The 41,000-nt window shown below is 42.1% G+C and carries 42 protein-coding genes and 2 pseudogenes; 37 read left to right on the forward strand and 7 right to left on the reverse strand.

The window, feature by feature from the left end:
* Positions 1-305 precede the first annotated feature (305 nt).
* Positions 306-998, reverse strand: a pseudogene (locus tag DET59_RS19705) (response regulator).
* Complete coding sequence (locus tag DET59_RS19710; protein ID WP_113971306.1) at positions 964-2,589, reverse strand: ATP-binding protein; 1,626 nt, start codon at positions 2,587-2,589, stop codon at positions 964-966. The pseudogene DET59_RS19705 and the gene DET59_RS19710 overlap by 35 nt, the downstream one beginning before the upstream one ends.
* Before the next feature lie 74 nt (positions 2,590-2,663).
* On the opposite strand from DET59_RS19710, the gene DET59_RS19715 reads away from it, so the two are divergent.
* Positions 2,664-3,716, forward strand: coding sequence for a DctP family TRAP transporter solute-binding subunit (locus DET59_RS19715; RefSeq protein ID WP_113971307.1), 1,053 nt, complete (start codon positions 2,664-2,666; stop codon positions 3,714-3,716).
* Here DET59_RS19715 and DET59_RS19720 read toward each other — a convergent pair.
* The 3 genes from DET59_RS19720 to DET59_RS19730 form a co-directional block, all read right to left on the reverse strand.
* Complete coding sequence (locus DET59_RS19720) at positions 3,713-4,231, reverse strand: plasmid pRiA4b ORF-3 family protein (protein ID WP_181778247.1); 519 nt, start codon at positions 4,229-4,231, stop codon at positions 3,713-3,715. The genes DET59_RS19715 and DET59_RS19720 overlap by 4 nt on opposite strands.
* Complete coding sequence (locus DET59_RS19725; protein ID WP_113971309.1) at positions 4,218-4,463, reverse strand: hypothetical protein; 246 nt, start codon at positions 4,461-4,463, stop codon at positions 4,218-4,220. The genes DET59_RS19720 and DET59_RS19725 overlap by 14 nt, the downstream gene beginning before the upstream one ends.
* Positions 4,464-4,602: 139 nt before the next feature.
* The gene (locus DET59_RS19730; protein ID WP_113971310.1) at positions 4,603-4,905 is read right to left on the reverse strand and encodes a hypothetical protein; all 303 of its coding nucleotides are present in this window, start codon (positions 4,903-4,905) and stop codon (positions 4,603-4,605) included.
* Positions 4,906-5,072: 167 nt separating this feature from the next.
* Here DET59_RS19730 and DET59_RS19735 point away from each other — a divergent pair, with 167 nt between their 5' ends.
* The 6 genes from DET59_RS19735 (at position 5,073) to DET59_RS22210 (ending at position 9,520) form a co-directional block, all read left to right on the forward strand.
* Positions 5,073-5,999: a manganese-dependent inorganic pyrophosphatase gene (locus DET59_RS19735; protein WP_113971311.1), complete on the forward strand. Its 927-nt coding sequence runs from the start codon at positions 5,073-5,075 to the stop codon at positions 5,997-5,999.
* A gap of 79 nt (positions 6,000-6,078) precedes the next feature.
* Complete coding sequence (gene gloA2 / locus DET59_RS19740; protein WP_258549751.1) at positions 6,079-6,468, forward strand: SMU1112c/YaeR family gloxylase I-like metalloprotein; 390 nt, start codon at positions 6,079-6,081, stop codon at positions 6,466-6,468.
* Between the two features lie 468 nt (positions 6,469-6,936).
* A complete protein-coding gene (locus DET59_RS19745; RefSeq protein WP_113971313.1) occupies positions 6,937-7,821 on the forward strand; it encodes a helix-turn-helix domain-containing protein in 885 nt (294 codons plus the stop codon).
* Positions 7,822-7,880: 59 nt separating this feature from the next.
* Positions 7,881-8,768 carry a helix-turn-helix domain-containing protein gene (locus DET59_RS19750; protein WP_113971314.1) on the forward strand — a complete coding sequence of 296 codons (888 nt, stop codon included), beginning with the start codon at positions 7,881-7,883 and terminating at the stop codon, positions 8,766-8,768.
* Positions 8,769-8,835: 67 nt separating this feature from the next.
* On the forward strand, positions 8,836-9,297 hold the full coding sequence (locus tag DET59_RS19755; protein WP_113971315.1) for a hypothetical protein: 462 nt from the start codon (positions 8,836-8,838) through the stop codon (positions 9,295-9,297).
* 97 nt (positions 9,298-9,394) lie between these two features.
* Complete coding sequence (locus DET59_RS22210) at positions 9,395-9,520, forward strand: hypothetical protein (RefSeq protein WP_258549747.1); 126 nt, start codon at positions 9,395-9,397, stop codon at positions 9,518-9,520.
* Positions 9,521-9,654: 134 nt separating this feature from the next.
* Here DET59_RS22210 and murB read toward each other — a convergent pair whose 3' ends face one another.
* Positions 9,655-10,575, reverse strand: coding sequence for a UDP-N-acetylmuramate dehydrogenase (murB, locus tag DET59_RS19760; protein ID WP_113971316.1), 921 nt, complete (start codon positions 10,573-10,575; stop codon positions 9,655-9,657).
* Positions 10,576-10,864: 289 nt separating this feature from the next.
* On the opposite strand from murB, the gene DET59_RS19765 reads away from it, so the two are divergent.
* From DET59_RS19765 to DET59_RS22215, 14 genes and pseudogenes are all read left to right on the forward strand, one after another.
* On the forward strand, positions 10,865-11,767 hold the full coding sequence (locus DET59_RS19765; RefSeq protein ID WP_113971317.1) for a DMT family transporter: 903 nt from the start codon (positions 10,865-10,867) through the stop codon (positions 11,765-11,767).
* A 216-nt stretch (positions 11,768-11,983) separates the two neighbouring features.
* Entirely contained in the window at positions 11,984-12,835 is an 852-nt protein-coding gene (locus DET59_RS19770; protein WP_113971318.1) for a DegV family protein, read from the forward strand.
* Between the two features lie 152 nt (positions 12,836-12,987).
* A complete protein-coding gene (locus DET59_RS19775) occupies positions 12,988-14,472 on the forward strand; it encodes an ATP-dependent helicase ComFA (RefSeq protein WP_258549748.1) in 1,485 nt (494 codons plus the stop codon).
* A 142-nt stretch (positions 14,473-14,614) separates the two neighbouring features.
* Positions 14,615-15,163 (forward strand): ComF family protein, encoded by a 549-nt coding sequence (locus DET59_RS19780; protein WP_258549749.1) that lies wholly within the window; start codon positions 14,615-14,617, stop codon positions 15,161-15,163.
* A gap of 61 nt (positions 15,164-15,224) precedes the next feature.
* Positions 15,225-15,641: a TIGR03826 family flagellar region protein gene (locus tag DET59_RS19785; RefSeq protein ID WP_113971321.1), complete on the forward strand. Its 417-nt coding sequence runs from the start codon at positions 15,225-15,227 to the stop codon at positions 15,639-15,641.
* A gap of 114 nt (positions 15,642-15,755) precedes the next feature.
* Positions 15,756-16,022, forward strand: a complete 267-nt coding sequence (gene flgM, locus DET59_RS19790) for a flagellar biosynthesis anti-sigma factor FlgM (RefSeq protein ID WP_113971322.1) — start codon at positions 15,756-15,758, stop codon at positions 16,020-16,022.
* Between the two features lie 14 nt (positions 16,023-16,036).
* Positions 16,037-16,531 carry a flagellar protein FlgN gene (locus DET59_RS19795; protein WP_113971323.1) on the forward strand — a complete coding sequence of 165 codons (495 nt, stop codon included), beginning with the start codon at positions 16,037-16,039 and terminating at the stop codon, positions 16,529-16,531.
* 29 nt (positions 16,532-16,560) lie between these two features.
* Complete coding sequence (flgK, locus tag DET59_RS19800) at positions 16,561-18,117, forward strand: flagellar hook-associated protein FlgK (protein ID WP_113971324.1); 1,557 nt, start codon at positions 16,561-16,563, stop codon at positions 18,115-18,117.
* A gap of 12 nt (positions 18,118-18,129) precedes the next feature.
* Positions 18,130-19,035, forward strand: a complete 906-nt coding sequence (flgL, locus tag DET59_RS19805; RefSeq protein ID WP_113971325.1) for a flagellar hook-associated protein FlgL — start codon at positions 18,130-18,132, stop codon at positions 19,033-19,035.
* A gap of 75 nt (positions 19,036-19,110) precedes the next feature.
* Positions 19,111-19,701 (forward strand): DUF6470 family protein, encoded by a 591-nt coding sequence (locus tag DET59_RS19810; RefSeq protein WP_113971326.1) that lies wholly within the window; start codon positions 19,111-19,113, stop codon positions 19,699-19,701.
* 18 nt (positions 19,702-19,719) lie between these two features.
* Positions 19,720-20,163 (forward strand): flagellar assembly protein FliW, encoded by a 444-nt coding sequence (gene fliW, locus DET59_RS19815; RefSeq protein WP_113971327.1) that lies wholly within the window; start codon positions 19,720-19,722, stop codon positions 20,161-20,163.
* 4 nt (positions 20,164-20,167) lie between these two features.
* Positions 20,168-20,389, forward strand: a complete 222-nt coding sequence (gene csrA, locus DET59_RS19820; RefSeq protein ID WP_113971328.1) for a carbon storage regulator CsrA — start codon at positions 20,168-20,170, stop codon at positions 20,387-20,389.
* A 157-nt stretch (positions 20,390-20,546) separates the two neighbouring features.
* Complete coding sequence (locus DET59_RS22340) at positions 20,547-21,695, forward strand: flagellin N-terminal helical domain-containing protein (protein WP_113971329.1); 1,149 nt, start codon at positions 20,547-20,549, stop codon at positions 21,693-21,695.
* 343 nt (positions 21,696-22,038) lie between these two features.
* Positions 22,039-22,155: pseudogene (locus DET59_RS22215) on the forward strand (flagellin); the annotation flags it as partial.
* Between the two features lie 434 nt (positions 22,156-22,589).
* Here the strand turns inward: DET59_RS22215 and DET59_RS19835 are convergent.
* Positions 22,590-23,444: a DNA endonuclease gene (locus tag DET59_RS19835; RefSeq protein WP_113971330.1), complete on the reverse strand. Its 855-nt coding sequence runs from the start codon at positions 23,442-23,444 to the stop codon at positions 22,590-22,592.
* A gap of 146 nt (positions 23,445-23,590) precedes the next feature.
* Between DET59_RS19835 and flaG the strand changes: the two genes are divergently transcribed.
* The 16 genes from flaG (at position 23,591) to DET59_RS19915 (ending at position 40,841) form a co-directional block, all read left to right on the forward strand.
* Complete coding sequence (gene flaG / locus DET59_RS19840) at positions 23,591-23,950, forward strand: flagellar protein FlaG (RefSeq protein ID WP_113971331.1); 360 nt, start codon at positions 23,591-23,593, stop codon at positions 23,948-23,950.
* A 15-nt stretch (positions 23,951-23,965) separates the two neighbouring features.
* Complete coding sequence (locus DET59_RS19845) at positions 23,966-25,495, forward strand: flagellar hook-associated protein 2 (RefSeq protein ID WP_113971332.1); 1,530 nt, start codon at positions 23,966-23,968, stop codon at positions 25,493-25,495.
* A 22-nt stretch (positions 25,496-25,517) separates the two neighbouring features.
* Positions 25,518-25,922 carry a flagellar export chaperone FliS gene (gene fliS, locus DET59_RS19850; RefSeq protein ID WP_113971333.1) on the forward strand — a complete coding sequence of 135 codons (405 nt, stop codon included), beginning with the start codon at positions 25,518-25,520 and terminating at the stop codon, positions 25,920-25,922.
* Entirely contained in the window at positions 25,922-26,269 is a 348-nt protein-coding gene (gene fliT / locus DET59_RS19855) for a flagellar protein FliT (RefSeq protein ID WP_113971334.1), read from the forward strand. The genes fliS and fliT overlap by 1 nt, the downstream gene beginning before the upstream one ends.
* Before the next feature lie 8 nt (positions 26,270-26,277).
* Entirely contained in the window at positions 26,278-26,667 is a 390-nt protein-coding gene (locus DET59_RS19860; protein WP_113971335.1) for a DUF8042 domain-containing protein, read from the forward strand.
* 80 nt (positions 26,668-26,747) lie between these two features.
* Positions 26,748-27,092 carry an MmcQ/YjbR family DNA-binding protein gene (locus DET59_RS19865; RefSeq protein ID WP_258549750.1) on the forward strand — a complete coding sequence of 115 codons (345 nt, stop codon included), beginning with the start codon at positions 26,748-26,750 and terminating at the stop codon, positions 27,090-27,092.
* 6 nt (positions 27,093-27,098) lie between these two features.
* Positions 27,099-27,854 (forward strand): ABC transporter permease, encoded by a 756-nt coding sequence (locus tag DET59_RS19870; RefSeq protein WP_113971337.1) that lies wholly within the window; start codon positions 27,099-27,101, stop codon positions 27,852-27,854.
* Positions 27,855-28,086: 232 nt separating this feature from the next.
* On the forward strand, positions 28,087-28,635 hold the full coding sequence (locus tag DET59_RS19875) for an REP-associated tyrosine transposase (protein ID WP_113971338.1): 549 nt from the start codon (positions 28,087-28,089) through the stop codon (positions 28,633-28,635).
* Between the two features lie 506 nt (positions 28,636-29,141).
* A complete protein-coding gene (hpf, locus tag DET59_RS19880; protein WP_113971339.1) occupies positions 29,142-29,720 on the forward strand; it encodes a ribosome hibernation-promoting factor, HPF/YfiA family in 579 nt (192 codons plus the stop codon).
* Between the two features lie 112 nt (positions 29,721-29,832).
* Positions 29,833-30,942, forward strand: a complete 1,110-nt coding sequence (locus DET59_RS19885) for an aminopeptidase (protein WP_113971340.1) — start codon at positions 29,833-29,835, stop codon at positions 30,940-30,942.
* A 14-nt stretch (positions 30,943-30,956) separates the two neighbouring features.
* Positions 30,957-31,793, forward strand: a complete 837-nt coding sequence (locus DET59_RS19890; RefSeq protein WP_113971341.1) for a DUF1028 domain-containing protein — start codon at positions 30,957-30,959, stop codon at positions 31,791-31,793.
* Between the two features lie 138 nt (positions 31,794-31,931).
* On the forward strand, positions 31,932-33,860 hold the full coding sequence (locus DET59_RS19895) for an SEC-C metal-binding domain-containing protein (RefSeq protein ID WP_181778248.1): 1,929 nt from the start codon (positions 31,932-31,934) through the stop codon (positions 33,858-33,860).
* A 145-nt stretch (positions 33,861-34,005) separates the two neighbouring features.
* Complete coding sequence (locus DET59_RS19900; protein WP_181778249.1) at positions 34,006-35,130, forward strand: YecA family protein; 1,125 nt, start codon at positions 34,006-34,008, stop codon at positions 35,128-35,130.
* 509 nt (positions 35,131-35,639) lie between these two features.
* Positions 35,640-38,150 carry a preprotein translocase subunit SecA gene (gene secA, locus DET59_RS19905; protein WP_113971344.1) on the forward strand — a complete coding sequence of 837 codons (2,511 nt, stop codon included), beginning with the start codon at positions 35,640-35,642 and terminating at the stop codon, positions 38,148-38,150.
* A 169-nt stretch (positions 38,151-38,319) separates the two neighbouring features.
* A protein-coding gene (prfB, locus tag DET59_RS19910) for a peptide chain release factor 2 (RefSeq protein ID WP_113971345.1) occupies positions 38,320-39,421 on the forward strand; the annotation gives its coding sequence in 2 pieces (ribosomal slippage) (positions 38,320-38,391 and positions 38,393-39,421; 1,101 coding nt in all).
* Between the two features lie 547 nt (positions 39,422-39,968).
* Entirely contained in the window at positions 39,969-40,841 is an 873-nt protein-coding gene (locus DET59_RS19915) for a YitT family protein (protein ID WP_181778250.1), read from the forward strand.
* Positions 40,842-41,000 lie beyond the last annotated feature (159 nt).

The raw sequence follows: 41,000 nt of genomic DNA on the forward strand, positions 1-41,000 counted from the left end.
GCGTAAGGGAATGACATAACCACGTCATTTCGTAACTTTTCATAAATTCCAGTAATTAACAACCGTTACTGGTTTAGTTTGGTGATCCCTTTTTTAAGGAACCTGACCTTTGATAATTTCATATTCGGTTATTTTTCATTTGACATATTACCGCAGGTCTTTAAGTTACCTATTAAATATGGTAACGCTTACATATTAAAATGAGAATATTTAGAACTTAAAGGACGTTTTGGTCTTTTTGGTCCGGGAGTGTGATCGAGGAGAACAAAAAAGAATGAGGCATCTACCATTCGCCTCATTCTTAATTACTGCCATTGATATCGATTGATCGGGCGACCAATACCGCCATATTCGATCATGATTTGAACCTGGCCAGATTTTTGTAAATAGTCTAAATATCTTCGGGCTGTTACACGGGCGATGCCGATTCCTTCAGCGGTTTCTTATGCAGATAAGGGGCTTTTTTGGTCTTTTATAAACTGAATGATCTGCGATAACGTTTGCTGGTTCAGTCCCTTAGGTAATTCTTCCTTCATGGAGGGGGATTGAGTGGGAGAGGGAACACCCTGAAGCTGATCTAATTCCTGCTGTCCCACGGATCCAACTCCCGCCATTTGATGTTTAAACAGTCGGTATTTCTCAAGAGCTTGTTTCAATCGATCAAACTTGAAAGGCTTAATGATGTAATCAAACACCCCTAGTCTCATCATCGTCTTGATGGTTTCTTTATCTTGGGCAGCAGATATGACAATCACGTCCACGTCTGTATCCTGCTTCCGAAAGGCTTGTAAGGTTTCAAGACCATTTTGTTTAGGCATAAAGTTATCCAGAAGGACAAGGTCGGGCTTAAAGGATGCAACCTTTTCCGCACCTTCCTGTCCATTTCCGGCAATGGCACACACTATGAAGCCAGGTATACGTTCTATGAACATTCGATTGACTTCCTGAACCATTGGATCATCTTCAATCAGTAATACGATAATTGGTTCCTTCATCATTGTTCCCTCCATTCATTGGAAAAGTAAGTTGGAATAACGTCCCTTCACCCAGGGTTGACTCCACTTTAATATGACCGTCTGCTTTCTCTATAATGCTATGAATCAAGTAGAGACCGATCCCTGACCCATCATTCCCTTTGGTGGTGTATCCTTTTTGAAATAAGTGGGGAAGCTGTTCTTTCGTCATCCCTGTTCCATTATCTTCTATTTCAATATGAAAAGTGTCAGGGTCTTCTTTTAAATAGACCGTAATGACTTTGGAATCTACTCCAGAATCTTCTAGGGCATAAAAGCTATTTTCAATCAGGTTACCTAAGATAATGACAAAATCATGTTCATCCAGAAGCGGAGGAAGGGACGATAGGTAGCTATCGGGATCGATCTTTACTTCTATCCCCATTTCATTTCCTCTCCTGATCTTGGCCAATAGTAATCCCGTCAAACTATCAAGCTTGATCTGCCGAGTCAGGGAGGCGGTGAGATGTTCCTCTTCTTGAGAGGATTGAAAGATATAATCGAGAGCTTTCTCTCCCTCTTCTAATTGAATCAGGCCGGCAACGGTATGTAATTTATTCTGGTGTTCGTGGTTTTGGACCCTCAATGCCTCAACGAATTCTTTCACTCCAGTCAGCTCTTCTGCCAGTTGAGTCATCTCCGTTCGATCCTGAAACACGGCCACGGCCCCGACAATGTCCCCGTTTACCAGAATGGGAACCCTGGAGCTTAATACGATCTTGTTCTCTAATCTCAGTTCTTCATGATAAATCGGTTCCTTCTTGTTTAACACGTCTGGTAATTTTGAAGAAGGAAGTACCTCTTGAATGTATTTTCCGGCAGGATCTCCATTTATCAATAGTATATCTTTCGCTTTCTCATTAAAGACGGTGATCCTTTTTTGATTATCAATGGCAATGATGCCTTCATTCATGGCTTGAAAAGTAGCGGTCCTTTCCACCAGGAGTTTACCAATTTCATGAGGTTCCAGCTGAAAGGTATCTTTCTTTATTTGTCTTGCCAATAACCATGAACCCATGATGCCGAATAGGAGAGTGATGGCACCTATAATGATAAGTTCATTTTGAAGATCCCTCATTATATCGAGTGTAGAGGGGAGGAGGATGCCTACAATGACCACACCGATTTGTTGGTGCTGATCGTTCATGATCGGAACAAACCCCCTGACCGCCGTACCAATTTCCCCCTTAGCTGTCGTTACATAGCTATGCTCGGCAAAAGCAGGACCTTCATCCTTTCCTGCAGAGATGGACCCAAGCTGCTCATCGGACGGGTGTGAGTAACGGATCCGGTTCATATTGAGGACGACGATATAGTCAGAGCCATTTACCGTCCTGATATTTTCTACAATGGGCTGGATTTCCCTCCATCCCCGAATTTCTTCTAAATGGCTTTGAACGGTAGGCAGGTTCGCTACTGTTCTAGCCGTAATAAGTGCCTGATTTCCTAACTCTTCTTCCTTCATTTCAATCGCTTTTCCTACAAATATAATAAATCCAATGATGAGCGCAAACAGGACTACACCAAAGGATAATATCGTCATTTTCCATCGGATGGGCATTTGTTTTCGATTCATTCTGAATATTCCTTCCTCTTCATTCAAAGTTATTGTACCATTTTTAGTAGAACGGAGAGAGGGGAGGTCCACTAATGAGAACATTTTTCTATATAGGGTTGTTTATTATAACAGGAATCGCTACAGCCTATTTTGTTGGATTTCAATCTCAGACCGGCTTTACCTCGGAATATGATGACGATCAAGAAAAGCTGAAAGATGCTATCGTCATTAAAGTCAGTCATGTTGTTTCTGAAAATACACCGAAAGGTAAAGCAATCAGGCGTTTTAAAGCACTAGTAGAAAAGAACACCAAGGGAAAAGTGAAGGTTGAGATCTACCCAAACGGCTCGCTCTATTCGGATATCAGTGAATGGAATGCTCTTAAAAATAATAATGTTCAAATGATTATCCCCGCCACCTCTAAAGTCTCTGCTTATGTTCCAGAGTATAGTGTGTTCGATTTACCCTTTGCGTTTAATAGTTATAAAGATGTTCAACGGGCATTTGAGGGGAATATAGGAGATATATTACTTAAAAAGGTAGAAAAACAAGAAAACGTGAAAGGAATAACTTTTTGGTATAACGGATTTAAACAAATCACCAACAGTCAGCGACCCTTGATCAGACCTGTTGATTTCAATCGGCTCCACTTCCGTACGATGCCGGGTGAAGTGATAAAAGATCAATATCAACGGATGGGGGCTGCCGTAAGTCACCTGCCTTTTAATAAAACATACGAGAACTTAGAAGTAGGATTTATAGATGGACAGGAAAATACCATTTCCAATATTTACTCGAAAAAGCTTTATGACCATCAGTCTTATCTTACAGTCAGCAATCATTCTTATTTAGGTTATGTGGTTTTAATGAATGAAGATTTTTGGGGTGACTTGCCTGAAGAGTACCGGGTAGAAATTGAAGAAGCGATGAATCAAACGACTGAATGGATTCGCCGGCATTCGATTGAAATCAATGATGACCATATGCGCGAGTTGAAAAGAAACACTGATTTAGAAGTTCATATTCTGTTAAATTCGGAAAAAGAAAAATGGATGAAGAAGCTGGCTCCTCTGTATGAAGAATATGAAGATGAAATTGGGAAGGAAATCATGAAGGAGATTTATAAAAGAAACGGCAGACCTTAGTAAAGGTCTGCAGTATTGTATTCAAAATCTAACTCTCTTAACATTTCATTGGTTTCTACCAAATCGAATTTTTCGGGATCGTGATCAGCATACCGTTCTCTGAAGAACTGGGCGTCCTCGTCCATTTTTTCGGTATTTGATAAAACCTTTAATACATGTTGATAGTGATGAATGCCACCGCTGTCTTCTAAGGGGCAATTTCGCTTGCCTTTTATACAAACGGGGGAGACCAGGTTTTGATTCCCTGTGATTTTCTCGAGGAGAATCTGATGTTCCCAATCGTCGCCGAAATCATAGGTATATGAGATCGCATCTTTCTCACTCACTAAGAATTTTCCAATAATCGATATCTTTGAATCGCGTGCAAAATCTGAACGAAATTCATATTCTTCGTCAGGGTATTCAAAAACACCCGGGCTTCCATGGAAAGAGTATAAATGTGTATTTGTCCACCCCATCACTGTTTGGATTACTTCGTGAAGCTGATGAAAGGATAACGTATTAGGTATAAGCACCCTTCTCCAAATGGGAGGTTTTGCTCCTTTGATCAAAATTCATGAATTTTTCATCTTCATCCATTTCGTGATACATTTCATCATGAAGAATTTGGTTTAAATCCGGGGCAAGGAATTGCTCATTTAGGGCAGATTCAAGTCTGCTCTGGTCTTGAGCGGAGAGGTGATTGAATTCATCTGAGGTCTTTACTTTATTGATAAGACGCTGCAGAGGATCGCTGCGATTTAACATGGGAATCCTCCTTGGGTTGGCGGTATTGCCATTACTATGTGGGAAAATAAATGGGATGCATAAGAATTTAACTATTGAGATGCAGCTTTGAGTAGTGTTCACAAATGAGGGGGAAGAGTGGGAGTGAAAGGTTCTGAGGTTATTGTTCCATCCCCACCCGCCGTTTTACTTTATGGAGGTCTTTTTTGTGATCCCAGTTTTCTTTTACCAGAATCGTGATGTTATCCTGGATGTCTTGTTGGTTTTCTTCGAGGACGGTCATTTTGGAATCTAGCTTGTCCATACGGTTTTCAAGCTTGTCCATACGGGATTCCAGACCATCCAAACGGTTTTCAATTCGATCCATACGCGTTTCCAGTCTTTCAAAACGGGTATTTACGTTTGATTCAAAGCGAGTCATTTGTTCCTGTAACTCTCTAATGGCTTGCAAAATCTGATCCATACTATTTGTCACCTCCTTGTCCCCATAGTATAACACAGAATCTGGGAATGTTGCCTTCATAATCACTGGAAAAAATCTTCACGAACGGATGCGGTTTTGCTTTTAAATATGGTAATATAAGAAAATGAAATCAATGATGACTATTACATAGAGTTAGGAGAATGAATATGAGTAAAACACTTATTTTCGGACACAAAAATCCAGATACAGATACAATCACGTCTGCACTTGTATACGCTGATTTGAAGACAAAGATCGGATTGGACGTCGAGCCTGTACGTTTAGGTGACGTGAACGGGGAAACACAATATGCCCTTGATTACTTTAACGTTGACGCACCACGATTAGTTGAGAAGGTTGCCGGTGAAACCGACACGGTTATCCTTGTGGACCATAACGAGCGTCAGCAAAGTGCGGAAGACATCGAAGAAGTACGCGTTCTTGAAGTCATCGACCACCACCGTATCGCAAACTTTGAAACGGCAGACCCTTTATACTACCGTGCAGAGCCGGTTGGCTGTACGGCAACGATCTTAAACAAGATTTACAAGGAAAAAGGAGTAGAGGTAACAAAGGAAATGGCTGGATTGATGCTTTCAGCGATCATCTCAGACTCTCTATTATTTAAATCCCCAACTTGCACGGACGAAGACGTAGCAGCAGCGAACGAATTGGCTGAAATTGCTGGCGTTGACGCTGAAGTTTACGGATTGGAAATGTTAAAAGCCGGTGCGAACATGAGCACCAAATCAGTGGCGGAGCTTGTAACCCTTGATGCGAAAGAATTCTCCATGGGTAACGCGAAAGTTGAAGTAGCTCAAGTTAACGTTGTGGACACGAATGACGTATTCGGACGTCAGGCAGAAGTGGAAGCTGCGATGGAAACAATGATCAAAGAAAAAGGATTGGATCTTTTCTTACTTGTTGTGACTGACATTCTGGAAAATGACTCAACGGCATTGGCTCTTGGGAGCAAAGCTGCGGAAGTGGAGAAAGCATTCAATGTAACCCTTCAAAACAATACAGCGCTATTAAAAGGTGTTGTATCACGTAAAAAACAGATCGTGCCTGTGTTGACGGATGCCATGAAATAAAATAATAATTTGGGAGGAGCAGTCTTAGGGCTGCTTCTTTTTTTCAATTAAATAAGGGAGGTGCCAGTGGCCCATGACTTTGAAATTTAAAAAAATCCACCACATCGCCATCATCTGCTCAAATTACAATCTTTCAAAAGACTTTTACGTCAACAAACTGGGTTTTGAAGTGAAACAGGAAATTTACAGGGAAGAAAGAGATTCATACAAACTGGATTTAACGTTAAATGGAGCATACGTCATTGAATTATTTTCATTCCCTGACGCACCAGTCCGTCCCAGCTATCCAGAAGCCCAAGGGTTACGCCATTTAGCATTTGTTGTAGAGGATATTGAGGAGAGTGTAAGACTTCTAAATGAAAAAGGCATTGAAGCGGAAGAAATACGAATAGACCCATATACTCATAAACGTTTCACTTTCTTTGAAGATCCAGATGGACTTCCATTAGAAATATATGAAAGCGAGTAGAGGTCCGTCCCTAAAAAAAGAGCACTTCCCATAAAGGAAAGTGCCGTCAAAAGGTATTGTAATTTGTCGTTAGGTATATTAAACCATAGATTATGAGCTCATGTATTGTCGTTGTGGCATGATTTTGGTTGATATATATAGGCATTTCTTGTGAATATCTCTGTTATCTTTAAATTTATTAAAATATTAATATTGTGAACTGAGGTGCCAGGCACATAACCTCTTTTTTGTGCCTGGCACCATTTGTGTATAGTCGAGGTCCGTCCCTCAAAAAAAAGAGCACTTCCCACAAGGAGAAGTGCTGTCCAAAGGTATTGTAATTTGTCGTTAAGTTTATTTAAACATATATTTTAAATGGATGTATTGGCGGTTTAGCACCTTAAGAGAGGATATATGAGGATTTCCCTAAAAAATTTGCCTATTTCCTGTTAAAATATAAAGATATTAATATTTTCGTGAGGTGGGTTTTTGGACTATTCTGTCATAGGTAAAAAGATCAAAGAGTTGAGAAAGGTCGTGGGTTTGACTCAGGGTGAACTGGCAGACGGAATTTGTACTCAAGCCCTGATCAGTCGTATAGAAAAAGGGGATATCTATCCGAGTGCTACGTCTCTTTATCAGATTTCCAAGAAGCTTGGGGTTGATGTGAACTACTTTTTCGAGATTGGTACGACTCCCCGCCTGGATTATGTAAAAGAAGTTGAACGTCAACTAAAGAAGTTAAGAGTGAAATTGAAATATGATGAAATCATCGAGATTGTTCGGACAGAAGAGAAGAATCCTTTATTTCTAAAAGATGAAACAAATCTTCAGCTTCTCTATTGGCATAAAGGAATATATGTGAATGAAGTCGAGCAAAACAAAGAGGGAGCATTGATCATTTTAGAGAAGGCACTCACCCTGACCTATAATCAGAAGAAGGCCATGTCTGAACGTGAAATGAACATCCTCATCAGTATGGGGATACTGGAATTCAGTCGTCATAACTATGATCGGGCAATAGAAATTTATCAAGGTGTGAATGATGCTTTAACAAATAACGACCAAATTCACGACAAGTCCATTAAAACCAGGCTCTTATATAATATCGCCAGGGTATTGACTAGGCTTGGAAACTATCATGAGTCTATCGAGTATTGCGAAGAAGGTATTCGATGGATTATTCAAGAAGAAACTTTATATGGATTCGCGCAATTAAATTATCATATTGGGTATAACCTGGAGTTGCAAGAGAGATATCAGGAAGCACTGCCTTATCTGGAGAAAGCAGCGATGCTTTTTGATATACAAAACAACCTGAAATTATCCGATTTTATTAAAGGGAACATAGAAAAACTCAAAAAATATAAATAAAAATATATTTTAAACTTAGTAACTTTCTTACTAAATATAACCTCTAGGGAGGCAGGATCGTGGATTACTCCATCATTGGTAAAAAGATAAAGGAGCTACGTCAGGTTGTTGGTATAACTCAAGGAGAATTAGGAGAAGGGATATGCACACAGGCACTTATCAGTCGAATTGAAAAGGGAGACATCTATCCCAATGCCACATCACTTTATCAAATCTCCAAAAAGCTTGGAGTGGATGTGAATTATTTCTTTGAGATCGGAACAACCCCCCGTCTGGACTACATAAAGGAAGTTGAGCGCCAATTACGTCACTTAAGAAAAAAACATAGATATAAAGAAATGATAGAAATGGTGAGAGCAGAAGAAAGCAATCCACTTTTTAAGGAAAGGGAAAACCTCCAACTCCTTTATTGGCACAAGGGAATATATATCTTTGAGATGGAAAATAATCGGGAGGAAGCCTTTCAACTGTTAAATGAAGCCTTTTCCCTTACAGGAGACAGGAAAAAAGCCCTTTCGGAAAGGGAAATGGAGATTCTCCTAACCATCGGGGGTTTTTATGTAGGGACAGAAGATTATGTCAAAGCTCTTCAATATTATGATCGAGTTAGAGAGGCTATCCATACTACTGGACAACTAAGCGATAAATCGATTAAAACCCGATTGCTTTATAATAAAGCAAGGGCGTTAACAAGATTAGGAAAATACAGAGAGTCGATTGATCATTGCATGGAAGCAATAAGGTGGTGCATTGAAGAGGAACACTTATATGGTTTAGCACAACTACATTATCATATAAGCTATAATTTCGAATTGAAAGAAAACTACGAACAAGCGTTATCGTATATAGAAAAATCCATATTGATGTTTGAGATGCTCGGAAATGATGAGCATAAGACCTTTCTAACTAATAAGAAAGAGCAATTATCCCTCAAGATGCTGTCATAATATTTTCTGTTTCATACATTCAACATGTCCATCATAAGAATGATTATAGATGAGGAGGGTTGGATGTATGAGAAGGAAAAGCCCGGTTCCTCTATTTATCGGAGCGGTTGTTGCCATTCTGCTTGTTGTGGCTCTGTTTCTGCTTATTGGAAAAACCCAGGAACCTGATACACCCGAAGAAGTGATCGAGGATTTTTATAACTTTGAAAAAGACGGTGATTTCGGTAACGCATGGGAGTTGTTCCATTCGGAAATGCAAAATAAGTTCCCCAAATCCTCTTATATCCAAACAAAAAACCATGTATTCATGGGTCATATGGGGGTCGATGAGTTTGAGGTGGAGGTAGGCAATATTGAAAAGGAGAAGGAGTTTACGTTTAACGAAGAAGGGCTTCAGTTTAAAAATGTCCGAAAAGCGGAAGTGAACTTGTATTTTGATAGTCAGTTTGGTGAATTAATGATTACACAAACCTGTTTTGTAGCCATAGAAGAAGGAGAATGGAGGATACTCTGGAACTATAACTTCTAAAGTGATGATTAAAATGGAATTTTTCACTGAATTTGGTTTTATCTAGAATTTTTCGGGTAAAAAGATACTAATATTTTTACAAAGGAGGGCATTAGCTGTGTCACTGCTCTATTTTAAGGCTCGTGAAGCCTATGAACTGGATGCGAAAGTATCTCAATCCCAAATCACAAGGTTGAGAGAGTTTCGCAGAACAAAGCCCGCCCCTGTTGCCAAAAAGAGATAGCTAATGGTTCCTTAAGAATGAAAGCCTCTGCTCAGTCTAAATTCATTTAGGCTGTTTTTTTATATTTAAGGGTGGTTGGGTTATTAAGGATGAATGGAATAAAAAAGTCAGGAATCCATCGATTCCTGACTTTTTTATTCCAGATCTTCTCCGATGATGCGAACTTCCCGTTCAAGCTCCACATCAAATTTTTCTTTCACTGTTTTTTGAACGTGTTCAATGAGTGAAATATAATCGGAGGCTGTCGCGTTGTCTTTATTCACGATGAAACCGGCATGCTTCGTGGAGACTTCAGCACCACCAAAGTTCGTTCCTTGAAGCTCGCTGTCCTGAATGAGCTTACCGGCAAAGTATCCAGGTGGTCGTTTGAAGACACTTCCGCAAGATGGATATTCAAGTGGTTGCTTGGATTCCCGTTTATTGGTCAGATCATCCATAACGGCCTTGATTTCTTCGTAGTCGCCAGGCTTTAAGCTGAAGGTTGCTTCGAGTACAATATCGCCTTTTTCAGAAATATTGCTGTGACGGTAATCGAGCTCTAATTCAGCGGCTGTACGTTTTACCAGGTTTCCTTCCCGGTCGACGACATGGCAATAATCAAGCACATCTTTAACTTCTCCGCCGTAAGCCCCGGCATTCATGAATAGAGCACCGCCAACGGTACCTGGAATCCCACAGGCGAATTCGAGTCCTGATAATTTCTCAGCTAACGCCCGTCTCGATACATCGATGATCGCTGCCCCACTTTGAGCGACAATCAGTTGATCGGTCGTCTTGATGTCTTTAAAGTTTTTCAGATGAAGAACGATCCCACGAATTCCACCATCTTTGACAATCAAATTCGACCCGTTTCCTAATAATGTGAATGGGACATCCACTTCGTTTGATAGCTTCACGATGTTCTGAACTTCCTCATACGTGGTTGGCGTCAAGAAGAAATCTGCTCTTCCGCCTAACTTCGTATACAGATGCTCTCGTAACAATTCATCACGTTTGATATTGTCAGAATGCATCACCTTTGATAATTCTTCAAACACTTTTTCCTTATTGTACATTCTATATCAGTCCTATAAAGTAATTTTCGTCTTCTCTAAGTTAAATCCTACCCCACCATTATATGACGAAAACCCATGAAAGTTAAATGGTTTCAGTTGGCAGAAGTGAATCCCCTTCGAATGAACCTCATTAATTGGAAAAGAATGCTTTATTATAGGTAGAAAATACGAAAAAAGAATGTTTCCATTGCCAGCAAAGTAAGTTAGGATAGAACTAACAAAATATGTTATAACGTCTATTTAACTACTAAATTATACAATCTTTTTATAAAAGAGAGGAGGAAGCAAATTGGCCAGATTATATGTGGCGTTAATTGGCTTGAGTCTGATTTGGGGGATGTCGTTCGTTTTCATCAAGTGGCTGGTGGATCCCGTTGGTGTGTGGGGAACGGTCTTCTTACGCTGTTTAGCCGGAGCGCTAGTGCTTCTTCCCATCTTTTTCATACAGAGGAGAAAAGGGGAGAAGAAATCCCTCCCCATGTGGAAGCTGTTTGTTGTCGGGATTGGTAATGCCGCGTTGCCCTGGACCCTGATCGCGCTAAGTGAAACACAGATTAATAGTAATACGGCCTCCATTTTAAACGCGACCACTCCGATTTGGACGGGGCTGGCAGGATTTTTATTTTTCTCTGTCATACTGACCGGGTTCCAATGGATTGGAATTGTCGTTGGGTTTATAGGGATACTTGTCCTGATGAATTTCGAGGTGAGCGGGATTTTCACCTCTGATTTTGTAGGGGTGGGGACGATGGTGCTTGCGACGATGAGCTACGCATTTGCTTCGCAGTTCACGAAAAAATATCTGGCGGGAACGAGTGTTGTGGTGATTTCTACGTTCCAACTGTTGATAGGTGCAGCGGTAGGCTTTGTGGGTATGATGATGACCAACCCAATCTCAATTGGAGATTTGTTATCAGGAGAGGTGATCCTCGGGATAGTAGGGTTAGGCTGTTTAGGGTCAGGAGTAGCAACGCTTCTTTATTTCTATATCATGACGAATGGAAGTCCGGAATTCGCTTCGACAGTGACCTACTTGATTCCCGGTACTGCGATGATTTGGGGATTCGTTCTTCTGAGGGAACCTGTCACGCATAACCTGATATTAGGATTACTCATCATTTTTGCAGGAGTATTCCTTTCATCAAGAAAATCGAAAAAAATCATCACCTCTTTGCCGGTCGGTACGAGGTAAGACCTTTAAACAAACGTTTGATTAGGACATAGAATCCCTTGTACCATATGGGCTCAGAGTCTTAAACAAACGTTTGTTTAGTTTTGTGGAAAACGAAACTCCAGAGAAATTAATGCAAACCAACTTGTTTTCATATAAAATGAAAAGGATACATAAGGTAGACTAGACAAGCTCGCAACACGGGCTATAAAAATAAACAATAAGGATGGTAATTCTATGAAAACGGCAATTGTAACGGATAGTACCGCCTACATCCCGAAAGGATTGCGTGATCAACTGAACATACATATGATTCCTCTCAGCGTCATTTTCGGAGGAGAAAATTATCAAGAAGAAGTTGATATTACGGCAAGTGAATTTTACGAAGAGGTCAGCACCCAGGAAAAGCTTCCAACGACTTCACAGCCTCCAGTCGGGAAGTTCGTTGAGCTATTCGAAAAGCTTTCGCAGAACTACGATGCCGTCATTTCCATCCATTTATCCAGTGGAATCAGCGGAACGTACCAAGGCGCCGTCCAAGCGGGGGAAATGGTCGAGGGCATCAAAGTGTACCCCTATGACTCGGAAATCAGCTGCATGATCCAGGGCTTCTATGCCATTGAAGGGGCCAAGCTTGGCCGTGAAGGGAAAACGGCTGAAGAAATCGTTGCGTTATTGGATGAAATGAAGCAATCGGTACAGGCATACTTCATGGTTGATGACCTGGCTCACCTGCAGCGCGGTGGCAGACTATCGCAAGCCCAGGCGATCATAGGAAGCCTTTTACAGGTTAAACCCTTGCTTCACTTTGTTGATAAAGTGATTGTCCCGTTTGAAAAAATCCGTACGAAGAAGAAGGCGTTGAAGCGGGTGGAGTCTTTGCTTGAAGAAGCAGTGGCTTCCGGAGAAGAGTTTCAAGCTTCGATTATCCATGCGAATCGCGAGGAAGATGCGATTGAGTGGAAGAATGAGCTTCAGGAGAAGTATCCAAATGTGGAGTTCAATGTTAGTATTTTCGGTCCTGTGATCGGTACTCATTTAGGTGAGGGATCGATGGGGATGGGGTGGGCTCGGAAGATGAGTCGATAGGTCTTGGTGTCTTTGATTGTACCTGGTACAATCAAAAACTCTAGGTGCCAGGCACAAAATAACGTTTTTGTGCCTGGCACCTTTTTTTATTAGGCAGGATTTTCACAACCTTGTGTAGAATACATCATTATCCAAAATAAGGAGTGATGTGTTTGCGTTTTGCTTTTGTAGATAATCGTTTGATTCCGGAATCCTTATTAAAAGAGAATCCCATTTTGCATCGAATTTCAGATATATTTTCCATCTCACCTCAACCCCTTAATGAAACCTTTACCTATTCTTCAGAACTTCAATCCTTTCTTAGCGGCCGTTCCCTACTTTTAGACGAAATCCCAACTTCAATTGAAGTCGTTCATGAGCATTATTTAAATGGATATGTTTCCTATCAAAAAGGTGTGGAGGAAAGGCTATGCAATCGTTGTGGAAATAACAGTCCTCATTTATTCGCTTCCTTTTCATGTTCAAGATGCCACAAAACCTGTACCTATTGCCGAAATTGCATCATGATGGGCAGGGTGTCCGAATGCACACCGCTTTTAAAATGGCATGGTCCTGAACCGGTTCCTGAATCGCCTCCAACTTTTCAATGGCTCGGATCTCTTTCAGTGGCGCAAAAAGAAGCTTCTAATCGAATGGTATCTGCAGTTAATACCAGCAAAGACCTGCTCGTATGGGCGGTGTGCGGGGCAGGGAAGACCGAGGTTCTGTTTGAGGGAATCCATAAAGCTCTTCAGCAAAACAAACGGGTATGCATTGCCGCCCCTAGAACTGACGTCATTCTTGAATTGTCTCCACGTCTTAAAAAGGTCTTTCCTGACACAACGATCATCACACTTTACGGCGGGTCTGAAGAAAGGAACACCTATGGCCAACTTGTTCTATCCACCACCCACCAGCTTTATCGATTCAAGGACGCCTTTGATGTCATGATCATCGATGAAGTAGATGCCTTTCCATATTCCTATGATGATTCCTTGCAATGGGCAGTAGAAAAAGCACGTAAACCCGATTCCTCAATTATTTACCTCACAGCTACCCCGGATCGAAAAACACAGAAGCAATGTGCCAAGGGTAATAGAACCTTTATCCAAATCCCGGCCCGTTTCCACCGTCACCCGATTCCACTTCCCAGGTTTGTGTGGTGTGGCCTTTGGAAAAAATCATTGAAGAAAAATCGAATCCCTCATCCATTGAAAAAGTGGACAATATCAAAACTCGAGCAATCCAAACAATCCCTCATTTTCTTCCCGACCGTCGAACTTATGGAAAAAGCCCTGCCGTTATTTCAAGAAATGAATCCCCTCATCGAATCCGTCCATGCAGAAGACCCCCAACGGAAAGAAAAAGTCATGAGAATGCGAAATAACGAGATTCCTATCCTACTCACGACGACCATTTTAGAAAGGGGAGTCACAATATCTAATATCGATGTAGCTGTGCTTGGATCTGAAGAGAAGATTTTCACGGAAAGCGCACTTGTTCAAATCGCAGGAAGAGTAGGAAGGAGTGCGGACTTTCCAAAGGGTGACATAGTCTATTTTCACTACGGCCGCACCGGTGAGATGATCAAAGCGCTCCTTCATATTGATGGCATGAATAAGGAAGCAAGGAAGCGGGGGCTGATTGATGGTAAGTAAATGCTTGTACTGTGGGAATGAACTTGTAGAGGTAATGTCATGGAAAGGATTATTTTACAGAGTTCCTCCGTTTCTGTGTAATGAGTGTGAAAAACATCTGATGATAATAGATGGAAAGCGTTGCTCAGGGTGCTCTCGCTCATTGGAAGAGTTATCTTCTGATTTTATAAAAGGGGAACAGTGCCTGGATTGCGACCGATGGGAGTCTGACTATGAGTGGAAAGGGGTTCTCCGACAGAACGAATCACTCTATCAATATAATGATTTTCTTAAGGAGTATCTTGCTCAGTACAAATATAGAGGAGACTATGTATTGGCGAAACCATTTGCTCATACTCTCAAAAACTATATTGAAAAAAGTGAGATTGATATAGTGATTCCCATCCCACTCAGTGATGAACGTTTATATGAAAGAGGATTCAATCAATCCACAGCTCTTCTGGAAGAAGCAGAGGTCCGTCCCTCTTGTCTCCTCACACGTTTTCACTCGGAAAAGCAGTCAAAGAAGACTCGGAAGGAGCGGCTTCAGCAGGAGCAGGTGTTCCAGTTGGGTGAAGTGGATGTTAAGGGAAAGTCGATCCTTCTGTTTGATGATATTTATACGACTGGAACGACATTGAGGCAGGCAGCTAAATTGCTGAAGGAAGCAGGTGCTGCAGAAGTATCCTCTTTGACTCTTGCCAGAGGTTAAAGCAACACACAGTTATGCCGATATAGAGAGTAACAGAAGTGAATCAGGGAGGAATAGAAAGATGTCTGAAATCATTAATTGTCCACGATGCAACGCCATTTTTATGAGAAATAAGTTCAGGGAAGTGTGTGATACTTGCTATAAAGAAGAAGAAAATATGTACGAGTCTGTTTACCAATTTTTAAAGAAAAGGGAAAACCGTGCTGCGACCATGGATCGTGTAATTGAAGTGACAGGGGTGGACGAGGAGCTTCTATATAAATGGGTAAAAAAAGGGCGCATTCAGACTAGGCAGTTTCCGAATATGGGTTATCCGTGTGATAAATGCGGGAAGATTATTGTTACGGGAAGAATTTGTGGTGATTGCTCATCCGAGATTGTCAGCGAGCTGAAACAGTTTGAAAACGAGCAGGAATGGAAGAGTAAGGTCAAGGAATCCGGACAGAGAACGTATTACACCATGAGAGATAAGAACTAGAAGGTTAGCTCATAAATCAGGAAAAACTAACCATTCTTTTGAACTAAACAAACGATGTTTTTATCCGATATACTAGGTAGAAACGATGGACGTGATGAAAGCGAGGGGAAAATGATGAAGATTAACAATATAGGCAATCAGAACATTAATCCTTATAAGCGCAATCTTAACAAGATGGACCAGCTCGGCAATATTGGAAAAAAGGCATCTGACAAAATTGAAATTTCTTCTGCTGCAAAAGAGATGCAGGAGGTTTCAAAAATCGGTAAAGAGCGCCAGGCAAAAGTAGAAGCATTAAAGGATCAAGTGCAGAGCGGTAATTACACTATTGATCCTAAAGCGATTGCAAAAGGATTAAAGGATTTTTATAACGGAAGCTGAGGGAGCGAACAAACATGTCTGCAACTTCACTGATTGCAACTTTAGAAAAACTATATAAGCTGCACAAGAGTTTGTTCGATCTTTCTGTTGAAAAAACGAATGTTATTAAAAATGGTGCCATGAACGAACTGGACGCTGTGCTAAAGAATGAACAAAAGCATATCGCAGCCATCAACACCGTTGAAAATAAGAGACAACAGGAGTCCAATAACTATCTTCAATCTCTTGGTGTAAGAATGGAGAAAAACCCAACCATCTCACTGTGTATGGAGAACAGTTCACCTGAAGATCAAGACGTTCTTGGATACTGGCAGCAGAAACTTGTCGATGTGATAACCGAGTTGAAAGGGCGTAACGAACTCAATCAAAAGCTTGTCTATCAATCTCTTCAATTTGTCAATATGAACCTGTCGATGCTTCAGCCTCAATCAGAAAAATTAACTTACTCCCGTCCAAATGGTGAAAAGTCGATACCGGCAGGACGATCCATGTTCGATTCGAAAGCATAACATCAATCATTTGAAACGGAGGCAACACCATGCGATCCACTTTTATGGGCCTTGAAACGGCTAAACGGGGGATGTACACCCAACAAGGAGCCCTTTATACGACAGGCCATAACATCGCCAACGCAAATACTCCCGGTTACACTCGTCAACGTGTCAATTTTGCACAAACAGAACCTTACCCGGCCCCCTCCATGAACCGACCGCAAATTCCTGGTCAAATTGGAACAGGGGTCGAAGCCGGTTCAATCCAGCGGGTTCGTGATTCTTTCTTAGACACTCAATATAGAGGGGAAAACAATAAGCTTGGCTACTGGGATACGAAAATGGAAGCCATGAAAAAGATGGAAGAAGTCATGAACGAACCATCTGATTCCGGCTTGTCAAAGACGATGGATATGTTTTGGCAATCCCTTCAGGATCTAGCCGTTAATCCTACGAACTCAGGTGCCAGGTCTGTCGTGCGTCAGCGTGGAATTGCCGTTGCTGAAACGTTCAATTACTTATCATCCTCTTTAACAAGCGTGAGAAACGATTTGAAAAATGAATTGTCGGTGAGTGAAACGCAAGTTAACTCTCTTACAAGACAGATTGATAATATTAATAAACAAATTGCCGAAGTAGAGCCCCACGGTTATCTTCCGAATGATTTGTATGATGAACGGGATCGTTTAATCGATGAGTTATCGAAACAGGTCACGATCAAAACAAGTTATCAGTCGAATGGCGGAGGCTCTTCTGCCATGGCTGAAGGTTCCGTGACCATAACATTAGTAGGTAAAGATGGAAAGAACCCGGTGAACCTGGTTGATAAAAGTGGAGCTAAAGAACTCACTCTTTCATTTAATGGAGACCAGAACACGGTGGATTCTGTTACGATCGACGGGGAAACGATGTCCATAAATGACTTCCTGGCTCAAGGTGAAGGGAAATTGAAAGCCCTTGTCGATACATATGGACATGTAAATGAAGAGGGGAAAGCTGCAGGATCTTATGTTTCCATGCTGAATGAATTGGACAGCATGGCATATGAATTTGCGAAAGCTTTCAATATCCAGCATCAAGAAGGGGTATCTCCGGAAGGAATAGAAGATCCAGCTGTTGAAACGCCTAAGTTCTTCCAGGATGCTAAAAATCCATCTGCAGATTTAGGGACTATCGACAAAGTGGGATTTGCCCAGCGTATCCAAATTGCGGATGAGCTAAGTAACCTGGATCTGATTGCAACCTCCGGGAAAGATAATCCGACCTTGGGGGATGCGTCCAACGTCCTTGCTTTGGCAAATATAATCACAACCACTAAACTGCCATACGGTGAGAAAGAATCTTCCTTTCAGGGACACTTTGAATCCCTTATCGGAAAAATGGCTGTAGAATCCCAGGAATCCATGCGATTAGCGAACAATTCCCAGGTGTTAAGGTCAGCCGTTGATGAGCGCCGCATGTCAGTGAGTGGTGTGTCATTAGATGAAGAAATGACCGACATGATCAAGTTCCAGCACGCCTATAACGCCTCTGCCCGAATGATCACTTTACAAGACGAAATGCTCGATAAAATCATCAACGGCATGGGAACCGTTGGAAGATAAGCAGGTGACTAAATGCGCGTAACCCAAAGTATGTTAACCAATAACTCAATGAGGAATTTAAGTTCATCCTACGCCCGGATGGGACAGCTTCAAGACCAATTGGCGACCGGAAAGAAAATCACGAAGCCTTCCGATGACCCTGTCGTTGCGATGAAAGGCATGTTTTACCGCTCCAATCTGACGGGGATTGAACAATATAAGAGAAATCTATCAGAACTTTATTTATGGATGGAGAATTCAGAGTCCGGAATTGATCATGCGAATCAGGGGCTGCAGCGTGTTCGTGAATTGACACTGCAAGGGAAGAACGGATCTCTTAGTGAAGAAGACCGCAAAGCGGTGGCCGTTGAAATAGAACAAATAAAAAAGGACCTTGTAAGCGTAGCTGAAACAAAAGTGGCAGGCAGGTATATCTTTAATGGGACGGACGTAGGAAATTCCCCCATGAAAGATGGATCACCTGCAGACGGCACTGCTCCTCAAATAGCAGATAACTTAGTCAACGGAAAAACAGGCGACTACATGATTGAAGTTTCCCCGGGTGTATCCCTTAAGGCCAATGCGGACCCAACGAATGTTTTCAGTCAAAAATTATTCGATACGGTTCACAGTATTCAAAAAGCATTGGAATCAGATGATATTTCAAGTCTTGATACAGAGCTTGAAAACTTAGATCAAGTGATGAATACCTTATCAGCTGAGAGATCCGATCTTGGTGCCCGCTACAATCGATTAGAGATGATCGATGACCGATTGGCACAGCAAGAAGTGACAGCAAGCCATATTCTCTCGGATAACGAAGACGCCGATATCGAACGTGTGATCACCGACCTAAAAACCCAGGAAAGTGTCCACCGTGCAGCCCTTAGCGTAGGGGCAAGAATCATGCAGCCGACATTGATGGATTTCTTACGATAAATGCAAGGGGACTAACCCTTTAAGGTGTTTTGTCACCTTAGGGGATAGTCCCTTTTTCATTGGAGGTATAAATACTTGAACATTCCACAAATACGATTACAATCTACTCCGGCGGAACTCGGGATCCAAACGACTCCGGGACGAATGGATATCGAACAACCAAGGGCAGAACTCGATATTCAACAGCCAGCCGGGAAAATGGAGATTGAACGGAGGCCATCAAGATTAACCATCGACCAGACAGAGGCCAGGGCAGACATGGATTTGAAATCCGTGCGCCGCAGGATAGAAGAATACTCCCAACAAGGATACGAAGACTGGTTAGCGGGTCTTGCCAGGGTGGCCCAGGACGGGGATGAACTCATGATGGTTGAACATGGAGGAAACGCGATAGCAGACCAGGCAAAACGAAACAGCGAAAACCCCATGTACGACTTTAATATTGGCTGGATCCCATCTGCCGGAAGCGTCAAGATCGGGTATGATCCGGGAAGTGTCAGAGTGAACTTTGAACCTCAAAAAGTGATCAACAATACTCGTCCACAGAAACCGACCATCCAATATACGCCTGCCCAAGTCGACATCAGCCTGAAACGATACGCCGATTTGCAAGTCGACTTCGCGAACTTGAAGCATGTCGGCATTAACTACGAACAAGAAATATAAAACGAAGGAATGAGAAGGATGAACATAGATACAAAATACCACGGCGTCATTGACATCCATTCAGAGGAAGTCCTGATATTTGAACACGGAATCCCCGGATTTGGAGAAGAAAAGCAGTTTATATTATTGCCCCTTCCTGAAAATGAATGGTTTCATATCCTACAATCGGTGACCACTCCTCAACTTGGATTCGTCGTCACAGATCCCTTTGTCTTTTTCAAAGATTATGATTTTGTACTGGATCCAGCGAGTGTCGAACTACTGGAAAACCCATCCGAACAAGAAATCCAGGTTCTCTCTATTCTGACAGTGAAAGAACCCCTTACCGAATCAACCGCAAATCTCCAGGCTCCGATTATTATCAACCTGGCAAATCGCAAAGGAAAACAAGTTATCCTAAACAACACAGACTACCAAACCAAGCACGAGATCTTTGCACAGCCTGCAGGAAAGAAGGGGTGAGGGGATGTTAGTACTGACAAGAAAAACGGGAGAAAGCATTCAAATCGGGGATGAAATTGAGTTAACCATCATTTCTGTTAAAGGGGATCAAGTGAAATTGGGGATCAATGCACCGAAGAACGTAGACATTCATCGGAAAGAAGTCTACCTTTCCATTCAAGAAGAAAACACCGAAGCCTCCAAAGGAATCGACAACCTATTCAATCTTTTGCCGAAAAATGAGTAATTATTTTTCTCAAACTATTAAACACTAGTCAAAACGACCGATATTAGTAGTGTAAGCAACGAGGAAAAGGGCGGCCGACCTTTATGACTCGTTGCAAACTACTAAACTTTATAGTTCACATGGATGTGGGCTTAATTTCAAGGAGGAAATTTAAGTTATGAGAATTAATCATAATATTGCGGCTTTGAATACTTATCGTCAGTTGAATAGTGCATCGACTAATCAATCAAAATCTATGGAGAAATTGTCTTCAGGTATGCGTATTAACCGCGCTGGAGATGACGCTGCAGGTCTAGCAATCTCTGAAAAAATGCGTGGACAAATTCGTGGATTAGACCAAGCTTCAGCCAACTCTCAAGATGCAATTTCTTTGATTCAAACAGCTGAAGGTGCTTTAAACGAAACTCACTCAATTCTTCAACGTCAACGTGAATTAGCAACTCAAGCTGCTAATGATACTAACACAGCAGAAGATCGTAAGAACATTCAAGATGAAATGGATCAATTAGGCAAAGAAATTGATCGTATTGCAGAAACAACTCAATTCAACACAAAGAACCTATTGGATGGTTCAATGGATAAAACCACTACAGCAGTAGCTAATACTACTACTAATACTAATCTGGGGGCATCAGGTGCCGTTGCTACAGCATTAACAGCTCTTACTGATAAAGATGGTAATAGTTTAGGTATCGCTGCTACTGATACAATTGAAGTTTCTTATGTAAAAGACGGTGCAACAGTTACAAATACTTTTGCAGTAGGTGCTGGTACACTTGGTCATTTAACTAATAGTGATGGTGTTGGTGGAACAGCAGATGCTAACTTAGCTTCTATGGCTGATACCACAGGTGGGGTAGAGTTTGATGCAGCCACTTCAGGTGAAACTGGAGCTATTCATGGTTTCACAGTAACTGTTAAAGATGCATCTGGAAATGTAAAAGCGGGTGCAACAAATGCACTCTCTAGTTTCTCTGAAACTACTCAAGCTACTGATGTTCATTCCGATGGTTCTTCAACATTCCAAATCGGTGCAAACACTGGTCAAAACATTAACTTGGCAATCAAAGACATGGGATCATCAGCTTTAGGAGTGAAAGACATTAAAGTTGGTAACCAAGGTCAAGCTAACGTAGCAATTAAAGTTATTGATGAAGCAATTGCAAAAGTTTCTTCAGAACGTTCAAATCTTGGTGCTACTCAAAACCGTTTAGAACACACAATCAACAACCTAAACACATCTTCCGAAAACCTAACTGCTGCGGAATCTCGTATCCGTGACGTAGATTATGCTTTAGCTGCCTAAGCAGTAACAAGCACAGTCGTCCTGGCTGGTAACGGCTAGAGATCATAATTGGGTGAATTGCTGGAAACCCCTTAGAGCTTTTCTTGCCACAACGTAGTTGGAAACGACAAGCGTGATGGGCTTTAATAAAAGAAGAGATTGGGCAATCAGCAGCCAAGCTCCTGTCTTGAAAGAGTGGAGAAGGTTCAACGACTAGGGTAGACCATCTAAGGCGAAAGCTATGGTGATGAAATCCGTAGGTGAAACAATGGTCATCAGCATTGTGAATCCGAAGTGCCCAACCCCTACTAGATTCTTAGAGGGTGAAGATATAGTCTGGTCATTTATGAAAGTAAATGTTCGCACGATGGCGAAAGAAATGATGAACCAAACAAAGAATTCTATTCTTTCTCAAGCTGCACAAGCAATGTTGGCTCAATCCAATCAAATGCCTCAAGGAGTACTACAACTTCTGAGATAATTGATTCGAGGGCGTCCAGTTTGGTAACGAGCTGGAGTATAACTGGGTGAATTGCTGGAACTTCCTAAAGCTCTATCAACCACAACGTAACTGGAAACGGTAGGCGGAACGGTTTGAAAATGATAGAGATGCAACAATGGATAATCAGCAGCCAAGCTCCTGTGAGGAAACTCTGGAGAAGGTTCAACGACTAGAGAATACGGTCTAAGGCGAAAGCTATGATTATGAATCTCGTAGGGCAGGAATACCTGTTCGAAGTGCCCAGCCCCTTGCATAAAAGGGTGAAGATATAGTCTATTCTATGATCGAAAGACATAGTCGCAAAGCAAGCGAACCAACAACCACAAGGAGTTTTACAACTTCTTCGTTAATTTTAAATTGTTTAAGAGAGACTCTAAGCTTCCTGGAGTCTCTCTTTTTAATGTCACTAACAATTATAATAACCTTCCACTCCGTAATTCTCTTAGTTTGTATACTACCGACCAATAGCTTCTACATAAAGTTTTGGCAATCTCTATATCTTTAACACCACTTTTCTTCAGGAATATCATTTTTCTTACTTCTTCTGCGGTATAATTCTTGAATCTATTGGGGGAAGAAGCTATGATTTGATAATTGGGATATTGTTCTAAAAACTTATTTTCCTCCTGTTTTAGCCTCCATTCCCAATTAGACTTATAGTACATACTTTCACATGTCAAAGTAATGGGCGAAAGTAAGTTCAAGAAATTGTATGTTAAGTCTGTTGAGGTTCCTTTTAAAACATAACCATGACCATCTCTTCTTTTACTTAGTTTGAATTCAATATGAAATGTATTTAAAATGTGTTGCTGTAGTACTTCAAGTTCCTTCTGAGTGTAATTTTGAAGGTATAAGTATATATGAGGGGTTAAGTAAATCTTCTTGTTTCGATGATTAATTCTTTTAGAGATTGATAGAGAGCCGTCGTCAAGATAAAGTGCTGTTAAGAAATAGGGGGAGGTACAATATTTCAGAAGCTTTAATGGGATTTGTTTAGAGTAATTATTGTAGAAGTATGGAAATAGCTCAGTGAAGAGGGGACTAGACTTTGAACGCATGGTTTGGCTTTTCTTTGTAAGGTAGAAGAGATCTGGGAAAAATGAAGCTTTCCACATTCGGTAGTTTTCTTGTTCTACACCATAATGTTCACGGTAACTATGATTTTTTCGGCGTGAATTTGGGTAGATCTTTGTAATTTCTCCATCACCCATTATGCTCCCTACAAGTAAATTTCTTTGAATAGAAGATAGATTAAGGAACTTTTCCATTCAAAACAACTCCCTTCTATTAAGAACTTATGTTCTGTATTTATTTTACTATATTCCCTTTATGGAAACAAAATAAAGCCTATTCTGCCTAAACTTTCCCCACCAACCACCGATATAATCCATATAACCTTCAGGAGGATCAAAAGATGATTGATAAAGTGACAGGCGGAGTTTCAGGAGTACAATCATTTACTAGATTAGAGAATCAAACCAGTGAAGAAGTGAAACAAATTCAAGCGCAGGAACGACACCATGAAGAAACTAAAACCAAAGAACCTGTCACCAAACAAAAATTGGAAGATGTCGTTCATGGGATGAATGAGTTTATGTCCACTTCGAATACACACCTCAAATTTGAATTTCATGATAAATTGAAAGAATACTATGTGACGATTGTTGACGATCGGACGCAGGAGATAGTGAAGGAGATACCAGCAAAGAAAATGCTTGATATGCATGCCGCGATGACGGAATTTGTTGGATTGCTGGTGGATAAGAAGGTTTAATGGAAGGAGATACATATGGCTGATATGCGAATTGGTGGCCTTGCCAGTGGTATGGACACGGATCAGATCATTAAAGATTTAATGAAGGCGGAACGAATTCCTTTAGATAAATTGGAACAGAAGAAGCAATACCTTGAATGGCAACGTGATGACTACCGGGATATGAATAAGATGATGTTTGATTTTAGTAATCTTATTTTTGACGGGGTGATGAAGCAGGGGACGTATACGCAGAAAACCGTTTCTGTTTCGAACCCGAATGAGGTATCTGTTAGAAATATCAGCTCTACCACTGATTTCACTGGAACACTCAAGGTAGAGAAGCTGGCCACTGCTGCTACGATGTACAGCACTCCTATTACTCAGTTAGATGGTGGGGCATTTGATTCTAAAAAGAAGTTGAGTGATTCCTTTGGGTTGACTGGTGAGCAAAGCATTAAGGTCAAAGCCATTAAAGCGGATGGAACGATGGCGGCTGATTTTACCGAAATCAAGTTTAATGCTGGAGACGAAACGTTAGATAGTTTAATCTCTAAGGTCAATGCTCAAACAGGCGTGACGATGTTTTACGACCAACAAACCAAGCAAATGTCGGTTATGAGTAAGAACACTGGAAGCAATGAAAGTGGAGCAGAAATTGAGCTTCAGGGTGATTTATTTACAAATCATTTAAAGTTAGATGGAGATAATGACATTGCTGCAAATGCCCCAGTCAGCAGGGGTTCCATCGGGGAGAATGCTATTATTACGTATAATGGTATGAAAACACAGCGTTCATCAAACACATTTAACATTAATGGATTTGAATTAACACTTAAAAATGCATCCAATACGAATGTAACTTTCGCTTCTAAACCCGACACCGACAAAATCCTGGAAAAAATCGTCAAATTCGTAGACGAATACAACAAACTAATCGAAAAAGTAAACGGCGAAGTAAACGAAAAGAAATACCGTGATTTCCAACCGTTGACGGCTGAACAAAAAGAGTCCATGGAAGAAAAAGAAATTGAATTATGGGAAGAAAAGTCCCGCAATGGTACTCTGAGAAACGATTCCGTTCTTACCTCTGGTCTTAACAAAATGCGAACCGACATGTACACACCAATATCTGGTGGATCATTAGGCATCGACCAATTAGCCCAAATCGGTATCAAAACTTCAAGTAACTACCTCGATCGAGGAAAACTGATTATTGATGAAAGCAAGCTGAAAGAAGCGATCTCAAAAGACCCGAATGCCATCTATGAGATCTTTGCTAAAGATGGTGCGACTACAAACGAACAAGGCATCGCGCGTCGATTACGTGATACGTTGAAAGATACAATGGACAGCATTGAGCAGAAAGCAGGGAAGGCTTCGAGCACCAATAATACATTTACCCTGGGACGTTTATTAAACAACATGGACAGCCAAATGGACCGTTTCCAGGACAGGCTAATCCAAGTCGAAGACCGCTACTGGCGCCAATTCACCGCCATGGAAAAAGCCATCCAGCGTTCCAACGAACAATCCATGTTCCTCATGAACCAATTCGGCGGCTAATCATAACTAAAGGAGTGTCACTATGGCCATCAACAACCCGTATGCAGCATACCAGAATAACTCGGTCAACACCGCATCACCAGGTGAACTCACCCTTATGCTCTATAACGGAAGCCTGAAATTTATTCATATCGCAAAAAAAGCCATTGAAGAAAAAAATATTGAACTGAAAAATACCAATATACAAAAGACCCAGGCCATCGTGAATGAGTTGATGGTGACATTAAACACGGATCTTGAAGTCTCTCAAAACCTTATGTCCCTATACGACTATATTAATCGCCGCTTAACAGAAGCCAATATCAAGAATGACGCGGCGATTTTAGATGAAGTAGAAGGTCTCATCACAGACTTCCGTGATACGTGGAAAGAAGTCATTCAACTGAACCGCCAGAAGCAACATGCCGGTCAAGGTGGACAGGCGTAATGAGCTCGGTCCTTCTGTGCTATACCATCACGAAGCAATTGAAAGAAGCGTTGGAACAGGTGAACGATGAAAACAGGGAAACTACGATTGAAGAAGTGGAATCTCTTTTAGAAAAAAGGCAGAGCGTACTTGGCACCATCAAGCCGCCTTATACTCAGGATGAGCAGGAACTAGGCAAGCAGATGATTGCCTGGAACGGGCAAATCGATCGGCAACTTGCTCAGTTGCGTTTGGAAATCAAACGGGACATGAATGGCTTAACTAAGAAAAAAACGTCTGCCCAAAAATACTCAAACCCATACGAGTCTTTACAATATGATGGAATGTTCTACGATAAAAAGAAATAGGTGATTCTTTGACAACGAAACTAGATGAAAAACAGTACGAATTGGTCAGCCAATACGTCGGGATGCTCGACACAATCGAAGAAGCACTGAAATATGTGGAAGCAAGCTTCACGGACTTAAGCAAAACAGAAGGGGATCAGGTCCTATCCGATGTCTTCATGGCCATTGGTCAGATTTCAGAAAGCCATCGTCTGCTTAATGAAATATTCGATGGGCGGGAAGAAATCCAAATTGCTTTAACCGGATTTGATACCGTGACGGATCAGGCATGGAAACTGGATGGACAGTTGGATAACAACGTATTCAAACAAAGTATCGTTCAGGACAACCTGTCCCCAGCCTTTTTTGCCTGGAAAGCATCGATTGAAAACGAACTTAAACCGTATCTAACACATTAAGTCTCGAATCCCCGAGGCTTTTTTTCTTTTTCCAAAAACGCTCATGCTATAATAATAGAAAAATGCTGGAGGAAGCCGTGATGAAAAATAGTCTGGTAGATGAAATCAGAACCCTGTGCGCGACCTATCCTGAAGTCCATGAACATATAGACGGCTTCGGACACACTTCTTTCCGGGTGAAGGACAAGCCATTTGTGATCATTGGAGAGGAGAATAATCTCTCTTTATCTATTAAAACCCTCCCCACCACGCAAGAAATTTTAATCGAGCAGTCAGGCTACACAAAAGCCCCCTACATCGGAAGACACGGCTGGGTGTTAGTGGAGACTGAGGAAGTAGGCTGGCAAGCAATTAAAGGCTTGATTCACGAAGGCTATTTGAGAGTGGCACCCAAGAAACTGGCCAATCAAGTACGAAACGGATGAAGACATATGTTTAACCTTGTCACCAATGAACTTATAAAACAACTATCCCGCCCCCGCATGTGGATGTCCCTTGGAGTCATTGTATTCATCAACTCCATCGCATCCCTATTCGTCTACATGCTATTCGAAGGCATCCAATTCTCCTTCTGGGAGTATATGCGAATCAGCTCAAACCTTATCGTCGTCCTTCAAGTCTTCTGCCTCATCATAGCAGGTGACATTGTATCCAATGAGTTTTCGTCAGGCACTATCAAGCTACTGCTCATTCGTCCCATCAACCGTGTGAAAATACTGGTCTCCAAATACTTAGCCGTTGTCGTCATAGCAACCATTCTGACATCTGCCCATTTCTTATTTTCTGCGGTACTGGGCATTCTGTGGTTCTACGACAGCTTCTTTGAATTCAACGTCAACTTTTTCCTGGTGGCAGGAGCTTATGTCCTGAGATTTCTTGAACTGATCGTCATCTGTTCTGTTGCTTTCACACTGTCTGTATTGACGAGAAGTAGCTCCTTTGCCATTGGATCGACCATTTTTCTGACGTTTTCTGCAGGAACGTTCTTGATTGTCATGAATGAGCGGGGAATGGAATGGGGGAAGTATTTGTTGTTTGCGAATACAGATTTGCAGCAGTATTTCTTCGGTACACCGCCATTTGAAGGGATGACGTTTTTGTTTTCGGTAGGGGTGATTGTGGTTTATTTGATTGGGTTTGGTGGATTGGCGGGGTGGTTTTTTGGTCGGCGGGATGTGGATGTTTAGTGGATCTGTTCTATATTAGAGAGCAGGTTTTTTTTGTTTGTCTGTTAAGTTTAAGGTGATTTTGTCTGTTAAATATCACAGGTTTTTTAACAGGCAAATGTTCTAGATTATTTACCTGGATTATTTACCTGTTAAATTTCAGAGCTAATTCAACAGGCAAACTCCACGATTAGCAGGGATTTTGTATAAGCATGTCGAAGATAGAGATACCAAAAGTAGAAAGGATGTTGACATGGCGAATAGAAGAGAATGGTACCCTGGATATACCTATCATATTACGGCAAGAGGAAACCGGAGATATACCATTTTTCGCAACAAAGAAGATCGTCTCAAGTATTTAGAAATTGTAGAAGATGCAAAAGAAAAGTTCCCCTTTATTCTTCACTCCTATTGCCTCATGACCAATCATGTTCATCTCCTGATTGAAACCATCAATGAACCTCCAGGCAAGATCATTCAATATATCCATTATCGCTATGCCCGTTATTTTAATAAGAGAAATGGGTTTGAAGGCCATCTTTTTCAGGGACGTTTTAAATCAGTCATTATACGGAACAACAAGCAAATGGTCGACACAAGCTGCTATATTCACTTAAATCCTGTAAGAGCCGGTATTGCAACTGAACCCGAAAAATATCAATGGTCCAGTTATCGATCTTTTATTACTAATAGAGAGAATAAGCATGTTGATACAAGAAAGATACTCTCATTTATGAATAATGGTTCGAAAAATCATTATAAATTTTATGTGGAAATTAGGTTAAAGCAATTTAATAACTGAGGATAAGAAAACACCTGCTGAGTTTTGCAGGTGTTTCTGCGTTTTGACCTTAACAAATGAATACAATTTTTAATTTGCCTGTTAAATATGACTGGAAATTTAACAGTTGAAATTCTAATACTATTTAACAGGCAAACTTATTGAGATATTTAACAGGCAAAAAAAGAACAAGATCCAACTGACAAATCCACCGCTATTTTTAACAGTTAAACTTATTTCTCCCTTCACAAATCCGCCCCAAACCATTCACAAATCCTCCAAATTCCCCCCGTTTAATCCCCTCCAAAAGTGAGAAAATAATAATATAAAGAGTGAAAGGTGAATCCTACATACTCGCAATCATCACCTCACTCTTTCATTCTCCGATCCCTTATCCATCAACACTCTCGACACCATATTACAAACTTTACGAAAAATTGACAAAAAATTTAGAAAGTTTAAGAAGGATAATTCAAGGGAATGGAGAATATATAAACATAGCTTTATTTTTAAAAGGAGGAGTTTACATGTTGAACTACAACATTCGAGGCGAGAACATTGAGGTAACTCCAGCGATTCGCGAACACGTGGAGAAGAAGATTGGCAAGTTAGACCGTTACTTTAATGAAACTCCTGATGCAAATGTACATGTTAATTTAAAAGTGTATCCTGATAAAAATACGAAAACTGAAGTGACTATTCCAATGCCGCAATTAGTGTTACGTGCAGAGGAACGCAACACGGATATGTATGCGGCCATTGATCTGATTGTAGATAAATTGGAGCGTCAAATTCGCAAACATAAAACAAGAGTGAACCGTAAGATGCGTGAAAAGGGCAGCCCGAAGGAGTTCTTCGCGGCTCAGGAAGATCTGAATCATGTTTCTCCGAATGGCGCAGCTGCCGTTGAACTGGAGGAAGAGGACGATACGGAAGTAGTAAGAACGAAGCAATTCAATCTTAAGCCGATGGACAGCGAAGAAGCGATCCTTCAGATGAATATGCTGGGTCACACATTCTTCATCTTCACAGACGCAGAGACAAACGCAACGAATATTGTGTACAAGCGTCGTGACGGGAAGTATGGCTTGATCGAAACAAACTAATAACCTTAAATCCTGCGGTCAATGCGACTGCAGGATTTTTTATAATCAAAAGGAGGTTTTTTCCATTTTTTTGTCGAAGTTTGAAGGTAGACAAAATTTAGGGGGATACCAAGTGAGAGATCCACGATTAGAGAAGTTGGCAGAAGTGCTGCTGACTCATTCGTTAGCATTAAAAGAAGGAGAAAAACTCTTTATTGCAGGTGAGCATTCCACGAAACCACTTGTAAAGGAGCTTCTCCAGAAAGCGTATGAGATGGGAGTGATTCCATATTATGAGCTGGGTGATCAGGAATTAATGAGGATCATGGCCACTCATGCGAAACCGGAACAGATGATTCTTCAAAATAAATGGAGTATGGAAAAATATCAGGATATCGACGCGTTTCTCAGTATTTCAAGCGAAGCAAACGACGCAGAGATGAGCGAGGTACCGGCCGAACAGTGGCAGCTCCTCATGCCGCATATGAAAGAATCCAATGACTATCTCATTCAAAATAAGAAATGGGTTCTATTAAACTATCCAAACCCGTCACTCGCCCAGAAAGCAAAGATGAGTTATGACACGTTTTTCGATTATCTTCTGGAAGTCTGTACGGTGGATTACAAGCAGATGGAAGAAGCCCAGAAGCCTCTTAAAGAGCTGATGGATCAAACCGATAAAGTACGGATTACCGGCGAAGGGACGGACCTTACGTTTTCCATCAAGGATATTCCGTCTGTCATGTGCTTTGGAGAACGGAATATTCCGGACGGGGAAGTGTATACAGCTCCTGTGAAGGATAGTGTAAATGGGACGATTACATACAATACGCCGATACTGTACCGCGGATTTTCTTTTGACAATGTTTCTTTGACGTTTGAAAAAGGGAAGATTGTGAAGGCAACGGCTGATAAAACGAAGGAACTGAACGATATTCTGGATACAGATGAAGGGGCCCGTTTCATTGGGGAGTTTGCTCTTGGTGTGAATCCGAAGATCAATGAGCCGATGCTGGATATTTTATTTGATGAAAAAATAAACGGAAGCTTCCATTTCACACCAGGACAGGCCTATGAAGGGGCCGATAATGGAAACCGTTCGAATGTACATTGGGATATGGTCTGTATCCAGCGTCCGGAATATGGCGGAGGAGAAATTTACTTCGATGATGTTTTAATTCGGAAAGATGGGTTATTTGTAGTAGAAGAGCTAAAAGGATTGAATCCTGACGCTTTAATTTAAAGGAGGACTTCACCATGACGTATTCCATTGTAGGTTATGACCCGGAAGAGAAAGAGTGGGGGATTGCGGTACAGTCCAAATTCCTCGGTGTTGGTTCTGTCGTACCTTTTGCGAAAGCGGGTGTGGGAGCCGTGGCCACTCAGTCTTACGCGAATACTTCGTACGGGCCCCATGCACTTCAACTGATGGAGGAAGGGAAGACTGCAGAGGAAGCGCTGGATATCATCACAAAGGATGATCCCGAGCGTCCATTACGCCAAGTTGGGTTGATCGATGCATGTGGGAATCCCGCCACATTCACTGGAGAGGGCTGCTATGATTGGGCCGGGGGACAAACTGGAAAACACTTTGCTGCTCAAGGTAATATTTTAGTAGATGAGAATACGGTAAAAGCGATGGCAGAGACATTTGAGTCGACGACCGGATCTCTTGCTGAACGATTACTCCATGCACTCGATGCCGGGCAGGACGCTGGTGGTGATTCCCGTGGCATGCAGTCTGCTGCGCTGCTAGTAGTGAAGGAAAACGGTGGATATGGTGGCTTCAATGATCGGTACATTGATCTTAGGGTGGATGATCACGTGTCTCCCATTAAGGAATTGAAACGAATCTACTCCATGCATCAGCTCTATTTTCAAGAGTCAGAGCCTGGTAGAGTCGTATTGCTGGAAGGTGAAATCCTTGATGAAGTGGAGCGGGAACTCACCCGTCTTGGCTATGCAAAAGAAAGACAGTCCCTTCATAAAAGCCTGAAAGACTATCTTCATACTGAAAACTTTGAAATGCGGGCGCAGGATGAGAATTATATTGATCTGGATGTGTTGGATTATATGAAGAAACAAGGCAGATAATAGAGAGGCTCTTCTCAGAGGATAGGTATTATCTTGAGAAGGGCTATTTTTTTTGAGATTCTATAATTGATTCACTGTATGTTGTCATAGTATAGGGGATATAATAGATTCATAATGAATAGAATGGGGTGGAGAGTGTTGACTGATGTTGGCCGAAATGATCCGTGCCCTTGTGGAAGCGGAAAGAAATATAAAAAATGTTGCGGCGGGGGGAATGTCGCTCAGTTGGATCATCTGATTCTTGAGGATCTGGAGCGGGTTTTTGCGAATGTACTTGATTTTGCATACGAGAGGTTTGAATGGAAGCTCGAGCAGGAAAAACAAAAGGTTACCAGACAACTAAGTTCTTTTAATTATGAGACACCCGGTGGGGATTTCCTTTTTTACACATGGTTCTTGGTCGCTTTTAAAGGAAAAGATCACAGCACTATACTGGAACGTTTTATCAATGAACGATTGAACACGATCCCCCGTACAAGAGTCCGGGACGTTGTAAGTAGATGGGATTCATTTGCATTTGTCGTCGGGGAAGTGAAGGAAAACGATGGTGGCAGGATGCTGGTTGAGGATTTCATGAGCAGCGAACGGTTCGAATTCAAGGGAGTGGATTTGTCTTTTGCGATAGGAGAGACAGTGTTCACAGCTGCCATGCCTTATGAAAATGGTCAGTTTGTGGCATTTTCTACATTTTTCAACTTTGACCCCGACATTACGAAGCTTGCCAAAAAAATCGTCGGGGATCTCTATGAAGATTCTTCGAGGGATTTGCAAGGGTTTTACAGAGAGAATTTTCTGCGATTAATCGATTCCGTGTTTGAAAAAATGCACGATGAAGAGGATTTAAGTGTTGATTCCTTCACTTGGAGAAATGATCTGGAAGAAAATGCTGGTCGAAAGCTTTACTCGTTTGTAATGGACAATAATCATCAAGAGGAATGGGCGTATTTGATCACAAAGTATTTAAATGATTATTTTCAAACGGCGTCAACCAGAATCCGGAATCCACGCATTTATGCGGCGGCTCTTTATTATATGTGCAGCGAAGTATTACCGGTTCTTCAGTTTACTCAAAAGGAACTTGGAACGTTCTTTGACGTCTCGGCTGCAAGTATTTCAAATCGTTCTTATACGATCGATGAAGCGATTGGAGAGAAGATGGCCTATGATTTTTCGATGTTGCGGCAGGGTGTAGGACCCTCTCTTTCGTTCCGATACGGAAACGATCCGGCTCCGACAGAGAAAACGATGTGGGAAATCATGGTGGTGACAGAGAAAAGTGAAGATGTAGATCTGGATCAAGTAATAAGGCAGACTCGTGAAGGTGGAATCAGACTTCCTGAGTTAACTCATAAAGAAAAAGCTCAGCAGTTGATTTATGAAGGATTTGACGCTCAGCCACCTGAAAGGTATACCCTTTGTGAAAAAGCTTTGAAAGTCGATCCGGATTGCGCGGATGCTTATAATCTATTAGCTGAAAAAGAAAAGAAGATGGAAACGAAGCTCCAGCTTCTGGAGAAAGGCATGGGACTTGCCAAGGAAGAAATCAGGGATTGTTTTCACGATGGGACGCCGTTTTGGAAGTATGTCAGGACCAGGCCTTATATGAGATTGACCTTTAACCTTGCCCTTGCTATGAAGGATGCTTCCAGATATGATGAGGCGATTCATTATATGAAGCAGTTGATGAAGTTGAATGCTGAGGATAATCAGGGTGTACGATATGAATTGATTCCTTTATTAATAGCTACAGGGAAGAAAAGAGAAGTAGAAGATCTGTTGAATAGGTACAAGGAAGATTATGCGTATGCTTACTATATAGAGTTTTTTATGGGTATCTACTTTGAAAAGGGAAATGTGAAAGAGAAAGCGGATGGGGCAGTGGACGAAAACCCTTTTGCAATGGCCTATATGACAGGAGTCTGGCCATTACCGGATGAGTTACCCCGGACGTATGCGCCTGGAAGCGAAGAAGAGGGCATGGTCATCGCGAAACAGACGGACGTTTTATGGAAAGAACAGGATCTATTTCTTACTATTATTGAAAAAGAAGGTTCACTCAGGAAGTAGATGAACTTCCACTTATAAGGGTGAAGAACCAATCCAAAACCGATTGGTTCTTTTTTCTTGTTCTAAAACAGTTTAAGGAACGCTCGAAATGTTATATAATGAACATTTGTGCACGGGACTCAAGAAGTTGGAGGTAAATACAAACATGAGTACAGTCGGAAGAAACGAACCATGCCCATGTGGCAGTGGGAAAAAATATAAGAAATGTTGTGAAAAAGAAAATGTTGTGAATATAGATACGCTGGTGAGTCAGGAGCTTGATGTGCTTCAGGCGCAGCTCTATGATTATATTGCTACGGCACAGTCAACGGAGATGGAAGAATCCTATCACCACTACCTGGCGAAAATGGATTTGATGCAAGCGGATCCGGATATTTATGAAATGGCATTTGTCAGCTGGTACGGAGCGACTCAAAAGGATGCTGACGGTGTTCGTTTGATCGAACGCTTTGTAAATAAGCAGTTGAGCACGGTTACTCGTCCTCAAACAGCTGAAGTACTGGAGTCATGGAAAAACGTTCGTGTGACGGCAGGTACTGTAGAGAAGCTGGATGACCATACGTTACGTGTGGAAGAAGCCATCACGGGTGATGTACTGATGGTAACGGAAAAGTTCGGTACGTTAGAAGAGAATAGTTTCTTCTTGGGGCTATTGTTGCCGAATGGGGAGACGTATCTTCCATTCGCTCAATATTTCATTTATCCTGCGATTGAGAAAGCAGCGATGGAACTGGTGAAGATCCGATTTGAACAAGGTGAGTTTAAGAGTCTGTATGATTACTTATCAGGTCAGTACCTGGAAATCGCGGATGTCGGATTCGTTCTTTATAGTGCAGAGAAGAAGAAGGCCGGAAAAGCAGCAGCATCTGCTACGGATGAAACAGATACTTCCAAGGATTCGGATAAGCAATCCGAAGAAGCGATCGAAGGAGTAGAAATCTGGAAAACCCCGGAATACGTTGAAGCGATCACATCCCTTCAAAAATTCCTCACTGAAAAAGGGGAAGACAAAAAAGAAAGTGAAATGCTCGTAGCCGTATTGGAAAAATACTTCTACACAGAGCGCCCAACGATCCGAAATCCGAAAATCTACTCCGGAGCACTGGTGGACTTGGCGAAAAACATCGACGAAATCAATATCCGCCACGTCCAAAAAGAACTGGCAGATTACTTCGATGTCTCCGCCAACAGCATCTCCAGACGAAGTAAACAAATCTGGGAAAGCTACCAGGACACCGTCTACGAACTCCTGAAAGCAACAAAAGCCTGACCATTCAAATACACAACACCTAAAAGTCGTCTGCATAGACGGCTTTTTTGTTTTTGAGGGACTGTTTTTGAGGGACCGACCTCACTTTCCACCAATTATATGTGGAATTGCAATAAAGTCGCCAACTCTAGACGGATTTATGTAGTAGGTGAGGTCCGTCCCTCGTACCTGAATCGACGCCATTTCTACAGGTACGGATCCCGCATCTCATGAGCAAACGAGGAATACCGTGTGATAGTGTATCATCCACCCTTTGAAAGAGCTGTGATCGAGAGGTCCGTCCCTCCTTGAGTTGTAACCCATATAGGATAGTGGTAAGATTGGTAGGGAATATATCGTGTTTTTGTGGGAGGATATTTGGTTTTTGTAGCGAATGGTAAGTAGAGTGATTGGAAGTGGATGGTGGTGACAATTTACACGAATTTCACATCCAAATCTCATTTTATATCGTTATACTAGTAAGGTGACGTTCGGCTCTCATTTAAACACAGATAAAGGAGCGTTTATACATGCTTGGTCTATTAAACAAAGTGTTCGATGCGAATAAAAGAGAATTAAAGAGGCTTGAAAAACTGGCTGATCAAATAGAAGAATTAGGTCCCGATATGGAGCGATTGACGGATGATGAAATCCGTGAAAGAACGGAACGATTCAAGGAACGCTATCAAAAGGGTGAAGACCTGGAAGATATGATGATTGAGGCTTTCGCTGTCGTACGGGAAGCGGCTCGCCGCGTACTGGATTTATACCCGTACCGCGTTCAGCTTATGGGTGGTGCATCCTTGCATGGCGGTAATATCTCCGAGATGAAAACCGGTGAAGGTAAAACGCTGACAGCGACTATGCCTGTTTACTTAAATGCGATCACAGGAAAAGGCGTTCACGTGATCACAGTCAACGAATACCTGGCCAGCCGTGATGCCGAGGAAATGGGCAAGTTATACAATTTCCTGGGGCTCTCTGTAGGTCTGAACTTAAACTCGATGTCCAAAGACGAAAAACGTGAAGCATACAAAGCGGATATCACGTATGGTACGAATAACGAATTCGGATTCGACTACCTTCGTGACAATATGGTCCTGTACAAAGATCAAATGGTGCAGCGTCCTCTTCATTTTGCCGTAATTGATGAGGTTGACTCGATCTTAATCGATGAAGCCCGTACACCTCTGATCATTTCCGGTAACGCACAACGTACGCCTCAGCTTTATATCCAGGCCAATGCCGTCGTACGTACCCTGAAAAAAGATGAAGATTACACATACGATGAAAAAACAAAAGGTGTTCTATTAACGGAAGACGGGATCAGCAAAGTGGAAAGAGCTTTCCACATTGATAACCTGTTTGATATCTCACATGTAACCCTTAACCACCATATCAATCAAGCATTAAAAGCTCACGTCAGCATGCACCGTGATGTGGATTATGTGGTTCAGGAAGGTGAAATCGTCATCGTTGACTCGTTCACGGGACGTCTGATGAAGGGTCGTCGTTACAGTGACGGACTTCACCAATCGATCGAGGCAAAAGAAGGTCTTGAAATCCAGAACGAAAGCATGACGATGGCAACGATTACGTTCCAGAACTACTTCCGTATGTACGAAAAGCTTTCCGGTATGACCGGTACGGCGAAAACGGAAGAAGAAGAGTTCCGTAATATCTATAATATGAACGTCATCGTGATCCCGACGAACAAGCCAATCGTTCGTGATGACCGTGCCGATTTGATTTACGCTTCTATCGAAGGGAAGTTCCTTGCTGTAGTCGAGGATATCAAAGAACGTAACGAAAAAGGACAGCCTGTACTGGTTGGTACCGTTGCCGTTGAAACGTCAGAGCTCATCTCTAAACTTTTGACGAAAAAAGGCGTACGCCATAATGTGTTAAATGCGAAAAATCATGGCCGTGAAGCGGAAATTATTTTAGAAGCTGGACAGCCTGGTGCCGTTACCATCGCGACAAACATGGCCGGCCGTGGTACGGATATCAAGCTTGGAGAAGGCGTCATCGAACGTGGAGGTCTTGCCGTTATTGGTACCGAGCGTCATGAATCACGCCGTATCGATAATCAGCTTCGTGGACGTTCCGGTCGTCAGGGTGATCCTGGTGTGACCCAGTTCTATCTCTCCATGGAAGATGAATTGATGCGCCGATTCGGCTCTGACAATATGAAGAGCATGATGGAACGCCTTGGAATGGATGATACTCAGCCAATCCAAAGTAAAATGGTCAGCCGTGCTGTAGAATCGGCTCAGAAACGAGTGGAAGGAAACAACTTCGATGCTCGTAAGCAGCTTCTGCAATACGATGATGTTTTACGTCAACAACGTGAAATCATCTATAACCAGCGTTATGAAGTAATCGACTCAGAAAACCTTCGTGAAATCGTTGAGGGAATGATCAAATCAGCCATCGAACGTCAGGTAGCAGCCCATACAGCAGAAGAAGACATGGAAAACTGGAACCTTCAGGGCATCGTTGATTATGTGAACGCGAATCTTCTTCCTGAAAACGACGTGACAGTTGATGATCTTCGCGGTAAAGAGCCTGAAGAAATGATGGATCTGATCTATGAAGATGTGAAGCACCGTTACGATGAAAAAGAAGAAGAACTTACGCCGGAGCAAATGCGCGAGTTTGAAAAAGTCATCCTGCTTCGTGCTGTTGATACGAAATGGATTGACCATATCGATGCAATGGATCAATTGCGTCAAGGTATCCACCTTCGTGCCTACGGTCAAACCGACCCACTGCGTGAATACCAGCATGAAGGATTCGCCATGTTCGAAAGCATGGTACTCGCAATCGAAGAAGACGTGGCGAAATACGTCATGAAAGCTGAAATCCGCAACAATCTTGAACGTCAGGAAGTAGCCAAAGGCCAAGCGGTGAACCCGAAAGAAGAAGGCGGCAAGGCTAAGAAACAACCAGTCCGCAAGCAAGAAGACGTAGGGCGCAACGAACCATGCCCATGCGGAAGCGGCAAAAAATACAAACACTGCCACGGCATAACTGGATAAATAAAAGAGATGCTACCTGGCGCTTATATTGATAAAATAAGCGCCAGGTACTTTTCCGTTTTTTATGGCCTGGTATAGAGAAATTATTGTAAAAGGTACATTTCGTGGAACCAGATACAAACAACAAAATCCAAATGTTCAACCCAAATAACTATAGAGGTGACCACTCATGGAACTATCAGAAATCAGAGCAGAGTTAGAAAAATCAGCTAAAACATTAGCGGACTTCAGGGGGTCTCTTTGACTTAGAAAACAAAGAGGCCAGAATTCAAGAGCTTGACGAAATCATGGTTCAACCCGACTTCTGGGATGACCAGCAAAAAGCCCAAGGGTTAATCAATGAAGGAAACGGTTTGAAGGATCTTGTAAATGAGTACAAATCATTGGTTGAATCCCATGAAAACCTTGAGCTTACACTTGAACTTATCAAAGAAGAACCGGACGAAGATCTTCAAAATGACCTTGAAGAGGAACTGGCTGATTTGGTCAAACGATTAAATGACTACGAACTTCAGCTTCTTCTAAGCGAAGAACATGATAAGAATAACGCGATTCTTGAACTGCATCCCGGGGCAGGTGGAACCGAGTCTCAGGACTGGGGCTCTATGCTTCTACGTATGTACACTCGTTGGGGAGAAAAACGAGGTTTCAAAGTAGAAACCCTTGATTATCTTCCTGGAGATGAAGCAGGCATCAAGAGTGTGACCCTTGCCATAAAAGGTCACAATGCGTACGGTTACTTAAAGGCTGAAAAAGGCGTTCACCGTCTTGTTCGTATTTCACCATTCGATTCTTCAGGGCGTCGTCACACTTCCTTCGTGTCTTGCGAAGTCATGCCTGAGTTTAATGAAGAAATCGAGATCGAAATCCGTACGGAAGACCTTAAAATCGATACGTACCGTGCAAGTGGCGCCGGTGGACAGCACATCAATACGACAGACTCGGCTGTCCGTATCACTCACTTACCGACGAATGTCGTGGTAACCTGCCAATCTGAACGTTCTCAGATCAAGAACCGTGAGTCAGCCATGAAAATGCTGAAAGCGAAGCTCTACCAAAAGCGAATCGAAGAGCAGGAGCAGGAGCTTGCCGAAATTCGTGGAGAGCAAAAGGAAATCGGATGGGGAAGCCAGATCCGTTCCTACGTATTCCACCCATACTCCATGGTCAAAGACCACAGAACCAACACAGAATCAGGAAACGTACAAGGCGTCATGGACGGAGACATCGACCCATTCATCAACGCATACCTTCGTTCCAAAATTCAATAACCATACCCAAGCTGGATCCTCCATTTAATTGGAGGATCCAGCTTTTTTTTGAGGGACGGACCTCAAAAAGCGATTCGTTCCTTCCATTATATGTATAAAAATGAGCAAAGAATATCGTTTACATACACGAATAAGCAAACGCAGACTACCGGTATCATCACTTATTGCAGAAAGCGGAATCCAATTCACTGTTGCAGAAATCAGAAATTCAGCTGTGAAGCAACGCACTATTCAAGGTCCGTCCCTCACCACCATAACGCCCCAACTTATTAATGCTTTACCACGTTATTGAAGTGTCATTTACACCTCCAAGTACCCATGCTATACTCTCAAAGGTTGATACAGAGCGTGTTTGAAGGGTGGAGAAGTGAATTTTCACCTGGTTCATACATAGGTATTTCAACTATATCAAGCGAAATTTATGAGTAATCTTCATCCGCAGAGGTTCACGGCATGACCAATTAAAGGTCCGTCCCTCTGCATACTCTGCATAAAGGAAGAGGTTGTACTCATACTATAAATACATAGGTTAAAGGAGTCGTACTGGATGGGTTTGAAAGAGAGGCGTCGTGGGCAGGCATTTAATCCGCGGAAAGAGAAGTTGTTAGAGTATTTGTTTGTTGTGGTGGGGTCAACGATTGTGGCCCTTGCGTTTAATGTGTTCTTGTTGCCGAATGAGGTGGCTTCAGGAGGGGTAAGTGGGATATCGACCATCCTGAAAGGTGTATTTGATTGGAAGCCTGCCTTTGTTCAGTGGGCATTTAATATTCCGTTGTTTATTGCAGGGTTAATCTTCCTGGGTCTTCAATTTGGCGTGAAAACAGCCATCGGTACGGTTTTCCTGCCGCTGGTCGTATATTTATCAGAAGACTGGAAGCCGTGGACGGAAGATCCCCTGCTGGGCGCTTTATTCGGCGGAATTGGTGTAGGACTGGGGTTGGGAATCGTCTTTCGAGGTAAAGCGTCTACAGGAGGGACGGACCTGGCAGCACAGATTGTAAACAAATTCACCGGGTTGTCCTTGGGAACGTGTGTCGCGCTGATCGATGGGATGATTGTTCTTTCTGCTGCGATCGTGTTTGATATCGAACGTGGCTTATATGCTCTTATCGGTCTCTATGTGACAAGTAAAACGATTGATTTAGTCCAGGTCGGCATCAGCCGTTCAAAAATGGCACTTATTATTACAAACAGACAGGAAGAAGTTCGTGAAGGAATCCTGAATAAAATTGATCGTGGTGTGACAAAACTATCTGCATACGGTGGTTATACGGACGATGAGCGCCCGATCCTTATGTGTGTGGTCGATCAAACAGAATTCACAAAACTGAAACAACTGGTCAAAACCATTGACCCATCTGCTTTCGTCGTCACAATGGACGCTTCAGAGGTGTTAGGTGAAGGTTTCAAACGGGTTTAACCTTGGTATAATTATGTAATAGAGGGACGGACCTCAATACTTTCCGTTACTCTTAAAATGTGTTGGTAGTGTCAAAAAACTTATGAAAAGTTGTAAAGGGCACTATCTTTAACCCCAAAGTAAGGTTCTTGGTCGCCGCAATCGCTCTTGACAAACACG

The organism is Rossellomorea aquimaris, assembly GCF_003315075.1.
Lineage (GTDB): Bacteria > Bacillota > Bacilli > Bacillales > Bacillaceae_B > Rossellomorea > Rossellomorea aquimaris_C.

Bases quoted from the DNA above. Each gene is read 5' to 3' on its own strand.
- DET59_RS19710 (WP_113971306.1), bottom strand. From the start codon at position 2,589: ATGAATCGAAAACAAATGCCCATCCGATGGAAAATGACGATATTATCC.
- DET59_RS19715 (WP_113971307.1), top strand. From the start codon at position 2,664: ATGAGAACATTTTTCTATATAGGGTTGTTTATTATAACAGGAATCGCT.
- DET59_RS19725 (WP_113971309.1), bottom strand. From the start codon at position 4,463: ATGTTAAATCGCAGCGATCCTCTGCAGCGTCTTATCAATAAAGTAAAG.
- DET59_RS19730 (WP_113971310.1), bottom strand. From the start codon at position 4,905: ATGGATCAGATTTTGCAAGCCATTAGAGAGTTACAGGAACAAATGACT.
- DET59_RS19735 (WP_113971311.1), top strand. From the start codon at position 5,073: ATGAGTAAAACACTTATTTTCGGACACAAAAATCCAGATACAGATACA.
- DET59_RS19755 (WP_113971315.1), top strand. From the start codon at position 8,836: ATGAGAAGGAAAAGCCCGGTTCCTCTATTTATCGGAGCGGTTGTTGCC.
- murB (WP_113971316.1), bottom strand. From the start codon at position 10,575: ATGTACAATAAGGAAAAAGTGTTTGAAGAATTATCAAAGGTGATGCAT.
- DET59_RS19770 (WP_113971318.1), top strand. From the start codon at position 11,984: ATGAAAACGGCAATTGTAACGGATAGTACCGCCTACATCCCGAAAGGA.
- DET59_RS19785 (WP_113971321.1), top strand. From the start codon at position 15,225: ATGTCTGAAATCATTAATTGTCCACGATGCAACGCCATTTTTATGAGA.
- flgM (WP_113971322.1), top strand. From the start codon at position 15,756: ATGAAGATTAACAATATAGGCAATCAGAACATTAATCCTTATAAGCGC.
- DET59_RS19795 (WP_113971323.1), top strand. From the start codon at position 16,037: ATGTCTGCAACTTCACTGATTGCAACTTTAGAAAAACTATATAAGCTG.
- flgK (WP_113971324.1), top strand. From the start codon at position 16,561: ATGCGATCCACTTTTATGGGCCTTGAAACGGCTAAACGGGGGATGTAC.
- flgL (WP_113971325.1), top strand. From the start codon at position 18,130: ATGCGCGTAACCCAAAGTATGTTAACCAATAACTCAATGAGGAATTTA.
- fliW (WP_113971327.1), top strand. From the start codon at position 19,720: ATGAACATAGATACAAAATACCACGGCGTCATTGACATCCATTCAGAG.
- csrA (WP_113971328.1), top strand. From the start codon at position 20,168: ATGTTAGTACTGACAAGAAAAACGGGAGAAAGCATTCAAATCGGGGAT.
- DET59_RS22340 (WP_113971329.1), top strand. From the start codon at position 20,547: ATGAGAATTAATCATAATATTGCGGCTTTGAATACTTATCGTCAGTTG.
- DET59_RS19835 (WP_113971330.1), bottom strand. From the start codon at position 23,444: ATGGAAAAGTTCCTTAATCTATCTTCTATTCAAAGAAATTTACTTGTA.
- flaG (WP_113971331.1), top strand. From the start codon at position 23,591: ATGATTGATAAAGTGACAGGCGGAGTTTCAGGAGTACAATCATTTACT.
- DET59_RS19845 (WP_113971332.1), top strand. From the start codon at position 23,966: ATGGCTGATATGCGAATTGGTGGCCTTGCCAGTGGTATGGACACGGAT.
- fliS (WP_113971333.1), top strand. From the start codon at position 25,518: ATGGCCATCAACAACCCGTATGCAGCATACCAGAATAACTCGGTCAAC.
- fliT (WP_113971334.1), top strand. From the start codon at position 25,922: ATGAGCTCGGTCCTTCTGTGCTATACCATCACGAAGCAATTGAAAGAA.
- DET59_RS19865 (WP_258549750.1), top strand. From the start codon at position 26,748: ATGAAAAATAGTCTGGTAGATGAAATCAGAACCCTGTGCGCGACCTAT.
- DET59_RS19870 (WP_113971337.1), top strand. From the start codon at position 27,099: ATGTTTAACCTTGTCACCAATGAACTTATAAAACAACTATCCCGCCCC.
- DET59_RS19875 (WP_113971338.1), top strand. From the start codon at position 28,087: ATGGCGAATAGAAGAGAATGGTACCCTGGATATACCTATCATATTACG.
- hpf (WP_113971339.1), top strand. From the start codon at position 29,142: ATGTTGAACTACAACATTCGAGGCGAGAACATTGAGGTAACTCCAGCG.
- DET59_RS19890 (WP_113971341.1), top strand. From the start codon at position 30,957: ATGACGTATTCCATTGTAGGTTATGACCCGGAAGAGAAAGAGTGGGGG.
- DET59_RS19900 (WP_181778249.1), top strand. From the start codon at position 34,006: ATGAGTACAGTCGGAAGAAACGAACCATGCCCATGTGGCAGTGGGAAA.
- secA (WP_113971344.1), top strand. From the start codon at position 35,640: ATGCTTGGTCTATTAAACAAAGTGTTCGATGCGAATAAAAGAGAATTA.
- DET59_RS19915 (WP_181778250.1), top strand. From the start codon at position 39,969: ATGGGTTTGAAAGAGAGGCGTCGTGGGCAGGCATTTAATCCGCGGAAA.